The organism is Thermus sp. FJN-A (assembly GCF_054655095.1).
Genome location: NZ_BAAHSC010000212.1, coordinates 156,430 through 211,042 on the forward strand (window position 1 = coordinate 156,430; position 54,613 = coordinate 211,042).

The 54,613-nt window shown below is 68.0% G+C and carries 53 protein-coding genes, 2 tRNA genes and 1 pseudogene (2 of these 56 running past the window's edge); 17 read left to right on the forward strand and 39 right to left on the reverse strand.

Translation table 11 applies throughout. The annotated features are described in order from the left end of the window. From ACYQ0J_RS11255 to ACYQ0J_RS11310, 12 genes are all read right to left on the reverse strand, one after another. Window positions 1-410, reverse strand: the 5' portion of a protein-coding gene (locus tag ACYQ0J_RS11255; protein ID WP_460172200.1) for a shikimate kinase. The gene continues 145 nt to the left of window position 1, outside the view; the window shows 410 of its 555 coding nt (coding positions 1-410); its start codon is at window positions 408-410; its stop codon lies beyond the left edge, outside the window. 15 nt (window positions 411-425) lie between these two features. Next, window positions 426-1,577, reverse strand: a complete 1,152-nt coding sequence (gene aroC / locus ACYQ0J_RS11260) for a chorismate synthase (protein ID WP_460172201.1) — start codon at window positions 1,575-1,577, stop codon at window positions 426-428. Window positions 1,578-1,666: 89 nt separating this feature from the next. Next, window positions 1,667-3,940, reverse strand: a complete 2,274-nt coding sequence (locus ACYQ0J_RS11265; RefSeq protein ID WP_460172202.1) for a secretin N-terminal domain-containing protein — start codon at window positions 3,938-3,940, stop codon at window positions 1,667-1,669. Continuing rightward, a complete protein-coding gene (locus ACYQ0J_RS11270; RefSeq protein ID WP_460172203.1) occupies window positions 3,937-4,848 on the reverse strand; it encodes a competence protein in 912 nt (303 codons plus the stop codon). The genes ACYQ0J_RS11265 and ACYQ0J_RS11270 overlap by 4 nt, the downstream gene beginning before the upstream one ends. Beyond that, window positions 4,845-5,432, reverse strand: a complete 588-nt coding sequence (gene pilO, locus ACYQ0J_RS11275; RefSeq protein WP_460172204.1) for a type 4a pilus biogenesis protein PilO — start codon at window positions 5,430-5,432, stop codon at window positions 4,845-4,847. Before pilO ends, ACYQ0J_RS11270 begins: the two co-directional genes overlap by 4 nt. Then, on the reverse strand, window positions 5,422-6,045 hold the full coding sequence (locus tag ACYQ0J_RS11280; RefSeq protein ID WP_460172205.1) for a flagellar protein FliT: 624 nt from the start codon (window positions 6,043-6,045) through the stop codon (window positions 5,422-5,424). Before ACYQ0J_RS11280 ends, pilO begins: the two co-directional genes overlap by 11 nt. Beyond that, complete coding sequence (gene pilM, locus ACYQ0J_RS11285; protein WP_460172206.1) at window positions 6,038-7,171, reverse strand: type IV pilus assembly protein PilM; 1,134 nt, start codon at window positions 7,169-7,171, stop codon at window positions 6,038-6,040. The genes ACYQ0J_RS11280 and pilM overlap by 8 nt, the downstream gene beginning before the upstream one ends. Before the next feature lie 186 nt (window positions 7,172-7,357). Then, window positions 7,358-8,362: a homoisocitrate dehydrogenase gene (locus ACYQ0J_RS11290; protein WP_460172207.1), complete on the reverse strand. Its 1,005-nt coding sequence runs from the start codon at window positions 8,360-8,362 to the stop codon at window positions 7,358-7,360. Window positions 8,363-8,434: 72 nt separating this feature from the next. Continuing rightward, entirely contained in the window at window positions 8,435-8,944 is a 510-nt protein-coding gene (locus ACYQ0J_RS11295) for a DUF5317 domain-containing protein (RefSeq protein WP_460172286.1), read from the reverse strand. Window positions 8,945-8,979: 35 nt separating this feature from the next. Then, window positions 8,980-10,341, reverse strand: a complete 1,362-nt coding sequence (locus ACYQ0J_RS11300; RefSeq protein WP_460172287.1) for an HD-GYP domain-containing protein — start codon at window positions 10,339-10,341, stop codon at window positions 8,980-8,982. A 741-nt stretch (window positions 10,342-11,082) separates the two neighbouring features. Beyond that, window positions 11,083-11,158 (reverse strand) — tRNA-Phe (locus ACYQ0J_RS11305). Between the two features lies 1 nt (window position 11,159). Continuing rightward, a tRNA-Asp gene (locus ACYQ0J_RS11310) sits at window positions 11,160-11,236 on the reverse strand. A gap of 65 nt (window positions 11,237-11,301) precedes the next feature. Between ACYQ0J_RS11310 and ACYQ0J_RS11315 the strand changes: the two genes are divergently transcribed. Then, entirely contained in the window at window positions 11,302-11,667 is a 366-nt protein-coding gene (locus ACYQ0J_RS11315) for a hypothetical protein (RefSeq protein ID WP_126165298.1), read from the forward strand. Here ACYQ0J_RS11315 and ACYQ0J_RS11320 read toward each other — a convergent pair. Both ACYQ0J_RS11320 and ACYQ0J_RS11325 read right to left on the reverse strand, forming a co-directional pair. Continuing rightward, complete coding sequence (locus tag ACYQ0J_RS11320; RefSeq protein WP_460172208.1) at window positions 11,630-12,388, reverse strand: type III pantothenate kinase; 759 nt, start codon at window positions 12,386-12,388, stop codon at window positions 11,630-11,632. The genes ACYQ0J_RS11315 and ACYQ0J_RS11320 overlap by 38 nt on opposite strands. 3 nt (window positions 12,389-12,391) lie before the next feature. Further along, a complete protein-coding gene (locus tag ACYQ0J_RS11325; protein WP_460172209.1) occupies window positions 12,392-12,817 on the reverse strand; it encodes an OsmC family protein in 426 nt (141 codons plus the stop codon). A gap of 48 nt (window positions 12,818-12,865) precedes the next feature. On the opposite strand from ACYQ0J_RS11325, the gene ACYQ0J_RS11330 reads away from it, so the two are divergent. Beyond that, window positions 12,866-13,960, forward strand: a complete 1,095-nt coding sequence (locus ACYQ0J_RS11330; RefSeq protein WP_460172210.1) for an N-acetylmuramoyl-L-alanine amidase — start codon at window positions 12,866-12,868, stop codon at window positions 13,958-13,960. 50 nt (window positions 13,961-14,010) lie between these two features. Here the strand turns inward: ACYQ0J_RS11330 and ACYQ0J_RS11335 are convergent, their stop codons facing one another. Together ACYQ0J_RS11335 and ACYQ0J_RS11340 are read right to left on the reverse strand one after the other, a co-directional pair. Further along, a complete protein-coding gene (locus ACYQ0J_RS11335) occupies window positions 14,011-15,039 on the reverse strand; it encodes a hypothetical protein (RefSeq protein ID WP_460172211.1) in 1,029 nt (342 codons plus the stop codon). Window positions 15,040-15,049: 10 nt separating this feature from the next. Further along, the gene (locus ACYQ0J_RS11340; RefSeq protein WP_460172212.1) at window positions 15,050-15,823 is read right to left on the reverse strand and encodes a serine/threonine-protein kinase; all 774 of its coding nucleotides are present in this window, start codon (window positions 15,821-15,823) and stop codon (window positions 15,050-15,052) included. A gap of 48 nt (window positions 15,824-15,871) precedes the next feature. On the opposite strand from ACYQ0J_RS11340, the gene ACYQ0J_RS11345 reads away from it, so the two are divergent. Both ACYQ0J_RS11345 and lepB read left to right on the forward strand, forming a co-directional pair. After that, entirely contained in the window at window positions 15,872-16,627 is a 756-nt protein-coding gene (locus ACYQ0J_RS11345; RefSeq protein ID WP_353300702.1) for a patatin-like phospholipase family protein, read from the forward strand. Further along, window positions 16,624-17,430 (forward strand): signal peptidase I, encoded by an 807-nt coding sequence (lepB, locus tag ACYQ0J_RS11350; RefSeq protein ID WP_460172213.1) that lies wholly within the window; start codon window positions 16,624-16,626, stop codon window positions 17,428-17,430. The genes ACYQ0J_RS11345 and lepB overlap by 4 nt, the downstream gene beginning before the upstream one ends. Before the next feature lie 42 nt (window positions 17,431-17,472). Here lepB and ACYQ0J_RS11355 read toward each other — a convergent pair whose 3' ends face one another. The 3 genes from ACYQ0J_RS11355 to ACYQ0J_RS11365 are packed head-to-tail and all read right to left on the reverse strand — an operon-like array spanning window position 17,473 to window position 20,171. Further along, the gene (locus ACYQ0J_RS11355; protein ID WP_460172214.1) at window positions 17,473-18,084 is read right to left on the reverse strand and encodes a LutC/YkgG family protein; all 612 of its coding nucleotides are present in this window, start codon (window positions 18,082-18,084) and stop codon (window positions 17,473-17,475) included. Next, the gene (locus tag ACYQ0J_RS11360) at window positions 18,074-19,471 is read right to left on the reverse strand and encodes a LutB/LldF family L-lactate oxidation iron-sulfur protein (RefSeq protein ID WP_460172215.1); all 1,398 of its coding nucleotides are present in this window, start codon (window positions 19,469-19,471) and stop codon (window positions 18,074-18,076) included. Before ACYQ0J_RS11360 ends, ACYQ0J_RS11355 begins: the two co-directional genes overlap by 11 nt. Next, entirely contained in the window at window positions 19,455-20,171 is a 717-nt protein-coding gene (locus ACYQ0J_RS11365; protein WP_460172216.1) for a (Fe-S)-binding protein, read from the reverse strand. The genes ACYQ0J_RS11360 and ACYQ0J_RS11365 overlap by 17 nt, the downstream gene beginning before the upstream one ends. Before the next feature lie 95 nt (window positions 20,172-20,266). Between ACYQ0J_RS11365 and ACYQ0J_RS11370 the strand changes: the two genes are divergently transcribed. From ACYQ0J_RS11370 to ACYQ0J_RS11395, 6 genes are read left to right on the forward strand one after another with little or no spacing between them, the layout of a single operon-like run. After that, window positions 20,267-21,844 (forward strand): type I restriction-modification system subunit M, encoded by a 1,578-nt coding sequence (locus tag ACYQ0J_RS11370; RefSeq protein WP_460172217.1) that lies wholly within the window; start codon window positions 20,267-20,269, stop codon window positions 21,842-21,844. Window positions 21,845-21,846: 2 nt separating this feature from the next. After that, the gene (locus ACYQ0J_RS11375) at window positions 21,847-23,250 is read left to right on the forward strand and encodes an ATP-binding protein (RefSeq protein ID WP_460172218.1); all 1,404 of its coding nucleotides are present in this window, start codon (window positions 21,847-21,849) and stop codon (window positions 23,248-23,250) included. Further along, a complete protein-coding gene (locus tag ACYQ0J_RS11380) occupies window positions 23,247-24,611 on the forward strand; it encodes a restriction endonuclease subunit S (RefSeq protein WP_460172219.1) in 1,365 nt (454 codons plus the stop codon). The genes ACYQ0J_RS11375 and ACYQ0J_RS11380 overlap by 4 nt, the downstream gene beginning before the upstream one ends. Beyond that, the gene (locus tag ACYQ0J_RS11385; RefSeq protein ID WP_460172220.1) at window positions 24,608-25,288 is read left to right on the forward strand and encodes a transposase; all 681 of its coding nucleotides are present in this window, start codon (window positions 24,608-24,610) and stop codon (window positions 25,286-25,288) included. The genes ACYQ0J_RS11380 and ACYQ0J_RS11385 overlap by 4 nt, the downstream gene beginning before the upstream one ends. 3 nt (window positions 25,289-25,291) lie before the next feature. Continuing rightward, complete coding sequence (locus ACYQ0J_RS11390; RefSeq protein ID WP_460172221.1) at window positions 25,292-28,195, forward strand: type I restriction endonuclease subunit R; 2,904 nt, start codon at window positions 25,292-25,294, stop codon at window positions 28,193-28,195. Continuing rightward, window positions 28,192-28,512: a M48 metallopeptidase family protein gene (locus ACYQ0J_RS11395; protein WP_460172222.1), complete on the forward strand. Its 321-nt coding sequence runs from the start codon at window positions 28,192-28,194 to the stop codon at window positions 28,510-28,512. The genes ACYQ0J_RS11390 and ACYQ0J_RS11395 overlap by 4 nt, the downstream gene beginning before the upstream one ends. Here ACYQ0J_RS11395 and ACYQ0J_RS11400 read toward each other — a convergent pair. The 10 genes and pseudogenes from ACYQ0J_RS11400 to aroQ all read right to left on the reverse strand — a co-directional run bounded on the left by ACYQ0J_RS11400 (window position 28,509) and on the right by aroQ (window position 36,295). Further along, entirely contained in the window at window positions 28,509-29,768 is a 1,260-nt protein-coding gene (locus ACYQ0J_RS11400) for a HAMP domain-containing sensor histidine kinase (RefSeq protein WP_460172223.1), read from the reverse strand. The two genes, ACYQ0J_RS11395 and ACYQ0J_RS11400, sit on opposite strands and share 4 nt — an antisense overlap. A 7-nt stretch (window positions 29,769-29,775) precedes the next feature. Then, the gene (locus ACYQ0J_RS11405) at window positions 29,776-30,459 is read right to left on the reverse strand and encodes a response regulator transcription factor (protein WP_460172224.1); all 684 of its coding nucleotides are present in this window, start codon (window positions 30,457-30,459) and stop codon (window positions 29,776-29,778) included. Beyond that, window positions 30,456-30,815 carry a hypothetical protein gene (locus ACYQ0J_RS11410; protein ID WP_460172225.1) on the reverse strand — a complete coding sequence of 120 codons (360 nt, stop codon included), beginning with the start codon at window positions 30,813-30,815 and terminating at the stop codon, window positions 30,456-30,458. The genes ACYQ0J_RS11405 and ACYQ0J_RS11410 overlap by 4 nt, the downstream gene beginning before the upstream one ends. Before the next feature lie 12 nt (window positions 30,816-30,827). Further along, the gene (locus ACYQ0J_RS11415; RefSeq protein WP_460172226.1) at window positions 30,828-31,475 is read right to left on the reverse strand and encodes a DUF502 domain-containing protein; all 648 of its coding nucleotides are present in this window, start codon (window positions 31,473-31,475) and stop codon (window positions 30,828-30,830) included. 152 nt (window positions 31,476-31,627) lie between these two features. After that, window positions 31,628-32,236: a helix-turn-helix domain-containing protein gene (locus ACYQ0J_RS11420; RefSeq protein ID WP_460172227.1), complete on the reverse strand. Its 609-nt coding sequence runs from the start codon at window positions 32,234-32,236 to the stop codon at window positions 31,628-31,630. A gap of 77 nt (window positions 32,237-32,313) precedes the next feature. Continuing rightward, window positions 32,314-32,559, reverse strand: a complete 246-nt coding sequence (locus ACYQ0J_RS11425; protein ID WP_460172228.1) for a hypothetical protein — start codon at window positions 32,557-32,559, stop codon at window positions 32,314-32,316. Further along, a pseudogene (locus ACYQ0J_RS11430) lies at window positions 32,556-32,979 on the reverse strand (hypothetical protein). The gene ACYQ0J_RS11425 and the pseudogene ACYQ0J_RS11430 overlap by 4 nt, the downstream one beginning before the upstream one ends. Further along, window positions 32,976-33,287 (reverse strand): divalent-cation tolerance protein CutA, encoded by a 312-nt coding sequence (gene cutA, locus ACYQ0J_RS11435; RefSeq protein WP_460172229.1) that lies wholly within the window; start codon window positions 33,285-33,287, stop codon window positions 32,976-32,978. The pseudogene ACYQ0J_RS11430 and the gene cutA overlap by 4 nt, the downstream one beginning before the upstream one ends. A gap of 9 nt (window positions 33,288-33,296) precedes the next feature. Further along, window positions 33,297-35,714: a DNA gyrase subunit A gene (gene gyrA, locus ACYQ0J_RS11440; protein ID WP_460172230.1), complete on the reverse strand. Its 2,418-nt coding sequence runs from the start codon at window positions 35,712-35,714 to the stop codon at window positions 33,297-33,299. Between the two features lie 140 nt (window positions 35,715-35,854). After that, entirely contained in the window at window positions 35,855-36,295 is a 441-nt protein-coding gene (gene aroQ / locus ACYQ0J_RS11445; protein ID WP_460172231.1) for a type II 3-dehydroquinate dehydratase, read from the reverse strand. 29 nt (window positions 36,296-36,324) lie between these two features. Here aroQ and ACYQ0J_RS11450 point away from each other — a divergent pair, with 29 nt between their 5' ends. After that, window positions 36,325-37,296 carry a LysM peptidoglycan-binding domain-containing M23 family metallopeptidase gene (locus ACYQ0J_RS11450; protein ID WP_460172232.1) on the forward strand — a complete coding sequence of 324 codons (972 nt, stop codon included), beginning with the start codon at window positions 36,325-36,327 and terminating at the stop codon, window positions 37,294-37,296. On the opposite strand, the gene ACYQ0J_RS11455 is transcribed toward ACYQ0J_RS11450, so the two are convergent. Continuing rightward, window positions 37,288-38,511, reverse strand: coding sequence for a class I SAM-dependent RNA methyltransferase (locus tag ACYQ0J_RS11455; protein ID WP_460172233.1), 1,224 nt, complete (start codon window positions 38,509-38,511; stop codon window positions 37,288-37,290). The two genes, ACYQ0J_RS11450 and ACYQ0J_RS11455, sit on opposite strands and share 9 nt — an antisense overlap. 42 nt (window positions 38,512-38,553) lie before the next feature. Between ACYQ0J_RS11455 and ACYQ0J_RS11460 the strand changes: the two genes are divergently transcribed. The 6 genes from ACYQ0J_RS11460 to ACYQ0J_RS11485 are packed head-to-tail and all read left to right on the forward strand — an operon-like array spanning window position 38,554 to window position 45,815. Beyond that, on the forward strand, window positions 38,554-39,207 hold the full coding sequence (locus tag ACYQ0J_RS11460; protein WP_460172234.1) for a response regulator: 654 nt from the start codon (window positions 38,554-38,556) through the stop codon (window positions 39,205-39,207). 8 nt (window positions 39,208-39,215) lie between these two features. Beyond that, window positions 39,216-40,226 carry a M20/M25/M40 family metallo-hydrolase gene (locus ACYQ0J_RS11465; RefSeq protein ID WP_460172288.1) on the forward strand — a complete coding sequence of 337 codons (1,011 nt, stop codon included), beginning with the start codon at window positions 39,216-39,218 and terminating at the stop codon, window positions 40,224-40,226. Window positions 40,227-40,231: 5 nt separating this feature from the next. After that, window positions 40,232-41,065 (forward strand): hypothetical protein, encoded by an 834-nt coding sequence (locus ACYQ0J_RS11470; RefSeq protein ID WP_460172235.1) that lies wholly within the window; start codon window positions 40,232-40,234, stop codon window positions 41,063-41,065. Between the two features lie 48 nt (window positions 41,066-41,113). Then, window positions 41,114-42,847: an ABC transporter ATP-binding protein gene (locus ACYQ0J_RS11475; RefSeq protein WP_460172236.1), complete on the forward strand. Its 1,734-nt coding sequence runs from the start codon at window positions 41,114-41,116 to the stop codon at window positions 42,845-42,847. A gap of 2 nt (window positions 42,848-42,849) precedes the next feature. After that, window positions 42,850-44,655, forward strand: a complete 1,806-nt coding sequence (locus ACYQ0J_RS11480; RefSeq protein ID WP_460172237.1) for an ABC transporter ATP-binding protein — start codon at window positions 42,850-42,852, stop codon at window positions 44,653-44,655. Beyond that, a complete protein-coding gene (locus ACYQ0J_RS11485; protein ID WP_460172238.1) occupies window positions 44,655-45,815 on the forward strand; it encodes a bifunctional folylpolyglutamate synthase/dihydrofolate synthase in 1,161 nt (386 codons plus the stop codon). The genes ACYQ0J_RS11480 and ACYQ0J_RS11485 overlap by 1 nt, the downstream gene beginning before the upstream one ends. 67 nt (window positions 45,816-45,882) lie before the next feature. Here ACYQ0J_RS11485 and ACYQ0J_RS11490 read toward each other — a convergent pair whose 3' ends face one another. The 9 genes from ACYQ0J_RS11490 to ACYQ0J_RS11530 form a co-directional block, all read right to left on the reverse strand. Beyond that, window positions 45,883-46,935: a protease complex subunit PrcB family protein gene (locus ACYQ0J_RS11490; protein ID WP_460172239.1), complete on the reverse strand. Its 1,053-nt coding sequence runs from the start codon at window positions 46,933-46,935 to the stop codon at window positions 45,883-45,885. Between the two features lie 55 nt (window positions 46,936-46,990). Further along, entirely contained in the window at window positions 46,991-47,839 is an 849-nt protein-coding gene (locus tag ACYQ0J_RS11495) for an ABC transporter permease (protein WP_460172240.1), read from the reverse strand. Between the two features lie 4 nt (window positions 47,840-47,843). Further along, entirely contained in the window at window positions 47,844-48,854 is a 1,011-nt protein-coding gene (locus ACYQ0J_RS11500) for an ABC transporter permease (RefSeq protein WP_460172241.1), read from the reverse strand. Window positions 48,855-48,907: 53 nt separating this feature from the next. Next, window positions 48,908-50,491, reverse strand: coding sequence for an ABC transporter substrate-binding protein (locus ACYQ0J_RS11505; RefSeq protein WP_460172242.1), 1,584 nt, complete (start codon window positions 50,489-50,491; stop codon window positions 48,908-48,910). 87 nt (window positions 50,492-50,578) lie between these two features. Next, window positions 50,579-51,292 carry an ABC transporter ATP-binding protein gene (locus ACYQ0J_RS11510; protein WP_460172243.1) on the reverse strand — a complete coding sequence of 238 codons (714 nt, stop codon included), beginning with the start codon at window positions 51,290-51,292 and terminating at the stop codon, window positions 50,579-50,581. Then, on the reverse strand, window positions 51,289-52,068 hold the full coding sequence (locus ACYQ0J_RS11515) for an ABC transporter ATP-binding protein (RefSeq protein ID WP_460172244.1): 780 nt from the start codon (window positions 52,066-52,068) through the stop codon (window positions 51,289-51,291). Before ACYQ0J_RS11515 ends, ACYQ0J_RS11510 begins: the two co-directional genes overlap by 4 nt. Beyond that, the gene (locus ACYQ0J_RS11520; protein WP_460172245.1) at window positions 52,065-53,393 is read right to left on the reverse strand and encodes a branched-chain amino acid ABC transporter permease; all 1,329 of its coding nucleotides are present in this window, start codon (window positions 53,391-53,393) and stop codon (window positions 52,065-52,067) included. The genes ACYQ0J_RS11515 and ACYQ0J_RS11520 overlap by 4 nt, the downstream gene beginning before the upstream one ends. Then, on the reverse strand, window positions 53,390-54,358 hold the full coding sequence (locus ACYQ0J_RS11525) for a branched-chain amino acid ABC transporter permease (RefSeq protein ID WP_460172246.1): 969 nt from the start codon (window positions 54,356-54,358) through the stop codon (window positions 53,390-53,392). Before ACYQ0J_RS11525 ends, ACYQ0J_RS11520 begins: the two co-directional genes overlap by 4 nt. 63 nt (window positions 54,359-54,421) lie before the next feature. Then, on the reverse strand, window positions 54,422-54,613 hold the final stretch of the coding sequence (locus ACYQ0J_RS11530) for a branched-chain amino acid ABC transporter substrate-binding protein (RefSeq protein WP_460172247.1). It continues 981 nt past the right edge of the window; the window shows 192 of its 1,173 coding nt (coding positions 982-1,173); the start codon falls outside the window, past its right edge; it ends in the stop codon at window positions 54,422-54,424.

Below are 54,613 nucleotides of genomic sequence, written 5' to 3' on the forward strand. Positions count from 1 at the left end.
TCCAGGGGGTTTTCCACCTGGAGGAGGGGCCTTTCCCCGGGCTTGCGCAGGGTCCTTTCCAGGATGGTCTCGGGGCTCGCCCAGAGGGCCACCACCGGGCCCCGCCCGAGGAGCATGGCGCGGTTTTCCGGGTCCACGAAGGTACCCCCGCCCAAGGAGAGGACCAGGTAGTCCTTGGCCAATAGCTCCCGCACCGCCTCCTTCTCCATGCGCCGGAAGGCCTCCTCCCCCAGGTGGCGGAAGATGTCGGGGATGGAGATCCCGGTGCGCCTTTCAATGTAGCGGTCCAGGTCAATGAAGTGGAGCATGAGGGTGCGGGCCAGTTCGCGCCCGATGCGGCTTTTCCCCACCCCCATGAAGCCGGTGAGGCTCACGAAGGTGGCGGGGCGGGGCACCTCGAGGCGGGTCATGGGGCCATCCTACGCCTAGTAGGCCAGGGCCCGGGCCCGGTAGCGTTCCACCCGTTCCTGGATCTCCTCGAGGGTGTCCCCCCCGAACTTCTCCAGGTAGGCCTGGGCCAGGACGATGGCGGAGAGGGCGCAGAGGATGACGCTCGCCGCGGGCACCGCCGTGGTGTCGCTTCGCTCCCGGGCGGCGTCCTTGGGCTCGTGGCTCACCACGTCCACCGTGGGGAGGGGCTTCATGAGGGTGGCGATGGGTTTTAAGGCGGCCCGGACCACCAGCTCCTCCCCCGTGGTCATGCCCCCTTCCAGCCCCCCTGCGCGGTTGGTCTTGCGGTAAAAGCCCCGTTCCGGGCTCCAGTAGATGGCATCGTGCACCTCCGAGCCCCGCTTCATGGCGTTGGCGAAGGCGGGGCCGATCTCCACCCCCTTGACCGCGGGGATGGAGAGGGCCATCTGGGCCAGGCGGCCGTCCAGCTTGCGGTCCCAGTGGACGTGGCTCCCCAGGCCCGGCACAAGCCCCCGGAAGCGGGCCTCTATCACGCCCCCCAGGGTGTCCCCTTCCGCCTTGGCCTGGTCAATGCGGCGGATCACCTCGGCCTCGGCCTCGGGGTCGGTCATGCGCAAGGGGCTTTCCTCGAGGCGGGGCACGAGGTCCCAGGAAAAGGGCACCTTGGCCCACACCCCCGCCATCCCCGGCACGTACCCTACGCCCTCCACCCCCAGGAGGGAGAGGAGCTTCATGGCCACCGCCCCCACCGCCACCCGCATGGCCGTCTCCCGGGCGCTCGCCCTTTCTAGCACGTCCCTCAGGTCCTTGTGGCCGTACTTGATGCCCCCGGCCAGGTCCGCGTGGCCCGGCCTCGGGGCGGTGAGGGCCCTTTTGCGGGGTTCGTTCCCGGGGGCGGGGTCCATGACCTCGGTCCAGTTCTTGAAGTCGGCGTTCCGGATGGCCAGGGCCACGGGGGCGCCCGTGGTGCGCCCGGCCCTCACCCCGGCCCGGAACTCCACCCGGTCGGTCTCAATCACCATGCGCCGCCCCCGCCCGTAGCCTTTCTGTCTTCTCTCCAACCAGGGGTTGATGTCCTCTTCTCCGAGGGGAAGCCCGGCGGGAAGCCCCTCGATGATGGCTAAAAGCTCGGGGCCGTGGGACTCGCCTGCGGTCAGGAACCTCATGGGGTCATTGTAGGGAGGAAAGGGCCCAGGGTCCAGGGGAAAAGGGCGGGGCCTTGGGGGGTCCCGCCCTCCGGGCCATGCCGCGGCGCTTAACGGGAGGCCGTCTCCTTCAGGATGTCCGCGGTGATGACCACCAAGAGCTCCCGGTCCACGCTCTCGCTGGTGCGTTGCTTGAAGAGCTCCCCGATGAGGGGGATGTCCATGAGGAGGGGCACCCCCTGCTGCACCTGGTTGTTCTCCTGGGAGGTGAGCCCGCCCAGGACCACGGTCTGCCCGTCCCGCACCCGGAGGGTGGTGGTCACCACCTGCTTGGTGAAGCGGTCCACGTCCCCGTCCACGGGGTTGCGCTGCACGTTGCCTGAAACCTCGGCCTTGATGTTGAGGAGGATCTGGCCGTCGGCGGTGATCTGCGGGGTGACCTCCACGATAATGCCGATGTCAAAGGGCACCCGCTCCACCCGATCCCCCACCACCCGGCGGATGAGGAAGGTTTCCCCGGACTGGAGGCGGGCGGTCTGGTTGTTGAGGACGGTCTGGTTCACGTCCCGGAGGGCCCGGGAGAGGCCCTGCCGCTGGAGGGCCTCGAGGGTGGCCAGGATGTTGAGGGCGGCGAGGCTGCGGGTGGAGTCAAAGATGAGGGAGAGGCCCGCATCCAGAACGCTGGCCACCACGTTCCCCCCCGCCACGGTGTTCCACTTGAGGCCCAGGTTCCGGGTGAGGTTGGACTGCACCTCCTGGATGCGCACCCGGAGGTTTACCTGGGGCACCGCCTGGTCCAGCCTGGGGATGAGGCCCTCCACCAGGGCCAGGTCCTCCTGGGTGCCGGTGACGATCAGGGTGTTGGTGCGCTCGTCCGCCACCACGGTGGCCTGCCGGGTCTGGGGCTGGCCTTGCTGCCCCGGCTGGGCCCTTTGCGCCTGCAAGGCCTCCTGGAGCACCTTGGCTAGCTCGCTGGCCTTGGCGTTGGAGAGCTGGTAGGCCCGCTGGAAGACGGGCGGGCCCTGCTCGGGGGCCCGGTCAATCTGGGCCAGGAGGTTCTCCACCTCGGCGAGCTGCTTCTCCGTGCCCCGCACGGAGAGGACGGGCTGGCCCGGCACCGTCTGGACCACGATCCCCGGCACCTCCCGGGCCAGGAAGGGGGCCACCTTCTCGGCATCGGCGAAGCGCAAGGGGTAGAGGCGCCTTAAGGTGGCCTCCTGGGGGGCGGCGGGGGCCTGGGGGGGCACGTCCAGGGCCTTCAGGAGGTCGGCGAAGAGGGCGTGTTCCGCCTCGGGGGCTTCCAGGAGGAGGGCCTTGGGGTTGCCGGGAATGCCCTCCAGGCGGGCCCCCTTGAGGTCTTTCTCCAGGAGGGGCTGGAGGCGGGCCTTGGCCTCCTCAAAGGTGAGGTTCTGCAGGGCGTAGACCCGGCGCGCGGTCTTGGGTACGTCCGCCTCCTTGAGGAGTTCGGCCAGGCGGGCATGCTCCTCCTCCGTGGCCACCACCACCGCCCGCTTGGGGTTGGTGGGAAGGGGGGTGATCTGGGCCCCGGGGAGGCGGGCCTGAAGGAAGGCGAGGAGCTCGGGGAAGGTGGCGTGGGTGAGGGTGTAGGTCCGCTCCACCCGGGGTGCGGGGGCGGCGAGGGGAGGAAGGGGCCTGAAGTCAATCCCCGCCCGTTGCAGGATGTCGGAGAAGCGGGCGTGCTGCTCGGAGGTGGCCAGGACGGAGAGGATGGCCTTCAGCCTTCTCCCCTCCTCCACCACGATCCAGTTCACGTTGAGGCCTGCGGCTTCCCGGGAGAGGAAGGGGAGGAGGTCGTTTTGCACCCAGGCCTTGGCGGCCTCCACATTGGAGACCACCTGGACCTGGCCTCCCTGTCCTTGCACCGCTACCTGGTAAGCCCCTTCGGGGATGCCCACCAGATAGGGCTTCCGCTCCGCCGCCCCGGCGCGGCTTGGGGCGTCCACCAAGGCGGTGATCACCTGGGTGGGAGCCACCACCACCACGTCGGGGGGCAGGAAGAGGTAGTCCAGGTTAAACTGGGCCCCGTAGGTGGCGAAGAGGAGGTCCCAGACCTCCCGGAAGGGCTTGCCCTGGAAGTCCAGCTTCACGTTGGGCAGGGGGGGCTGGGCCTTGGCGGGGTCACCGCTCGCGTCGTAGGCCCGGTAGATGAGGGGCTGGAGGCCTATGCTTCGGGCCAGGGCCTCCAGGACCACGTCCAGGGGCAGGGTGAGCCCGGCCCGCACCTGGCTTTCCGAGACCTTCAGGTCCACCTTGGCTTCAAAGCGGGGTTCCTTGGGAAGGCTTCCCGCAAGGGCGGGAAGGCTCAAGGCCACCAAGGCCCACGTCAAGGGCTTGATAACGTTCCGGATGCCAATCCGCTTCATTGGCCACCTCCAGCCTGCGCGTTCGTCAGGGCAATCTCTAGGGTTTCGTCCTTCAAGGCGAGCACCACGCGGTCGCCCTCTATGCGGCGCACCACGGCCTCGCTGCCCGGGATGGGGCTACCCGCGGGCAACACCAGGTAGCCCTCCTTGCTTTCCAGGATGGCCACGCTCACCGGGCCCAAGAGGGTGCCGGAGAGCTTCAGCCCCCGCTCCTCCACCAGGGCCTGGAGCGGCGTCTTGGGGGCTGCCGAAGGGGGCGGGGTTTCGGCGGGGGCCTGGCCCTCCTCCGGCAAGGCGGCCTCCACCAACCCTGAGGGGGGTGTGAGGGCCACCGGGGGCTCCACCCGGGTTGGCGCCACCTCGGCCTTGGGCGCCGGGGCCAGCACCTTGGGGGCGGGCAGGGCCCCAGAGGCGCCGGGAAGGGGCCGGGGTGTGGGGCTTACCTGGGGGGTGGGCAAAGGGGTGCCCCCGCTCACCCGCACCGGGGCCCCCGTGGGCACGGGCTGGGGGCTTAGGGCGGGGGTCGGCGTGGGGGGCGGCGCGGGGGCCTCCACCACCAGGGGCACGAAGGGATTGGGGGGTGGGCTTTCCCGGGGCGGTTGCGGAACGGGCAGGGGAGGGGGCTTTTGTGCCGTGGAGGCCGCCTCTTTGGTGGGGGCCTCCGGGGCGGGTTGCGGCTTGGCCTCCGGGGCAGGCTCCGCCAGCGGGGGGATTGGGGGAGCCTCTATGGCCTTGGGGCCTGTCCCTGGGGGCGGGGTCTCCGTGACCGCGGGCGCTTGGGCGGGCAGGTAGAAGCCCACGTACCAAAGGGTCACGGCGCCCACCAGGAGGAGGCCTGCCAGAAGGATCTTGGTGGACTGGGGCAGGTTGCGCCAGGCGGTGGCCAGGCGGGCTAGGGCTTCCTTCACCGTTCACCTCCTTGGCCCTGCTCGCCCTGACCCAGGTCCTTGGCCAGCATGTAGAGGGTAAGGGTCAGGCTGGTGGAGAGCAGGGGGTTCAGGTCCTGGCCCTGGACGCTCAGGTTGATCCCCGAGAGGGAACTGAAGCGGGACAGGCTTTCCAGGCGCCTTAGGTAAGTGTAGGTCTCCGGGAAGGGGGCCTCGAGGGAGAAGGCCAGGTTCACCGCCCGCACCTCGGGCACCGGGGCGCCCGCGGCGGAGCGGGTGAAGGAGCGCACCACCACCCCGCTCCGCACCGCCTCGCCCAGGATCTCGTTCAGCACCTGGGCCAGGCGCTCCTCCCGGGGCAAGGCCCTGAGGAAGGCTTGCCGCTCCGCCTGGAGCTGGGCGATGGCCGCCCGGAGTTCCGGCAGGGCCCGCTGCGCCTGGCGGCCCTTGTCCCGTTCGGGGATGAGGGTGGCGATCTCCTGCCGCACCAGGTCCGTTTCCTGCCGCAAGGGCACGATGAGGAGGAAGTACCACAAGAGGGCCGCCGCCAAGGTGAGGGCGATGGCGATCAGGGCCCACTCCCTTTGCCCTAGCCTAGCGAGCACTGGCCTCACCTCCCACCACGCCCACCCGGGCGCTAAAGGTGTAAAGCCCCCGGTTCTGGTCCAGGGAAGCCCCTTGGAACTCAATGCCGAACCGGGGGGAGGACTCAAAGGCCTGGATGAAGCGGACCAAGGCGCCCTGGCTCAAGGCCTCCCCCTGCAGGGTGAACTCCACCCGCACCTTCTTGCCGTCAAAGGCCCCGCCTTGGGCTTGCTGGTTGGCCTCCTCCTCCGAGAGGGCCCGGGTGCCCACGGAGCGCAGGGCCACGGGGAAGCGCCCCCCTTCCCGGGGGATCTGGTTGATGAAGGCCGCCAGGTACTCCGACCAGGGGACGAAGTTCTTGCGCAGGCCCTCGCGGATGGCGAGGAGGGCCTCGAGGGCCTTCCTCTCCTGCTGCAACCGGTTCTGCTCCTGGATGAAGGGCCTTAGGGCCTCCACCTCCGCTTTAAGGGCGTCCCGCTCGCTTTGGGCCAGGGAGAGCTCGGTGTAGGCGGTGTAGTGGAGAAACCCCAAGGCCAGGAGGACCACCAAGGCAAAGGCCGCGGCGGCCAGCCGCCACCAGCCGGGCTCCACCCGGCGGCGCAGGTTCTTGGGCAGCAGGTTGAGCCTAATCAAGGGGACTCACCCCCCTCAGGGCCAGCCCCACGGGAACCATGAACTCTGCGCCCTGCTCGCGGAGCTTCTCCAGGTCAAAGCGCTTAGGGTCCACCTGGATGCCCTGCCAGGGGTCGGGGCTGGTGAAGTTCACGCCCAAGGTGTCGGTGAGCAAGGTGGCCAGGCCCCGGAGACGGCTTCCCCCACCGTAGAGGTAGCCCACCTCCGGCTGCACGTCCCCCAGCTGCACCCGGAAGAACTCCAGGCTCCGGCGGATCTCCTGGGTCAGCTCCACCAAGACGGGGCGGATGGCGTCGTAGATGCGGGCGGGGCTGTAGCGTTCCCGCTCGGCGTCAAAGTCCAGGAGAAGCTCCTCGTCCTCGGTGGGAATGGTGGCGAGGCCGTAGGTGCGCTTGACCTCCTCGGCGGTGAGGAAGTCCAGGCCAAAGCTTTTGCCGATGGCCTCCGTGAAGTCCTTCCCCGAGAGGGTCAAAACCCGCACGGCCAAGGGCCGGTCGCCCCGGGTGAGGACCAGGCTGGTGCTTTCCGCCCCGATCTCCACGGCCACCGCCACCTGCTCGGGGTCTTGGGCGAAGGCCTCCTCCAGGGGGTAGAGCCCGGCGAAGGGCTTCACGTCCAGGACCACCGGGGTAAGCCCCGCTCCCCGAAGGGCCTCTATGAGGGCGGCCACCGCCTCCTGCCGGGCGGCGCCCACCATGACCTCCACCTGTTCCCCCTCGGGGACCTCCGCCAAGGGGTCTAAGGGGGCGAAGTCCAGCACCACCTCGTCAATGGGGAAGGGGATGTACCGCTCCGCCTCCCAGCGCACCGCCTCCTCCATCTCCTTGGGCGGCATCTTGGGCACCTGGATGGTGCGCAGGATGACGCTGGGGTTGGGGACGGCGGCCACCACGTAGCGCTTGCGGGTGCGGGCCTCGGCCAGGAGCTCCCGGAGTTCCTGGGCCAAGGCGGCGGGCTCGGTGACGACCCCGTCCATCAGCATCCCGGGCGGGGTGGGGCGGATGGCCAGGGACCGGAGGACGGGAGGGTGTCCGGCAAGCTCTACCAGCTTCAGGTTGGCAGCCCCGATCTCCAGCCCCAAAGCCTCCACGCGGGGTTTGAATAGCTTGCTAAAACCCGAGAACACGGCACCTCCTCGCTAGCCTGAGTGGTGGAACGAACCTTGGGTCATAAACGAACCTACCTGTAGTGTATACCGCTTGGGCCCAAGAAGGGAAGTGGCCCTCTGGCTCTTGGCTTAGCTTACCAGGCCCCGCCTGAACAAAAGCCAAATCCTCCCCGGCGCGCCGGGGAGGATTTGGGCCAGGGAAAGCTAGAGCGTCCGAAGGGCCTCCACCACCGCCTCCGTGAAGGCCTGGGTGGTGGCGTTTCCTCCCAGGTCCGGGGTGTGGGGCCCTCTTTCCAGCACCAGGTCCACGGCTTTTTCCACCCGCTTGGCGGCCTCCCTCTCCCCCAGGTGGTCCAGCATCATGGCCGCGGAGAGGATGGTGGCGGTGGGATTGGCTATGCCCTTGCCGGCGATATCGGGGGCAGAACCGTGCACGGGCTCAAAGACCGCCGTGGTGTCCCCGATGTTGGCGGAAGGTGCAAGGCCCAGGCCCCCCACCAAGCCAGCGGTGAGGTCGGAGAGGATGTCCCCCAGGAGGTTGGTGGTGACGATTACGTCGAAGCGCTCGGGGCGCATGACAAGCTGCATGGCGCAGTTGTCCACGATGATATCCTGCACGTTCACCAGGGGATAATCCTTGGCCACCTCCCGCACCGTATCCAGGAAGAGCCCCTGGGTTACGGGAAGCACGTTGGCCTTGTGGGCGATGTGCAGGGTTTTGCGAGGGCGGCTTTCCGCGATCTTCAAGGCCACACGAGCGATACGTTCGCTGGCTTTTTTGGAGATCACCGCATCGGCGATGGCCACATCCAGGTAGCGCCGCTCCTGCTCCACGTAAAGTCCCTCGGTGTTCTCCCGCACGATGATGAGGTCCACTCCGCTCCGGCTTCCCGGCACGGAGCGGCTTTTGGCAGGGCGCACGTTGGCGTAGAGGTCCAGCCTGCGCCTGAGGTAGCGGATGGCCCCGAAGAAACCCGGTACCTTCCTTGTGGGGCTGGTGGCAGCTCCGAAGAGGGTGGCCTGGCAGGAAAGGATTTTCTCCACGGTTTCCTCGGGCACGGAAACCCCTCTTCGCTCAAAGGTTTCCCAGCCCGCTTCGGCCTCCACGAACTCCAGGGGAAGCCCGGTGGCCTCCAAGACCTTCCTGGCCGCAGGGATCACCTCGTGGCCGATACCGTCGCCCTCAATCAAGCAGATGCGATACGCCATATTGCCTCCGGACTTAGGGGTAAGCCCCCTCCTTGGGAATATACACTACACCGGGCCTAGATGGTGCCGGCCTCAAATGCGAAGGGCAAGTAGAAGAAAGACCAGCAGGAGAAAGGCCAGCACCCTAAGGGCTGCCTGGCGCCTGGGAAGCCGCCTTCCCCCTGCCCTCAAGGCTCCTTCCACCACCACCCCGGCGATTCCCGCCAGGATGAAGAGGTCCCCCGGGCTTGCCGCCTTGCGCAAGGGGGGAAGAGGAATAACGTCCCCCAGGAAGGGAAGGCGGGTGGATTCATCCAAAAGGCTATGCACGGCGTCGGCCCTGGTTTTTAGAAGCTCCTCCCAGCCTTCTATGCCTGCTTTCTTAAGGGTGTCCAGGCTTACCGGCATGTGACCCCCATTGGCAAAGATGACCAGGGTGTTCAAAAGAAGGCCGAAAAGCACCAGGTAGAGGCTTTTCAGGTGCCGGTTCCGGTAAAGCCCGTACCCCACCAGGAGGAGGACCAACACCTTGGCTAGAGGACCTGCCCACTCGGGTCGGAACAGGCCCCGGTAGGTGCCATAGGCCAGGCCCCCTTCCACCAGGGCGGCCAGGAGAAAGGCCCAGGAAGCCCTTAGCTCTATTGCTCCGAGGTCCTTTGCCCTGGCTCCGAGGGCGAGGGCGAGGCCGATTCCGAAAAGAGCAGCGGCAAGGTAGAGCGTGATACCGATCCCTCCTTTGCGTCCAGGTAAGCCTGGCGGTCGCGCCACAAGGGGTTTTGATGCCAGAGCTGGGTGAAGAGGCGGACCAGGTCGGGGTCAAACTGGCGGCCGGAGTTCTCTTGAACTTCCTTTAGGGCTTCTTCGGGTGTTAGCGCCTCCCGGTAGGGACGCCCGGCGGTCATGGCTTCGTAGGCGTCCGCCAGGCCCACGATGCGGGCTTCGTCCGGGATGTTGTGCCCGGCAAGGCCCTTAGGGTAGCCCCGCCCATCCCAGCGCTCGTGGTGGTAGAGGATGACCCGGTAGACCAGGTCGTCAAAGGCCACCTTCCGGGCGGGGGAGAGGAGCTCCACCCCCCTTTGGGGGTGGGTTTGGATGAGGGCGTACTCCGCTTCCGTTAGCTTGCCGGGCTTTAGAAGAACCGCTTCCGGGATGCCAATTTTGCCGATGTCGTGAAGCCTCGCCGCTCGGTAGATGTCTTGGGCCTTGGCCTGGTCCTTGTAGAAGGCCAGGGCCAGGTCCCGGGAGATGTCCGCCACGCGCTCAGAGTGGAAGCGGGTTTCCTGCTCTTTTGCCTCCAAGGCGTTCATCAGGACTTCCAAGGTGGTGTCAAAGGCCTGCTCCAGGCGCACCTTCTCGTCCCAGTAGAAGCGGCTGTAGTAAAGGGGTATGAGGAAGAAAAGGACGGTCCACCCACCCCAGTTGCTGATGAGCGGCGTTTCGTAGGCGCGGGCGAGGAGGAGGGCTAACGGGGAAAGGAGCATGTAGCTGAAGGCAGACCAACTCATGTTCCGGCGCCAGATTTCTTGGAGGGGTGTTTTTGTGTCCAGGTGGATGGCAAAGGCAACCAGCGTAGAGTTGATTATGAAAAAAGTCAGGGAAGATAGCGCAATTCCGAATCCCGCGCTAAGGTTCCAGTGTCCTAGCCATAAGGCGTTTTCCTGGAAAAAAGTCCACACTAAAGCCGCAAAGGCTGTAGCAAGCCCATCTTGGGAGCGGTTAAATAGCTCCTTATACCAGACACTACCACCCCATTGCGCCAGAAAAGCCACTAAGGGTGCTACCCATGGAGGGGTAAGCACCATAAGCGCCAAAGCAAACAAAAAAAGTTGGCTCATCCCAGCGCTAAGGGGGAGGCGGACTTCCACCTTAACGCTCCAAAAGACCAATAAGCCCCAGAAAAGGATGTCCCACAGGTTTAGGCGAAGAGGAATGTCCCTATATTGCCAGATAAGGTAGCCTTCAAGTAAGGCGAAGGCAAGGAAACTTGCGACAATAAACAGGAAAATAGGTAAGGGGGGTATCTCTAAACTTCTTGGGAGAGAAGGCCCTTTTTCAGTTGTCTGCGCCACGCCTTAAGCATAGCACAGGTTGGCTTGAAGGCGGGGAAAAAGAAAACTGGCCAGGAACCTGGCCAGTTTTCTTACCTCCAGTGATAGGAAGCCCCAGCCGCGAGCCCGAGAGCGATCAAAGAGCCGAGAAGAACCAACACACGCGCGATCAGCTTCTTCATCTTCATCCCTCCTTTTCCTAGAGCTTCCGGGGGGTTGGCCCCGTTTGCTTGTCTTTCACTTTAGGGGGGTCGGTCAATACTGTCAAGAGGGGAAGAATAGGTATCACCACGATTAAAACTGCCCATAGGCTCACAAATACTTGGATTGGGTCAGATTATTACTACCCAGCTTAGCACGCCTCCGGCCAGCTGGGTAGTCCTCTGGTCAGCGAGGGGGGAATCCTCCGGGTTGGGGGGGGAATATCCGCTAGCAAACAAGAGAAACCGCGCAGCGAAGACGCCCGGCGCGGCTTCCCAAATGCACCCGCTTGAACTTCGCCCCTAAATACACCGGCAATACCTGAGAGAGAATGTCTAGCGCCAAAATGCCTTACCCCGAATGCCTACCCGGAATCCAAGGGCTTTCTTCAGGTTCCCACCCCCTTGAGGGCCAGTTTAGCAAAGAGGGCGGTTTCGCAACAGGGGCAAAAGCAAACCGCTCCCCAACTCGGGGAGCGGCGGAGTCCTCTCCTGGTGCCGAGGGGCGGAATCGAACCGCCGACACTGCGATTTTCAGTCGCATGCTCTACCAACTGAGCTACCTCGGCGTGGCGGCCCCGACGGGACTCGAACCCGCGATCTCCCACGTGACAGGCGGGTGTGTTAACCAACTACACCACGGGGCCTTAGGTTATTGCCGGGTCGGGGGCGTCCGACCGGGCACTTAGGATGATAGCCGGGGGAAAGGGCGGTGTCAAGCTTAAGCTGGAGCGAGGTCTTCGCCTACCACCGGACCCGGAAGGGCATAGGGAAGCGTAGCCTCTTGGTGGACCGGGGGGAGTCGGGGTACCGGAATGTTTTCTTGCCCGATGGCCGCATCCTCTACCAGGGGGAGGGCAAGCGGGGAAACCAGGAGCCCGTTGGGGGAAATCTTTGCCTGCTTTTGGCCCAGAAAAGAGGCACCCCGCTTAGGGTCTTCCTCCGGGAGCGGCCCGGTCTCTGGCGGGACCTGGGGTGCTACCGGGTGGAAGGTCACCGGTACAGCCTTCTCCCTGAGGAGGGTCGGTGGGTGTACTGGTTTACCCTTGCCCCTTGTGGATGCGAAGAAGGCCTTTAAGGGTTAGGTCCTCGTCCACCACGTCAAAGGAAGGGCAGAGATCCCTTAGGGTTTCCGCAAAGCCCCCGGTGGCGATCACCAGGGCTTCTCCGGCTTCCTCCTTGAAGCGGCGCACCATGCCCTCCACCAAGGCGGCATAGCCCAGGACCAGGCCGGAGCGCAGGGCCTCCAGGGTGTTCTTGCCCACCACGCCCTGGGGCGGCACCAGGTCTATGCGGGGGAGCTTGGCGGTGCGGGCGGCCAGGGCGTCGGCCGCGGTCTGGGGGCCGATGGTGATGGCCCCGCCCAGGTAGCGGTTAGGCGCCTCCACCAGGTCAAAGGTGGTGGCGGTGCCGAAGTCCACCACGATGTAGCGGCCCGTGGGGCTTTCGTAGCTCAGGGCGCCCACGGCGTTTACCAGGCGGTCGGCCCCCGCCTCCTTGGGGTTATCTATGAGGACCTCGAGGCCCGTGTCCCCCGCTTCCACCACCCGGGCCTGGATGCCGAAGAGCTTCCCTATGGCCTCCCGCATCTCCCGCTCCACCGGGGGCACCACGCTGGAGAGGAGGGCGGCCTTGGGGGGCGGAAGGCCGTCCAGGGAAAAGAGGTTTTTCAAGAGGACCCGGTACTCGCTTTCCATCCGCATCCGGTCGGTGTGGATGCGGAAGTGGGCCACCAGGTCCTCCCCGGAGAAGAGCCCTAGGACGGTGGAGGTGTTGCCGATGTCCACGGCCAGGAGCATGGCTCAGGCTCCTCCGGCCTCCTCCTCCCAGGGCTCCAGGACCACCTTGGTGGTGATCTCGGCGTTGAGGTTGGCGGAGGCGGAGCAGTACTTGGTGTGGGAGAGGTGGACGGCCCGCTCCAGGGCCTCCAGGGTCACGCCCGGCCCCGAGGCGATGTGGGTTACGGTGATGTGGGTGTACCGCTTGGGGTGGGTCTCCGCCCGCACCCCCTCCACCTCCACCCGGTAGCGGGCCAGGGGTTGCTTCTTCTTGCGCATGATGTCCACCACGTCGTAGGCGGTGCAGGCCCCTAGGGCCATGAGGAGGAGCTCCATGGGACGGGGGCCGGTGGCGGGCTGGTCCCCGTCTATCATGACCTTGTCCCCCTGCTCGTTCACGCCCAGGAAGCGGTGTCCCACCAGGTTGTAGACCACGACCTTCTTCGTCATGAGCCGGATTTTACCAAGCCCTCCGCCTTCCCGCTAGAATGGCCGTAGATGCGGGGGCTTCTCCTTTTCGTCTGGCTGGTATGGAGCCTGGCCTATGCCTTTCCCCGGGTGGGCGTGCACGAGGGCTTCACCCGCCTGGTCTTTGACCTCCCCGCCAAGGGGGTGGAGCACACCCTTTCCCAGGAGGAAGGCCGCCTCATCCTGGTCCTGCGGGGGGTGCGGGCCCAGGCCCAGGACCAGGTGGTGAACTCCCCCGAGGTGGCCTCGGTCCAGACGGTCCCCGAGGAGGGCCGGGTGCGGGTTCTGGTGCACCTGAAAGGACCCGTGGAGGTGACGGTGCGCCGCCTCCCCGACCCGGAGCGCCTGGTGGTGGACCTGGCCCTGAAGAAGGAGGCCTCCCCGCCCAAGCCCAGCCCCGACCCCCCCCGCAACCGGGCCCCGAAGCCGCCCAAGCCCGTGGTCCTCCTGGACCCGGGCCACGGGGGGGTGGACCCAGGGATGGTGGGGCACGTGGTGGAGAAGGAGGTGGTCCTGGACGTGGCCCTCCGCCTCAAGCGCCTCCTGGAGCGGGAGGGGATAGAGGTGCGCCTGACCCGGGACAGGGACGCCCACCTCTCCCCGGACAAGCGGGAGGACCTCTCCCGCCGGGCCGCCTTGGCCGACAGCTCCCAGGTGAACCTCTTCATCTCCATCCACGTGAACGCCACCCCCACCCGGACGGGGCGGGGGGTGGAGGCCTTCTACTTCGGCCGGGCCCAGGACCCCCGGGTCCTCGCCCAGGTGATCCGGGAAAACGGCGGGGGGGAGCTGGGCCAGCGGCTCACCCAGGAGGCCAAGAGCGTGGCGGAGCGCATCCTCTCGGACATCGTGGCCCAGGCCAACCAGCGCTACAGCCAGCGCCTGGCCGAGACCCTGGGGCGGCACCTCTCCCAGGCCACGGGAAGCCCCTACCGGGGAAGCTTCCCCGGCGACTTCTTCGTCCTGCGCTACGCCAAGGTGCCCGCGGTCCTGGTGGAGATCGGCTTCGGGGACCACCCGGTGGAGGGGCGGAACCTGGCGGACCCCGCCTACCGGGAGAAGGTGGCCCAGGGGCTCCTCGCGGGGGTGCTCACCTTCTTGGCCAACGGGGCCTACGCCCGCTGATGCCACCCCGTGCTGGCAAGGGCCAGCCCGGGGGCCCCGGTGATGCCCCTTTAGGGGCTGGGGCAGGGCCTGCGTTCGGGTAGGGGGATTTCCCGGAAGGCCACGGGGCGCCAGGAGAGGGGGAGGGGCAGGGCCCTGAGGGTCCAGGGCCTCTTGGGGAGGGGGAGGGCCTCGAGGCGGTAGGCCAGTGGCTTTCCCGCCTTGGCCTCGAGGTTCAGGAAGAGCCCTTCTCCCTGGAAAAGGGTCCGGTAGGAGTACCCGTAGGCCCAAGGGGGGTCCAGGGCCCGGAGGGAGGCCCATGGGCCGCCCCCGTAGCGGGCCCCCTGGGGCCCGAGCCAAAGCCCCTGCAAGACCCCGGCCACCTCCGCCTCCCCCGCCAGGAAGGGCCCCTTCCAGGACCGCAGGTAGTCAAAGCCCGGGCGGCGGAGGAGGAGGGCCCGCCCCTGGAGGAGGCCTGTCCAGTCCAAAAGGAGGCCCTCCGAGTCCCCCTCCACCTCGAGGCGCCCCACCGCCCCCGCTTCCCCCAGGAAGCGCAGGTAGTCGTTGCCCGGCCACCCGCTCTGGTAGCCCCGGGCGAAGCGGCCCCGGAGGCCCAGGAAGAAGGCGTCAAACCCCCCGGGGCCCGCCACCCGGCCCACCAGGAAGAGGACCCCGGCGCGGTAAAACCCCCCGTAGGCGTAGCCTTCCCCGGGCAGGGGAAGGCGGAGGGCCTGCCCCTCCTCCCAGGCAAGGGCCTCCCAGCCCTCCGGCCCCAGGTGGCCCCCCCAGGCGAAGCGGCCGTCGGTGCCCCAGAGAATGCCCTGCCCCCCCGCCCACGCGGCCAGGGGGCGGCCCTGGGCGTCTAGCTCCACCCGGAGGAGGCCCTTCCCCAGGTGGCCCACCGCCAGGTACCCCCCGGGCCTCCGGGCCAGGCCGTAGAGGGCGGAGTCCGCGGCCCCCTCCAGGACGTGGGCCCCCGCGGGGCCCAGCACTAGGGCCCGGTGGCCTCCTTCCACCAAAAGCCGCCCCACGGCCACCCCGCCCAGGCCCGCGAAGAGGGCGGAGCCCAGGAGGGTGGAGAGGAGGAGGCAGGGGAGCACGGGCACACCCTCAGAAGGGGAAGGCCTTTAGGGCTTCCTCCGCGCTGGGGAAGCGGTCGCTCGGGGACTTGGCCAGGAGGCGCTCCAGGTAAGCCTGCTCCGCGGGAACGAGGCCGGGCACGGGAGGAACGGGCCCCTGGAGGTGGCCCAGGAGCACCTCCTCCGGCTCGCCCACAAAGGGATGCTCCCCGGAGAGGACCCAGTAGAGGATGATGCCCGCCGCGTAAACGTCTGCCTCGGGGCCGGGGCTTCTGCCCAGCACCTGCTCGGGGGCCAGGTAGGGGAGGGTGCCCACCCGGAGGGGTTTTTTGAAGACCTCCAGGGCCGGTCCCGAGAGGTCGAAGTCCACCAGCCTGGCCTCGTTCGTGCCCGCCACGATGATGTTCTCCGGCTTCACGTCCCGGTGCACCAGGCCCTTTTGGTGCATGTGGGCCAGGGCGGAGAGGAGCTGGCGGAAGACGAAGAGAGCCTGGGCCCGCCCTGGACGGCGGAGCATCCAGCGGCCCATCTCCTCCCCGGGGGCGTAGGCCAGGAGGAGGGCCGGGCCTTCCTCCAGGTCCAGGCGCTCCAGCACCGGGTTCAGGTTGGGGTGGGCGAGGCGCTGGCCCACCCAGAACTCCCGGTCCCGCCGGGCCTCCGCTCCTGGGGGGAAGACCTTGAGGGCGTAGGGGGTGCCGAAGCGGTCAAAGGCCAGGTAGACGGTGGCCAAAGCCCCTTGGCCCAGGGGACGGACCACCCGGTACCTCTCCAGAAGGGTCTTTCCCGCCAGGCTCACCGCCTCCACTATACCCGCCCCTCACCTCTTTCACCCGGGAGCCGTTAGGATTTTCCCGTGCGGGGTTTGGCGCTTTCCGGCGGGGGGGCCAGGGGGCTTGCCCACATCGGGGCCCTCGAGGTCTTCCTGGAGGCGGGCCTGGACTTCGGCGTGGTGGCGGGGACCAGCATGGGGGCCATCGTGGGGGCCCTCTTCGCCGCGGGCAAGACCCCGGAGGAGATGCTGGCCATCGCCCGGCATACCCCCTGGCTCGGCCTCCTGGGGCTCTCCCCCCGGGAGGGCATCTTCTCCCGCAGGAAGCTGAAGGACTTTCTGGCGGAGCACCTGCCCCCGAGCTTCGCCCACCTGAAGCGGCCCCTGGCGGTGACCGCCGTGGACGTGGTCTCGGGCCGCCTTCTCTTCCTCACGCAAGGGGACCTGCCCAGCGCCGTCCTGGCCTCCGCCGCCTACCCCGGCCTCCTCGCCCCCGTGGAGCGGGAGGGGCGGCTCCTTTTTGACGGGGGCGTGCTGGACAACCTGCCCGTGGACGCGGCCCGCTTCCTGGGGGCGGTGGAGGTCTATGCGGTGGACGTGACCCCGGAGCGGAGGGTGGGGGAGAACCCCCGGGGGCTTCTCGCCCTGGCCCGGCGGGCGGTGGACCTCATGCAGCTCCACCTCACCTCGGTGCGCCTCACCCTTTACGCCCCCGAGGTGTACGTGCGGCCCGAGCTCTCCGGGGTGGGCATAGAGGACTTCCGCCGCCTCGAGGAAATCGTGGAGGCGGGCCGCCAGGCGGCGCGGGCGGCCCTAGCGGGTAAAGTGGGAGGGGTATGAAGGCCTTCTGGGATTACCTGTTCAAGGAATGGTTCCGCCAGGTGGGCGAGGCCCTCCTGGTGGCCTTTTTGGTCACCACCTTCGTCTTCACCACCGTGGGGGTGGTGGGGCAGAGCATGTACCCCACCCTGAGGAACGGGGAGCGGGTCCTTTTGCCCAAGTGGGAGACCTGGCTGGTGCGCTTCGGCCTGATGGAGTGGCGGCGGGGGGAGATCGCCATCCTGAAGCCCCCGGAGGGTACCCCTTACGCCACGGCCCGCTTCCCCGTCCTGGGCTTTTCCTTTCGCGCCTTCTTCATCAAGCGCATCGTGGCTGTCCCCGGGGATGAGGTCTACGTGGAGCGGGGCGTGGTCCACGTGAACGGCGCGCCCCTTGACGAGCGCTTCATCACCGATCACATCTCCCCCTGGCCCGACTCCTTCCCCGGGGTCTGCTACAAGGACGGGCGCCTGACCCGGATCATCACCCAGCAGGGGGACTTCCCCGTGGACCTGCTTCCCGCCTACCTCAGGCCCCTGAGGGAGATGCTCCTGCCCCCCACGGTGGAGGTCCTGGAGCGGAGCCGCCTCACCGAGGCCTGCGAGGTGGGCCGCATCCGGCTCAAGCCGGGGTACTACTTCGTCATGGGAGATAACCGCACCCTAGGGGGGTCGGAGGACTCCCGCACCTTCGGCCCCGTGCCCCAGGAGGCCATCGCCGGGCGGGCCAGCTTCGTCTGGTGGCCCATCCTGGTGCGGGAGGAGGAAGGCCTGCGCCTCAACCTCCGCCGCCTCTCCCCTCCCGAGGTGTACGACCTCAGGTGATGCCCTTTTCCCCGTTCGGTTCCCCCCGGGGGCTTCGGAAGCCTACCGGGCCCCCTCGCCGGGGCCCCCAGGCTGGCCCCTGCCAGCCTGGGGTGGCATGAGCACCGCCACCACCAGCCTCCCGGGGCCGTGGACCCCCTTCACCATCACCTGGCCGATGTCCGCGCTCTTGGAGGGGCCGGAGTGGAGGCCTAAGGCCCTGGGGAGGCGGGGGAGGTCCAGGAGGGCCTCCAGCAGGGTGGGGTAGACCCGCTTTCCCTCTACCAGGACCAGGTGGGTGGGGGGGAGGAGCTGGGCCTTGCGCCCGTCCTCGCTGGAGAGGGCCACGCTTCCCGTCTCCGCCACGGCGAAGAGGGCCCAGGAAACCCCCAGGGGGGCCTCCTCGGGGGGGAGGTCCGGGAGGAGGCGGAAGGCCTCGGGCACCCCCCGGCCGAAGGCCGCCCCGGGAAGCCCCTGGGCGAGCCCTTGGAGGAGGGCCTTGGCCCCCTCCTGGTCCAGGAGGTGCCCCTCGGCCCCGTTCTCCCGGAGGCGCTCCAGGAAGAGGTCCAGGGGGTTTTCCCCGGGGGCGAGGTGGGGATGTTCGGGAAGGAGGGCCTTGGGGCGCTCCCGGAGGGCCCGCCGCACCCGGGCGAGGATCCGGTTCCTAGCGTCCATCCTTCACCCCCTCGAGGTCCTGCCAGAGCGCGTGGAAGGGCTTGGGGCTGGGCTTTAGGGGGCCCCTCCCCTCCGTCCAGGCCTTGAGGAGGGGGAGGAGGTCCTGGGGGAGGGGAAGGCCCCTTAGGCCCTGGGAGAAGAGGCGGTAGAGGGCGGGGCTTTCCATGACCTTGCGGAAGGCCTTCATGGCCGCTTTCTCCCAGGCGGGGGTCAGGCCCTCCGCCACCGCCCTCTCTCGCCAGGTGAGGAGGAGCCGGGGGATGGGGATCTTGACGGGGCAGGCCTCGTAGCAGGCCCCGCAGAGGGTGGAGGCGTAGGGGAGGGGGTAGGCCTCCTCCAGGCCGAGGAGGCCCGGGTCCAGGACGGCCCCGATGGGCCCGGAGTACACGTAGCCGTAGGGGTGCCCCCCGGTCTGGCGGTAGACGGGGCAGGCGTTGAGGCAGGCCCCGCAGCGGAGGCACCGCAGGGTCTCCCAGGCCTCGGGGTCGGCGAGAAGGGCGGTGCGCCCGTGGTCCACCAGGACCACGTGCACCTCCTCGGGGCCCTCCTCCCCCTCCCCGGCGGGCCCCTGGATGAGGGAGACGAAGGTGGCAAGGCGCTGCCCCGTGGCCGCCCGGGCGGTTAAGGGGAGGAAGAGGGCGAGGTCTTGCAGGCGGGGGAGGAGCTTCTCAATCCCCACGAAGGCCACGTGGACCTTGGGCAAGGAGGTGGAAAGCCTTATGTTCCCCTCGTTTTCCATGAGGGCCAGGGTGCCGGTCTCCGCCACCAGGAAGTTGGCCCCGCTGATGCCGAGCTCTGCGGTGAGGAAGGCCTCCCTTAGCACCTTTCGGGCCACCTGGGCCAGGGCCTCGGGGGGGGCATCCAAGGGGGTGCCGAAGCGCCCGTGGAAGAGCTTCTGGATCTCCCCCAGGGAGAGGTGGATGGCGGGGCCCACGATGTGGCTTGGGGGCTCCCCCAGAAGCTGGATCAGGTACTCCCCGAGGTCGGTCTCGTAGACCTCCACCCCCAGGGACTCCAGGAGGGGGTTCACCCCGAGCTCCTCGCTGAGCATGCTCTTGGCCTTCACCGCCCGCCTCACCCCGTGCCTACGCACCACCTCCCGGAGGACCCTATGGGCGTCCTCCGGGGTCTCGGCCCAGTGCACCTGGACCCCGTTTTCCCGGAGGCGCTTTTCCGCAAGCTCCAGGTAGTGGTCCAGGTGGCTCAGCACGTGGTCCTTCACCGCCTTGGCCCGCTCCCGCCAGGCCTCGGCGTCCACCTCCCCGTAGGCCCTGAGGCGGTTCTTCTCAAAGTGCAGGGTGGCCCCGGTGACCGCCTCCCGCACCCCGGGCTTTTCCCGGATGAGCCTCGCCGCCTCCTTGGGGTAAAGCCTAGCCTTGGCCCGCATACGCCTCCCAGAGCAGGGTGGCGAGGGGGGCCACCCTGAGCCCTAAGCCCTTCCTGCTCATGCGCCCCCCCAGGTGGAGGAGGCAGCCCGCGTCCGTGGAGGTGAGGACCTCGGCCTTGGGCAGGGTGGCGAGCTTCCGGTCCGCCATGGCCAAGGAGACCTCGGGGAGCTTCACGGAGAAGAGCCCCCCGAAGCCGCAGCACTCCTCTGCCGCTTCCCAGGGGAGGACCTGGGCCCCGGCGTTTTGCAGGAGGAGCAAAGGCTCCTCCCGCACCCCAAGCTCCCTCAGGGCGTGGCAGCCGTGGTGGTAGGCCACCTTCCTCCCCTTAAGGCCCTTCCCCAGCTTCTCCACCCCCAGGACCCGCACCAGAAACTGGGAGAGCTCGTAGGTCTTTTCCGCCAAGGCCAGGGCCTCGAGGTTTCCGGGAAGGAGCTCGGGGTAGTGGTTTCTCACCATGCTGGCGCAGCTTCCCGAGGGCAGGACCACGTACTCCGCCTCCCGGAAGACCTCGAGGGTCCGCTTGGCCAAAGGCCTCGCCTCGCCCCAGTACCCGGCGTTGAAGGCGGGCTGGCCGCAGCAGGTCTGGCCCGGGGGGAAGTCCACCTCCACCCCCAAGGCCCTGAGAAGCCGCACCGCCGCCACCCCGGCCTCGGCGTAGAACTGGTCCGCCAGACAGGTGATGAAGAGGGCCACCCGCATTTGCGCCCAGCATACCCCAGGCCCCCTGCTACCATGGAGGCTAGCGAAGAGAAGGGGGGCTAGCCCCCGGAGAAGGCGGCGGGGTGAAGGGAAACATGGGACAGCGCCTGGACATTCAGACCCTCGAGGCCTGGCTTTGGGATGCCGCCTGCGCCATTCGTGGCCCGGTGGACGCGCCCAAGTACAAGGACTACATCCTGCCCCTCGTCTTCCTCAAACGGCTTTCCGACGTGTTTGAGGACGAGCTCGCCCGGCTGGCGGAGGAATACGGGGACCGGGCCACCGCGGAGGCCATCGTGGAGGCGGAGCGGGAGGGGGACGTCATCCGGCAGGGAAGGGGGGTGGTCCGCTTTTACATCCCCCAAAGCGCCCGCTGGCCGGCCATTCGCCAGCGGGCCACGGGCCTGGGCCAGTACCTGACGGAGGCGGTGCGCGCGGTGGCCCGGGAAAACCCCCGCCTGCAAGGCGTGATTGACATGGTGGACTTCAACGCCACCGCCGCCGGGCAGCGCATCGTGCCCGACGAGTACCTGGCCAGGCTGGTGGATGTCCTCTCGCGCCATCGGCTGGGGCTAGAAGACGTGGAGCCCGATATCCTTGGCCGCGCCTACGAGTACCTGCTGCGCAAGTTCGCGGAAGGCCAGGGGCAGAGCGCGGGCGAGTTCTACACCCCCCGCGAGGTGGCGGTGCTGATGGCGCGCCTTCTGGAGCCCGAGCCCGGCATGACCGTCTACGACCCCGCCTGCGGCTCCGGGGGGCTCCTCATCAAGTGCCACCTGCGCCTTCTGGAAACCCACGGGGTGCGGGAGAACGGCCACCTCCGCCTGCCTCCCCAGCACGCCCCCTTGCGCCTCTTCGGCCAGGAGATCAACCCGGCCACCTTCGCCATGGCGCGGATGAACGCGGTCATTCACGACATGGAGGCCGACATCCGCCTGGGCGACACCCTGCGCCACCCCGCCTTCCGCGACGCCGCCGGGCGGCTTCTGCGCTTTGACCTGGTGACCGCCAACCCCATGTGGAACCAGAACTTCCCGGCCCAGGTGTATGAGAACGACCCCTACGAGCGCTTCCGCCTGGGCATCCCGCCCTCCTCCTCGGCCGATTGGGGCTGGCTCCAGCACATGCTGGCCTCCCTGAACGACACCGGCCGCATGGCGGTGGTGCTGGATACGGGGGCCGTGAGCCGTGGCAGCGGCACCCAGGGCGCAAGCCGCGAGCGGGACATCCGCAAGGCCTTTGTGGAAGCGGACCTCATTGAGGCGGTCATCCTCCTGCCGGAAAACCTCTTCTACAACACCACCGCCCCGGGCATCATCCTGGTGGTGAACCGCAGGAAGCGCCACCCGGGGCAAATCCTGCTCATCAACGCCTCCAAGCTCTTCGCCAAGGGACGCCCCAAGAACTACCTCACCGACGAGCACATTGAAACCATCGCCCGCCTTTACCACGAATGGAAGAAGGAGGAAGGCCTTTCGGCCGTCATCACCAACGAGGAGGCGGCGCGCAATGACTACAACCTCTCCCCGAGCCGCTACGTGAGCACGAACGACAAGGAGGAGGTCCTGCCCCTGGAGGAGGCGGTGGTCTTGCTTAGGGAAGCCGAGGAGGAGCGGGCCAAAGCCGATCGGGCCCTGCGCGAGGTGTTGCGGCAGCTTGATTTGGAGCTTTGAGGATGGCCATCCCGCCGGAAAGCCAAAGCGTTGAGTGGAAGCGCCAGTGGACCGAGCGGGCCCTGGAAGATCTGGCGGCCTTTGCCAATACCGATGGGGGCGTGCTCCTGGTCGGTGTGCGGGACGACGGCAAGGTGGTGGGCGCCCAGGCCGATGACGTAGAGCTGCAGCGCATCGCCAATCTGATCGCTACGCATCTAGGCATTACGCCAACCATTGAAGTTATCTTCATGGAAGGTCTTCCGGTGATTCGCATTCAAGTGGAACCCACATCCCACCTGGTCGCCTATCAGGGACGCTACCTCAGACGGGTCGGCACCACCAACCGCGATTTTGCCCCTGAAGAACTGGCGCGCCATATCCTGAGGCGTTCCGGACGTAGCTGGGATGGGCTTCCCAGCGAATGGGGCCTGCGCGAGGTGGACGAAGAAGCGCTAACCACCTTTGCTCGCCTTGCCCAACCCCGATTGCCCCACATTGACCCAGGAAAGCCAGAGGCGATTTTGGAAAATCTCGGCATGGTCAGCGATGATAGACTGACTCATGCGGCAGTCCTGCTCTTTGCCCGACGGCCCCAGCGGCTTTTCCCTCTGGCGCAGGTGCGGATTGGGCTTTTCCGCGGCAACCAGATTCTGGACAGCCGTGACTTTCAGGGCACCCTCTGGCAGCAGCTCGAGGGCGTGATGGAGCGCTTCCGTCAGGTGCTCAAGGTGCGCTTTGAGATCCGCGTGGAGGAGCCTTCGCTAGCGGGCTTGCAGCGCCGTGAGATCTGGGAATATCCCCTGGATGCCCTGCGCGAGGCGGTGGTCAATGCCCTGGTCCATCGCGATTACACCTATCCGGCGGACGTGCAAATTCGGATGGAAGAAGACTCCCTGGAGGTTTGGAGCCCGGGCGAACTGCCTCCGCCGCTGACGCCGAAGGCGCTCTACGGCCCGCACCGCTCGGTGCTGCGCAATCCGCTGCTGGCGCAGGTGTTCTATTTCGCCGGCATCATCGAGCGCTGGGGCACGGGCACCACGCGCATCATCCAGCTCTGCCGTGAGCAGGGCCTGCCCGATCCTGAGTTTCAGAACTGGCAAGGTGGGGTGCGCGTGTTCTTCAGCAAGGATCCCTACACCCCCGAGCGGCTGCGGAAAATGGGCCTGAACGAGCGGCAGGTTCAGGCTGTGCTGTACGTGAAGCAGCACGGCAGCCTTACGAACCAGATGTATCAGCGGCTTACGGCCGTGAGCAAGCGGACCGCTAGCCGCGATTTGGAGGATCTGGTGCAAAAGGAAGTTTTTGAGCGCCTTGGCCAGACCGGTAGAGGGACGAACTACAGGCTAAAGGGGCCACAAAGGGGCCAAACGGGCCACGAAGGGGCCATAAACGGGCCAAAAACGCCAAACGGGGACCCCTTATGAGAGCTGAGCAGTCTCCACGGGTTGAAGTAACCGAAACCCTCCCGCCAGGCTACCGCCTGACCGAACTCGGCCCCCTGCCCGAGGAGTGGCGGGTGGTGCGGTTGGGGGGGGTGGTGAGCATCTCAAAAAAGCCGCGTAACCTAGTGCGTCCAAATAAGACGCCGTTTATTCCGATGGAAGCTATCCCAGATAATGGAACGCTTTATCCCTCAAGAATTGAATGGCGGCCGGGCAAAGATGTACGTAGTGGTGTTTACTGTGAACCAGGCGACATCCTGTTTGCAAAAATAACCCCTTCACTTGAAAACGGCAAACAAGCAATAGTTCCTCCACAAGTAGAATTTGCATATGCTACGACGGAAGTTTATCCCCTTAAGCCAAGCGCTGCGGTTGACACACTTTTTCTGTTTTCCTTTCTTCAAGCATCCTGGGTACGGGAGTTACTTGCTGGAAAAATGGAGGGATCAACAGGACGGCAACGCTTGGCTAAACATGCGCTCTTGAATCACCGCCTCCCCCTCCCCCCTCTCCCCGAGCAGCGGGCGATTGCGCAGGTGTTGCGCGCGGTGCAGGAGGCGAAGGAGGCCACCGAGCGGGTCCTTGCGGCTTTGCGGGAGCTGAAGAAGAGCCTGATGCGCCACCTCTTCACCTACGGCCCGGTGGCTGTGGACGCCACCGACCGCGTGCCCATGCAAGAAACCGAACTCGGCCCCTTGCCTGCGCACTGGGGGGTGGTGAGGTTAGAGCAGGTAACAGTTCGGTCGTTTAGTGGCGGTACACCATCAACTGCTAACCCCTCTTATTGGGGGGGTCATATACCTTGGATTACTTCCGCTATTATTGGAGAGGATGACGTTAGTCTCAGAAAATTTCAAAGAACTATTACTGAAGAAGGCCTAAATAACTCATCCGCTTCTGTTGCTCCAGCCGACAGCCTTCTGGTGGGAACCCGAGTAGGTGTGGGTAAGGCAGCTGTTGCCCTATTTGACGTTGCCATAAATCAAGATTTGACAGCTTTGATTCTAAATGAAGAAGCGCACCCGTATTTCCTTGCATATCTGTTGAAAATGTGGGGATACAAATCCTGGTTTGAAAATAATAAGCGCGGAGCAACTATCAAAGGAATCCCGCGAGACGAACTGCTAAAGCTTCTTATCCCCCTCCCTCCTCTCCCCGAGCAGCGCGAGATAGCCCGGATCCTGCGCGCGGTGGACGAGAAAATCCAGGCCGAGGAGGCGCGCAAGGAGGCCCTGGGGGCGCTCTTTAAGACCCTGCTCCACGAGCTGATGACCGCCAAAAGGCGGCTTCCGGCGGAGTTCGTGGCCCAGTTTGCTGAACCCCTCTCCGGAGGGAGGCCATGACCCCCTACGACCCCACGCGCCACCATCGGCGTTCCATCCGCCTGAAGGGGTACGATTACACCCAACCGGGGGCGTATTTCGTCACCATCGTCACCCACGAACGGGCGCACCTCTTCGGCGTGGTGGAGGACGGGGAAATGCGGCTGAACGCGTTTGGGCGGGTTGTGTGGGAAGAATGGTTTCGCACCGCGCAGGTGAGGCCGTATGTGGAATTGTACGCGGACGAATTCGTGGCCATGCCCAACCACGTGCACGGTATCCTTCGGATTGCGGAAACGGGTGTGGCCGACGTCGGGGTAATCGGGGTGGTAGGGGCGCAGGTGGTAGGGGCGCAGCGGCGCTGCGCCCCTACCATGCCCACCATGCCCACCATGCCCACCATGCCCGGTGGGGTCACGCCCAACAATGTGGCGCCGGGGTCTTTGGGGGCCATCGTTCGTTCGTTCAAATCCATGGTCGCGCGGCGCATCAACGCCCTGCGCGGCACCCCTGGCGCACCCGTCTGGCAACGGAATTATTACGAGCACATCATCCGCAATGAGCGCGCCTTGGACGCCATTCGCCGCTATATTCGGGAAAACCCCCTGCGCTGGCATCTGGACAGGTACAACCCAGACCGCACCGGCCAGGATCCGCTGGCGCGGGGCATCTGGTCGCTACTCGCGGAAGGAGGATGAGCCATGTCCCTGGGCGGCGAGCGCGGGAGCGTGCAAAACCCTTTCATCCGCTACGCGGTGGAGGCGGGCTGGACCTACCTGCCGCCCGAGGAGGCCCTGCGCCTGCGCGGCGGGGAGCATAGCCCGGTGCTCCGCGCGGTGCTCCTGCAGCAGCTGCAGCGCCTCAACCCGGGGGTGGTGGACTCGGCGGCCAAGGCGGAGGAGGTCATCGCCCGGCTTTTGGGCGTGCGCCCCAACATTGAGGGGAACCTCGAGGCCTGGGAGTACCTCAAGGGCCTCAAGACGGTGTTCGTGGAGGCGGAAAGGCGCGAGCGCAACCTGCGCCTCTTGGACGCGGAGCGCCTGGAGGCCAACGCTTTCCACGTCACCAAGGAGTACCGCTTTAAGGCATCCGGCAGCGCGCCCGCCGTCCGCGCCGACGTGGTGCTTTTGGTGAACGGCATCCCCGTCATCGTGGTGGAGACCAAGGCGGCCACCGAGGAGGAGGGTATCGCAGAGGCCCTGGACCAGATCCGCCGCTACCACGAAGAGGCCCCTGAGCTCATGGCCCAGGCCCAGCTCCATATCCCCACCAACCTGGTGCGGTTCTTCTACGGGCCTACCTGGAACCTCTCCCGCAAGATGCTCTTTAACTGGCGGGACGAGCAGGCCGGGGACTACGAGACCCTGGTCAAGGCCTTCGTGGCCCCGCGCCGCGTGCTGCGGGTGCTCACCGATTACATCCTGTTTGTGCGCAGGGACGGCGAGCTTTCCAAGGCGGTGCTAAGGCCCCACCAGATGCGGGCCGTGGATAAGGTCATCGCCCGCGCCCAGGACCCGCAAAAACGCCGGGGGCTCGTCTGGCACACCCAGGGCTCGGGCAAGACCTACACCATGATCACCGTGGCCAAAAAGCTCCTGGAGGACGGGCGGTTTCAGAACCCCACCGTGCTCCTGATCGTGGACCGCAACGAACTCCAGCAGCAGCTTTTTCAGAACCTGGAGGCGGTGGGCTTAAGCCGCGTGCACGTAGCCCAGAGCAAGGAGCACCTGCGGAGCCTCTTGCGGCAGGATGCCCGGGGCCTGATCGTCTCCATGATCCACAAGTTTGACGATGCGGACGCAGGCCTCAACACCCGGGAAAACATCTTCGTCCTCATAGACGAGGCCCACCGCTCCACGGGGGGCGACCTGGGCAACTACCTGATGGGGGCCTTGCCCAACGCCACCTTCATCGGCTTTACCGGAACGCCCATCGATAAAAGCGCCCACGGCAAGGGAACCTTTAAGGTCTTCGGCGGGGGCGACCCCGGCGGCTACCTGGACAAGTACCCCATCCGGGAGTCCATTGAGGACGGCACCACCGTGCCCCTCCACTACCAGATGGCCCCCAACGAGCTTTTGGTGGACCGGGAGGCCATGGAGCGGGAGTTCTGGGCCGTGGCCGAGCTGGAGGGGGTGGCCGACGTGGAGGAGATCAACCGGGTCCTGGACCGGGCCGTCACCCTCAAGAACATGCTGAAAAACCGCGAACGGGTCCAGCGCATCGCCGCTTTCGTGGCCCGGCACTTCCGGGAGTACGTGCAGCCCATGGGCTACAAGGCCTTCCTGGTGGCCGTGGACCGGGAAGCGTGCGGCCTCTACAAGGAGGCCCTGGACGAGCACCTGCCCGGGGAGATGAGCCGGGTGGTCATCAGCCGGGGCTACAACGACCCGCCCCACGTGCGCCGCTACCACCTGAGCGATGAGGAGGAGGCCCAGGTGCGCAAGGCCTTCCGGAAGCCCGACGAGAACCCCCAGATCCTCATCGTCACGGAAAAGCTCCTCACGGGCTACGACGCCCCCATCCTCTACGCCATGTACCTGGACAAGCCCATGCGTGACCACGTGCTCCTGCAGGCCATCGCCCGGGTGAACCGCCCCTATGAAGACCAGGAGGGCCGCCGCAAGACGAGCGGCCTGATCGTGGACTTCGTGGGCATCTTTGACAACCTGGAGCGCGCCCTGGCCTTTGACTCCCAGGACGTGGAAGGGGTCGTGGAGGGGCTGGACGTCCTCAAGGGGCGCTTCACGGACCTGATGGCCAAGGGGCGGGGGGAGTTTCTGCCGGTGTCGGCCGGCGAGAGCGGGGACAAGGCCGCCGAGGCGGTTTTGGAATATTTTCGGGACAAGGGGCGGCGCGAGGGCTTTTACGCCTACTTCCGCGAGCTGGAAGAGGTGTACGAGATCCTTTCCCCTGACCCTTTCCTGAGGCCGTTCCTCGAGGATTACCAGCGCCTCGTGGAGATGTACCGCCTGCTGCGGAGCGCCTACGAGCCCCATGTGCCCGTGGACAAGTCCTTTTTGCGCAAGACCGCCGAGATCGTGCAGAAACACACGGCCAGCGAGGCGGTGCAAGAGCCCACGGCCACCCACGAAATCGGGGCCCAGGCCCTTTGGGCCCTGGTGCGGGTGGACAAGCCGGACACGGTCAAGGTCTTTAACCTCCTGACGGCGCTTTACCGCCTGGTGGAGGCCAAGGGTAAGGAGGAGCCGCACCTGATTCCCATCGGTGAGCGGGCTGAGGCCATCCGCCGGCGGTTTGAGGAGCGGCAGCTTTCCAGCCAGCAGGCCCTGGCCGAGCTGGAAGGGCTGGTGCGCCAGCTTAAGGAGGCGGAGGAGGAGCGCCAGGAAAGCCCCCTTTCCAAGGAAGCCTTCGCCGTGGCCTGGTGGCTCCGGATGCAGAAAGGGCTGCCGCCTGAGGAGGCCCAGGGCTTGGCGGCCAAGGTGGAGGCTCCTTTCCGGGCCTTCCCCCACTGGATGGATAGCAGCGCCCAGGAGCGTGAGCTGCGCCGGGAGCTTTACAAGGTCCTGGGGAAGGCCTCGGCGGGGGAGGTGGTGGGTTGGGTCAACGAGCTTTTGGCCCTGCTTCGGAGGGTGGCGGAGTGAGGGATGCCGCCGGCACCCTTGCCCCCCTAGGGGAAGCCGTGGCCCGGGACGTCCTGGTGGCCGAGGTGCGGGCGTGGGCGCGCCGGATGGGGGTGGAGGACCGCATCCGGGAAATCCACGTCCGCCCCATGAGGCGCAAGTGGGCCAGCTGCTCCTCCCGGGGGCGCCTCACCTTTAGCGCGGCCCTCTTGCACCAGCCAGCGGCCTTCCGCCGGGAAGTGATCGTGCACGAGCTCCTCCACCTCAAGGTCCCAAACCACGGCCGCCTCTTCCGGGCGCTCCTCAGGGCATACCTAGCCGCCGCGGAGGAGGGTTAGGCCTCCTCCTCCAGAAGGGGCAGGCGCACCCGGAAGACCGTGCGCCCGGGGCGGCTTTCCACCCGGATCTCTCCCCCGTGGGCCCTGGCGATGGCCTGGGCGATGGCAAGCCCCAGGCCCGTTCCCCCCCCGGGCCCCCGGGCGAAGCGCTGGAAGAGGTGGGGGAGGAGGGCCTCCGGGATGCCCGGGCCCCGGTCCTCCACCTCGAGGAGGGCCTCCTCCCCTTCCCGGCGGAGGCGCACCTCTACCCCTTCCCGGCCCGCCGCCCGGACGGCGTTGGCGATCAGGTTCCTGAGCATCTGGAGGAGGCGGTCGGGGTCGCCCAGGACCTCCAGGGCCTCCCCCCGGAAGGCGACCCCGTACTCCCGGGCGGCCTCCTCCCCCACGGCCCTCAGGTCCACGATGTGGGGGGCGAGGCGAAAGCCCGCCTCCCCCCGGGCCAAAGCGAGGAGGTCCTCCACCAGGCGGCGCATCCTCTCCGCGGTGGCCCGGGCGGTGTCCAGGGCCTCGAGGTCCCGGGGGTTCCGCTTCAGGCGGTCCAGGTGGCCCAAAAGGACGGTGAGGGGGGTCCTTAGCTCGTGGCTGGCCTCGGCCAGGAAGGCCTGCTCCTTAGCCTTGGCCTCCTTGAGGGCCTGGAGGAGGCCGTTCACCGCCTCCACCATGCGCCCGAACTCGTCCTTGGGCAGGTGGAGAGAGACGGGGTCCAGGCGCTCCGGGCTCCTTCTCGCGATCTCCTGGGCCGCCCGCTCCAGGGGCCTGGCCGCCAGGCGGGCGGTGAGGTAGACGAGCACCATCCCCAAGGGGAAGAGGAGGAAGAAGGCCTCGAGAAGGGCCTGGCGCAGGGCGGCCAGGGCCAGGTCAATGGGGGCGGTGTCCTGGGTGAGGGCGAGGAGGCCCAAGGGGGTGCGCACCAGGGCGGCGGCGAAGCCCTTCTGCCAGAGGGCCCTGGGGCTCTCCCCCACTTCCCGCAGGGCCGCCTCCGGCAGGCGGTGGTCGGCCCGGGTGAGGACCAAAGGCTCCCCGTCCTCCGCGTAGAGGTGGAGGTAGACCCCCCCGGTGGTGAGGAGGGTGCCCGCCTGGCCCCGGCGGTACGCGTCCGCCGCCTTCCTGGCGTCCTCGAGGAGGGTGGCCTCCAGGTGGCCCCGGAGGGCGCCCGCCACCCCCCGGCCCGCCAGGTACAAGGCCCCCACCAGGAAGAGGAACCAGAGAAGGCCGAAGGAGAGGAAAAGCCTCAGGCGGAAGGAGAGGGGAGGCATGGGCCCTTTAGGCTTCTTCCTCCCGCCTGCCGGGGCGCACCGCGTAGCCCAGGCCCCGCACCGTGCGCAGGTAGCCGTAGGCCCCCGCCTCCCGCAGCTTGGCCCGGAGGTTGGCCACGTGCACGTCCAGCACGTTGGACTCCCGGCCCAAGGGCTTGCCCCAGACCCTTTCCTCGATCTCCTGCCGGGGGAAGACCCGCCCGGGGCGGCTCATGAGGAGCTGGAGGAGCTCAAACTCCTTGGGGGAAAGCCGCACCTCTTGCTCGGCGAAGAAGACCTGGCGCCGCTTGGGGTAGAGCTCCAACTTCCCCACGCTAAGGACCTCGCTCCCCTCCCTGTGCCGGAGCTGGACCTGGATGCGGGCCAGAAGCTCCGCCGGGTGGAAGGGCTTGACCAGGTAGTCGTCGGCCCCCTCGGAGAGGAGGCCCACCTTGCGCTCCACCGCGTCCTGGGCGGTGAGGACCAGGATGGGGGTCTCGTCGGTGGCCCGGATGCGCCGGGCCACCTCCGCCCCGTCCAGGTCGGGGAGGCCCAGGTCCAGGACCACCAGGTCGGGCTTCTTCTCCCGGTGCTTCACCAGGCCCTCCATCCCGCTCTTGGCCCAGTCCACCTGGAAGCCCGCTTCCTTCAGCTCCAGCTCCACCAGCCGGGCCACCTCGGGGTCGTCCTCAATCACCAGGATGCGCCTCATGGCCAAAGCCTTTCCGGAGGGCTGAGCCCGTAGACCTCCTTAAGGAGCCTGAGGAGGCTTAGCCGTTCCTGGTCCTTGAGCAGAAGCACGTCCCCCCGGTCCGCCACCCCGGGGAAGGGGCGGGGCTTCTCCCCCGGGAGGACCAGGAGGAGCTGCACCTCCTGGCCCGGCCGGGGGGGTACGGGGGGGGAGAGGGGGAGGAGGCGCTTTCCCTCCACCCGCCAGGCCCCGTGCAGGGTGCGGAGGTCCTGGGAGAGGAGCCTGAGCTCCGTGCCCGAGGGGAGGCTTGGCCCCAGGAGGGGGGGCAGGGCTGCCAGGGCCGCGCCCAGAAGGAGGAGGAGGGCTAAGGGGCGCATCACCCCCTCATTTTAGGGGGACCGTTCCGCCCTTTGTGGGAGGGAGGTTAAGGCTCCTTGGGGTTTCTCGGGGAGCAGGAAGCCCGCGGAGACCACGTACTTCAAGGCCTCCTCCACGCTGATGTCCAGGGGGATGACCTCCTCCGAGGGCACCAGGATGACCATGCCGCTTGCGGGCACGGGGCTCGTGGGCACCAGGACGGCGGTGTACCCCTCCGGCAGGGGGGGGAGGCGGTGCCCCACGGGCTGGACCACGAAGCAGAGGGTGTAGAGCCCCCTTCGGGGGTACTCGATCACCGCCGCTCGGCTGAACTTCACCTCCTGGTGGCCGAAGAGGGTGTGGGCGATCTGCTGCACGGCCTTGTAGATGTCCCGCACGATGGGGAAGAGGAGCAAGGAGCGCTCCAGGGAGTGGATGAGCCGCCGCCCCAGGTAGTTCTCCGCGAGGGTTCCCACCAGGTAGATGAAGGCCGCCGCCAGAAGGAGGCCCACGAAGGGCAAGGCGGGCTGGTAGGCCCGGGGCACTTCCAGGTCCAGGAGGCGCAGGAAGCTTTGGATGTACCCGCCGGAGTAGGTGTACACCCAGCCCAGAAAGTAGAGGGTCACCAGGAGGGGCAGGAGGGTGACGAGCCCGGTGAGGAGCCGCTGGCGCAGCCGCATGGCCTTCAGTTTAGCACCCCCTTCCTTGGAGCCCTTCCGCTAAGGGCCAACGCCGCGGTTTCGCCGCACCCGGTCTTCGGTCTACCCCTGTGGGCATGCCCCTTGGGGGCCCCCCACGAGGCGGAAGCCTCCTCGGGGTGCTTAGGGGGCCCCTACCGCCCGTCCCCGCGGCTTTGCGCCAGCTCCCTTAAGCCCTTCAGGTCCTTGAGGACGATCTTGCCGTAGCCCGAGCGGATGTACCCCTCCCGGGAAAGCTCCCCGATGACCTTGGTGACCGTCTCCCGGACGCTGCCCACCGCCGCCGCCAGCTCGTCGTGGGTGGCCCTTAGGACCAGCTGCCCTTCCTCCTCCTTGGCCAAGGGGGTTTCCAGGAGTTCCAGGAGGGCCGCCGCCATGCGGTTCTTGAGGCGCTGGGTGGCCAGGCGTTCAATGCGGCGGTAGGCGGCGGAGAGGGCCTGGGAGAGGTGGGCCAGGACCTCCCGGAACTCCTCCGGCCTGGGCTCCGGGGGGAGGGTTTCCAGCACCACCTCGGTCACGGCTTCGGCGAAGTAGTTCCGCTCCAGGCCGAAGAGGGTCTCCTCGCCGAAGTACCCCCCGGGGCGCACCAGGCGCAGGGTGAGGGCGTTGCCCTCCTCGTCCACGGCCTCGAGGCGCACCAGGCCCTCGAGGACCCGGTAGACCCGGTCCCTGGGGCCCGGGACGCCTGGGTAAAGGATGACCTCGCCGGGCTTGAAGCTCACCGTTTCACGGGCCTGGGTCATGGCATGCCTCCTTGCCCCTAGGCTAGCACGCCCCGGGGGATTTTGTAAACCTGTAGGTTGCAAAAATCCGGCCCCGGCTACCCTTCGCCCTTCCCAGGAGAGGCCAGGGGGCGCTTTTTCGCCACGGGGAGGAGGCGGTGGGTGGCGATCTCCACCCTCTCCCCCCGCTTTTCCGCCTCGGCGAGCCTAAGCCGCGTCCAGAAAAGGGCAATCTCCCACACGGCGCGAAGCCTTCCCTCCAGGGGCACCTCCCGCCACTCGGTGCGGTCGTCGGGGGGCGCGTCCAGGGGGAACCTGCGGGCCACGGGCCGGATCTCCCTCATTCCAGCTCCTCCAGGTCCCTCAGGTCCACGGGCCGCCCGAAGGCCCGCTTGAGGGCCTTGAAGTCCTCGGGATGGACCACGTGGACCTGAACCCCTTCCACCTCGTGCTTCAGGGCCCGGGCAAAGGCCTCGTCAAAGGGAGGCGTTTCCAGGATCACCAGGTCTATACGGTTGGGGCGTAGCCCAGCTGGACCACCCCGGGGCTTGCCAGGTCCTCCACGGCGAGGCCCAGGTCATCCCCCCGAAGAAGCGGCGGATGGCGGCGAGGACCCTGGGGGCTGCCTCCGCGTCCACCCAGAGGTCCAGGCCCTTGGTGAAGCGGGGCCTGCCCAAGAAGGCCAGGGCGTACGCCCCGATGACCAGGAACCGGGCTCCCTCTTGGTGGAGGGCCCGGAGGAAGTCCAGCATGTCCGGGGTCATCCCGTGTTCTCCCGGAGCCAGTCCAGGTAGGGGCCGTGCCCCTCGGCGATGGGGAGGGCCACGATCTCGGGCACGGTGTAGGGGTGGAGGGCGAGCACGCGCTCCTTGAGCCTGGGGAAGACGTGGGTGGTGGTCTTGACCAGGAGGAGCAGCTCCTTGTCCTCCACCACCTCCCCCTGCCAGCGGTAGACCGAGGTGAGGCCCGGGACGATGTTGACGCAGGCGGCCAGGCGTTCCTCCACCAGGGTTTTGGCGAGGGTCCTAGCCACCTCCTCGCTGGGCACGGTGATGAGGACCACTTCCTCCATCTTCCCCCCTTACTTCTCCTCGTCCACGGCGAAGGCGCTGGCCACCTCGTCCTCCTCGGGGAGGTTCATCACCTTGACCCCGGCGGTGGCCCGGGAGTACTGGCGGATCTCCGCCACCGGGGTGCGGATGGCGAGGCCCCTCCTGGAGAGGACCAGGAGGTCCTCCGTCCCCCGCACCTTGAGGAGGGCGGCGAGGCGGCCCACCTTGGCGGAGGCGGCGTAGGTGATGACCCCCATCCCGCCCCGGCCCTGCAGGGGGTACTCCGCGAGGGGGGTGCGCTTGCCGTAGCCCCGGGTGCTCACGGAGAGGAGGTCCACCATCTCCCCGGGCTTGACCGTCACCAGGGAGACCACCCGGTCCCCGGGCTTCTTGAAGCGCACCCCCGTCACCCCCTGGCTGTCCCGGCCCGTGGCCCGCACCTCCTCCAGGGGGAAGCGGATGGCCTGGCCCTCGTGGGTGGCCAGGATGGCCTCGTCCTCCGGGTCGGAGAGGGCCACCCCGATGAGCCGGTCCCCCTCCTGGAGCTTGATGGCGATGAGGCCCGCCTGGCCCAGGTTCTGGTACTCCCTGAGGGCGGTGCGCTTCACCAGGCCCCGCTCCGTGGCGAAGACCAGGTAGCCTTCCCCCTCGAGGCCCCGCACGGAGAGGAGGGCCGCCACCTCCTCCTCCTCGGTGAGGGGAAGCAGGGTCTTCACGTGGACCCCCCGGGCCTGGCGGCCCATCTCGGGGAGGTCGTAGACCTTGAGCCGGTAGACCCGGCCCCGGCTGGTGAAGAGGAGGAGGTCGTCGTGGGCCCCGGCCACGAAGACCTGGGTGGCCTCGTCCTCCTCCTTGGTCTTGCCCGCCAAAAGACCCTTGCCCCCCCGGCCCTGGGCCCGGTAGCTCTCCAGGGGGAGGCGCTTCAGGAACCCCTGGGCGGTGAGGGTGATGACCATGGGCTCGTCCTCAATGAGGTCCTCGGGGTTGAAGCTCTCCTCAAACTCGGTGATGAGGGTGCGCCGCTCGTCCCCGTACTTCTCCTTGACCCGGAGGAGGTCCGCCTTCACCTCGGCGAGAAGCCGCCCCTCGTCCTCGAGGATGGCCTTAAGCCGGGCGATCTCCTCCATGAGCTCCCGGTACTCCTCCAGAAGCTTCTCCCGCTCCAGGGCCACCAGGCGCTGCAGGCGCATGTCCAGGATGGCCTGGGCCTGGACCTCGCTTAGGCCAAAGCGCTCCTGGAGGCCAGCCCGGGCCTGGGCCGCGTCCTCGGAGGCCCGGATCAGGGCGATGACCTCGTCAATGTGGTCCAGGGCGATGAGGAGGCCCTCCAGGACGTGGGCCCGCTCCTCCGCCTTCTTGAGCTCAAAGAGGCTGCGGCGCCGCACCACCTCCCTGCGGTGGTCCAGGTAGTGGCGCATGAGGGCGAGGAGGGAGAGCACCTTGGGCTCCCCGTCCACGATGGCCAGGAGGTTCACGGTGAAGGAGGTCTGGAGGGCGGTGTGCTTGTAGAGCTGGTTGAGGACCACCTGGGGGTTGGCCCCCCGCTTGAGCTCAATGGCGATCCTCAGGCCCTGGCGGTCGGACTCGTCCCGGAGGGCCACGATGTCCTCAATCTTCTTGGCCTTCACCAGGGCGGCGATCTGGGCGATGAGGCTCGCCTTGTTCACCTGGTAGGGGATTTCCGTGACCACCAGCATGGGGCGCTGGCCCTTCTCCTCCACGCGCACCTTGGCCCGCACCTTCAGGCTTCCCCGCCCCGTGGCGTAGGCCTCCTGGATGCCCTTCCGGGAAAGCTTCCCCCCGGTGGGGAAGTCGGGGCCGGGGAGGAGGCGCATGACCTCCTCCAGGGTGATCCCCGGGTTCTCGATCATGGCCACCAGGGCGTCCACCACCTCCTTGAGGTTGTGGGGGGGGAGGCTGGTGGCCATGCCCACGGCGATGCCGCTCGCCCCGTTCACCAGGAGGTTGGGGATGGCGGAGGGCAGGACCTCGGGCTCCTTTAGGGAGCCGTCGTAGTTGGGGCGGAAGTCCACCGTCTCCTTGTCTATGTCCAGGAGCATCTCCGCCCCCAAGGGGGAGAGCCTGGCCTCGGTGTAGCGCTGGGCCGCCGGGGGGTCCCCGTCTATGGAGCCGAAGTTCCCCTGGCCGTCTATGAGGGGGTAGCGCAGGTTCCAGGGCTGGCTCAGGCGCACCAGGGCCTCGTAGATGGCGGCGTCCCCGTGGGGGTGGTACTTGCCCATGACCTCGCCCGTTATCTTGGCGCTCTTCACGTGCTTCCGGTTCGGGAGCACCCCCTCCTGGTAGGCGCCGAAGAGGATCCGCCGCTGGACCGGCTTGAGCCCGTCCCGCACGTCGGGGAGGGCCCGGTCCACGATGACGGACATGGCGTAGTTGATGAAACTCTGCTTGAGTTCCTCGGTGATCTCTACGGGCAGAACCTGGGACATGGCACTCCTCAAGGCGCTTAGACGCCGTCTTTCATTATAGCACGGGCCTTCCTCTCAAGACCCGGGGCGGCTTTTGGGATCGGTTGCAAGGAGATGGGGAAGGGTCCCCAGGCCGGCTTGCGCCGGCCTGGGGTGGCCTCTCAGCCCCCCACCTCCAGGACCTCGGCCAGGTAGACCAGGGCCAGCTTGTAGGAGAGGGGGCCGAAGCCGGAGATCAGGCCCCGGCAGGCCCCCGCCGTGACCGAGTGGCGGCGGAACTCCTCCCGGGCGTGGAGGTTGGTGAGGTGGACCTCCACCACGGGGAGGGGCTGGGCGCGGATGGCGTCCAGGAGGGCGTAGGAGTAGTGGGTGAGGGCCCCGGGGTTCAGCACCATGGCCAGGAAGCCCTCCCGGTGGGCCTGCTGCACCCACTCTATGAGCTGGCCCTCGTAGTTCGTCTGGCGGAAGGCCACGCTCAGGCCCAGCTCGGCCCCCCAGGCCTCGCAGAGGGCCTCCAGCTCCTCGAGGGTGGTGCGGCCGTAGACCTCGGGCTCCCGCCCGCCCAGGAGGTTCAGGTTGGGACCGTTCAGGATCAGCACCATAGGGGCTCCTTTCCCCATAGGATAAGCCCATGCCCAAGCACCTCGGCCTTGCGGTCTTGGCCCTTTTTGCCTTGGCCCAGACCCACACCGTGGAGCGGGGGGAAACCCTCTCCGCCATCGCCCGCCGCTACGGCACCACCCTGGAGGAGCTTGTCCGGTTAAACGGGCTTGCGGACCCGAACCGCCTCCGGGTGGGGCAGGTGCTCCGGGTGCGCCCGGCGATGGAGGCGGCCCTTCCCCGGGGCTGGCTACGCTACCTGGCCCCCGTCCAAGGCCGGGCCTTCGGCCTCCAGGTGACGGGGTACCGGGAGGGGTTTGCCGAGTTCCTGGGGGCGCGCTACCCCCTGTGGCCTGGAAGGGGGGGGCTTTGGGGGCTCTTGCCGGTGGGGGCCCTGCAGGAGCCGGGGGAGTATCCCCTGCGCCTCCACCTGGACGGGACCTCCCTCCTTTGGCCCCTCCGGGTGGCCCCGGGGGGGTACCCCAAGGAGGTCCTCCGCCTTTCCCCCTCCCTGGAGGGCCTCCTCCAGGACCCCGGCCTGAAGGCGGAGCGGGAGAGGGTGGTGGCCGCCTGCCCCAAGGGAGGGGGCTTGGGGCCCTGGAAGGCCTTTGTCAAGCCCCTCGCGGAGGGGCGCATCACCAGCCCCTTCGGCACGCGCAGGCAGTACGGCACCCTCTTCACCTCCTACCACGAGGGGCTGGACTTCGCCGCCCCCCCGGGGACCCCGGTGCGGGCGGTGGCCGAGGGGGTGGTGGTGCTCTCCCAGAGGCTCAAGGTGCGGGGGGAGGCGGTGCTGGTGAGCCACGGGATGGGGCTTTGCACCGGGTACTGGCACCTGGCGGAGCGGAGGGTGCGGGTGGGGGAACGGGTGCGAGGGGGGCAGGTGATCGGCCTCTTGGGCAGCACCGGGCTTTCCACCGGGCCCCACCTGCACCTGGAGGTGCGCCTCATGGGGGTGCCCGTGGACCCCTACCCCTTCTTTTCCGGCCTTCCCCTACCCTAGGCGGAGCAGGGAGAGCACCTCCACGTGGTGGGTGAAGGGGAAGAAATCGTACGGGCGGGCGAAGGCCAGTCCGTACCCCTCGCGGGCGAGCTCCCCCACGTCCCGGGCCCAGGTGGCGGGGTCGCAGGCCACGTAGAGGATCTCCCGGGGCCGGGTGGCCTTGAGGTAGGCCCGCACCTCGGGGGAAAGCCCCGCGCGGGGCGGGTCCAGGACCACCAGGTCAAAGGCCCCAAGCCGCGCCGCCTCCCGGGCATCCCCCCGGTGGAAGCGCACGTTTTCCACCCCGAGCCGCTTCCGGTCCGCCTCCCCCCGGCGCACCGCCTCCTTGCTGATCTCCACCGCCACCACCTCCTCGTAGCGGGGGGCGAGGAGGAGGGAGAGGAGGCCCGAGCCCGCGTAGAGCTCCAGGGCCCGCCCGCCCCCCGCCACCAGGCCCTGGGCCTCCGCCAAGAGTTCCCCCGCCGCCAGGGGGTTCACCTGGCTGAAGCTTTCCACGCTCACCTGGGCGGTGAGGGGGCCGAAGCGCTCCAGGAGGGTTCGCTCCCCGGCGAGGAGCGCCACGCGGCCCCGGAAACGGCCCTTGGGGGAGGGCTCGGCCCAGACCACCCCGGCGAAGCCCTCCTTCACCAGGGCCTTGGCCGGGCGCCTCAGGGCCTCGGGGCTTCCCCCGATGAGGCCGAGGAGCACCCGGCCTTGCCAAAGGCTTCCCCGCAAGGCCACCTCCTCCACGGGTAGCGGCCAGGTGGAGAGCACCCCTAGCGCCCAGGCCAGGGGCTCGGCCACCAGGGGGTCCTCCTCCACCCGCACCAGGGCGTGGCTTTCCGGAAGGCGGTAGGCCAGGCCCCCCAGGGGGTGGCGGGCGTACTGGGCGGCGGTGCGGTAGGCGAGGGCCCGGGGCGAGGGGCGGATGGGGGCGAGGGGGGCGCTTATGCGGGCGATGCGCTCCAGGGCATCCCGCACCAGCCCCTCCTTCAGGGGGAGCTGGGCCTCGTAGACCAGGGGGAGGTCGGCGGAGGGGGGGAGGGGCTTGGGGTAGCGGTCGGGCCGCCTTTGCACCACCTCCACCGCCTCCAGGAAGAGCGTTCCCTTGCGGCGCACGAGCTCGCCCCGCACCACCTCTCCCGGCAGGGCCCCCCGGACCAGGACCACCCCCTCCTCCGTGCGGGCCAGGCCCAACCCCCCGGGCACCAGCTTCTCCACCGCAAGAACCTTCACCCCTCCACCATACCCCAGGCCCCTTGGCGCTAAGATGGAAGGGTGATACGCGTACTCTTAGCGGACGACCACGCCCTCTTTCGCCAGGGCTTGAAGAGCCTCTTGGAGGCGGAGGGGGACTTCCGGGTGGTGGGCGAGGCCAAGGACGGTTGGGAGGCGCTCCGGCATGCCCTCGAGGCCAGGCCGGACATCATCCTCATGGACATCCAGATGCCGGGCCTGGACGGGGTGCAGGCCACCCAGGCCATCCTCAAGGAGTGGCCGGAGGCCCGGGTGATCATCCTCACCATGTACCGCCAGGACGCCTACGTCTTTGAGGCGGTGAAGGCGGGGGCCCGGGGCTATCTCCTGAAGGACACCGACGCCAGCGAGCTCATCGGGGCCATCCGCCGGGTGCACGCGGGGGAGGTGCTCCTGGACGCGGAGCTGGCCGGGCGCATCATCCAGGACTTCCGCGCCAAAAAGGAGGCCAGCACCCCCTTGCACGCGGAGCTCTCCGAGCGGGAGATCCAGATCCTCAAGCTGGTGGCCCAGGGGTACACCAACCTGGAGATCGCCGCGGAACTCCAGCTTTCCGAGAAGACGGTCCGCAACCGCCTCTCGGAGATCTTCCAGAAGCTTCACCTCAACAACCGCACCCAGGCCGCCCTCTACGCCATCCGCGAGGGGCTGGCCCAGCCCGAGCCGGAAGAGTAGTGGCCTTCCTGGACCCAGTCCGGTTTCTCCACGAGCTAGCCCCCCTGGCGGGGGAAGAGGCCAGGGGGGCGTACGTGGCCTCCCGCCTGCCGGGGGCCAGGCAGGACGGCCTGGGGAACGTCTGGGCCGGGGAGGGGCGGGTCCTCCTCCTGGCCCACCTGGACACCGTCCTCCCCCCGGCCCCGCCCCGGCGGGCGGGGGGGCGGCTTTACGGCCCAGGGGTGGGGGACAACACGAGCGGGGTGGCCGTCCTGCTCTCCCTGCCGGAGATGCCGGGGGTGGTCCGGGGTTTCACCGTGGGGGAGGAGGGCCTCGGCAACCTCAGGGGGGCCCGGGCCCTGGTGGCCGCCTTGAGGCCCGAGGTGGTGGTGGCGGTGGACGGCTACCTGCCCGGGGTGGTGGACCGGGCCTTGGGCGCGGTGCGCTTCCGGGCCACCTTCCTGGGCCGGGGCGGGCACGCCTGGGGGGACCGGGGAAGCCCTAACCCCGTCTTCGCCCTGGCCGAGGCCCTGGCGGGGCTTCACGCCCGCTTCCGGGAGGCCTTCCCCCCCGGGCAGGGCCTCCCGGAGGCCAGCCTGAACGCGAGCCTCCTGGAAGGGGGAAAGGCGGTGAACGCCATCCCACCCCGGGCCTCGGCCCTCCTGGAGATCCGGGCCCTCTCCCCGGAGCTTCTTGAGGGGCTTTTCCGCCAGGCCCAGGAGGCCCTGGGGGAGGCCGCCCGCCGCCACGGGGTGGAGTTCTCTTTGGAGGTGCTGGGGGAAAGGCCCGCGGGGAGCACGGCCACCCCCGGGCTCCTCCGGGCGGCGGAGGAGGCCTTAGCCCAGATCGGGGAAAAGCCCCTCTTCCAGCCGGGCTCCACCGACGCCGGGGCCGCCGTGGAGCGGGGGATTCCCGCCCTGGCCCTGGGGGTCTACCGGGGGAGCGGGGCCCACACCGAGGGGGAGTGGGTTCTACCGGGAAGCCTCCGGGAGGGGCAGCGGGTCCTCCTGGCTTTCTTGCGCGCCCTTGGCGTAGGATAGGGCGTATGCGCGTGGGCGTCCTCGAGGGCTTCCTTTCCCGCCGTTACCTGGACTTCTGGGTGGCCTACCTGGAGGCCTTGGGGGTGGAGGTGGTGCGCTCCGCCTCTTCCCCGGACCCCCGCCAGCCCTACTGCCTTCCCGTGCAGGCCCTCCTGGCCCAGGTGGCGGACCTGAAGGCCCGGGGGGTGGACTACCTCCTCCTGCCCGACCTCCAAGGGGGGGTGGAGTCCGAGCGGGGCGGGGGGGCTTGCCCCTGGCTTTTGGACCTCGAGGCCTCCCTCCTCCGCTACTTCCCCGGGGCCCCGCCCGCGCTGAAGGTGCCCGCGGAGCTCTCGGAGCGGGCCCTGGGCCGGGCGGGGGAGGTGGGGCACCTCCTCACGGGGAACCCCATGGTGGTGGGCCGGGCCCTGGACCGGGTGCGGGGCCGCCTCAAGCCACCCCCGCCCCTCAAGACCCCCCAGGGGAGCGTGGGGGTGGTGGCCCAGCCCTACCTCCTGGAGGACGAGGGCTTTCGGGAGCGGGTGCGGGAGGCCCTGGCCCGGGAGGACCTCGCCCCTTACTTCCCCGACCTGCCCCCGGAGCGGCTGAGGGAGGAGGGGGACCGGCTCCTTCCCATGGACCTCCCCACGGACCGGGAGCTTCTGGGCATGGTCCACTACCTGCACCGGCTGGGAAGGGTGAAGGGCCTCCTCCTGGTGGTCTCCTACGCCTGCCCGCCCATCCCGGGCCTCTTGCGCAAGGCGGCCAGGAGGCTGGCCAAGCCCCACCGCCTGGTGACCCTGGGGGAGGACTGGAGCGGGGCCCTCAAAGACCTCAAGCGGGAGCTCCAAGGGGGATAAGTGGGCGGGGTCCCGTTTGCTGGCTGGGATTGGGGTAGACTCTAGCTTATGACCGACCGGTCAGCCCTCCTCCGCCGCCTCCTGCCCTACCTGGCCCCCTACCGGGCCCGGTACACCTGGGGAGTCCTGGCGGGGCTACTCTCCATCTTCTTCTTCGTCCTCACCCCCTACTTCCTGCGCCTGGCGGTGGACGCGGTGGGGCACGGGGGGGCTTACGGGCGCTACGCCTCCTTCCTCCTCCTATCCGGGGGGGTGAGCGCCCTCCTCTCCTTCTTCATGCGCCGCCTGGCGGTGGTGGCCAGCCGCCAGGTGGAGTACGACCTGAGAAAGGACCTCTTCCACCACCTCCTCACCCTAGACCGGGGCTTTTACCACCAGACCCGGGTGGGCGACCTCATGAACCGCCTGAACAGCGACCTTTCCGCGGTGCGGGAGATGGTGGGGCCGGGCATCATGATGGGAAGCCGCCTCTCCTTCCTGGTGCTCTTGGCCTTCCTCTCCATGTACTGGGTGAACGCCCGCCTGGCCTTCTACCTCACCCTGGTCCTTCCCCTGATCGGCGGGGCGATGTTCTACCTCCTGAGGCTCATCGACCGGCGCTACCGCGAGGCCCAGGAGGCCTTTGACGCCATCAGCACCCTGGCCCAGGAGGCCTTCAGCGGCATCCGGGTGGTGAAGGGGTATGCCCTCGAGGGGCGGATGCTGGCCCGTTTCCAGGACCTCAACCGGGTTTACATGGCCAAGAGCCTGGCCCTGGTGCGGGTGGAGGGACCCATGCACGCCCTCCTGGGCTTCCTCATGGGCTTCGCCTTTCTCCTGGTCCTGTGGGTGGGGGGAAGGATGGTGGTGGAGGGCGAGCTCTCCGTGGGCCAGCTGGTGCAGTTCAACGCCTACCTGGCCCAGCTCACCTGGCCCATCCTGGGCCTGGGCTGGGTCATGGCCATGTACCAGCGGGGCTTCACCAGCCTGAAGCGGCTCCTGGAACTCCTGGACCAAAAGCCCGCCGTCCGGGACGAAGACCCTTTGCCCCTGCGGGCGGAGGACCTCTCCGGGGAGGTGCGCTTTGCAGGGGTGGGGCTCCAGATGGAGGGGCGCTGGCTCCTCAAGGACATCACCCTCACGGTGCCTGAGGGCATGACCCTGGGGATCACCGGGCGCACGGGGGCGGGGAAGAGCCTCCTCACGGCCCTCATCCCCCGCCTCCTGGACCCGAGCGAGGGGAGGGTGTTCGTGGGGGGGTACGAGGTGAGGCGCATCCCCTTGGCCGCGCTCCGCAAGGTGGTGGGGGTGGCCCCCCAGGAGCCCTTCCTCTTCAGCGAGACCCTCCTGGAGAACATCGCCTTCGGCCTCGAGGCCCCTGACCGGGAGCGGGTGGCGTGGGCGGCGAGGCTGGCCGGGGTCCACGAGGAGATCCTGGCCTTCCCTAAGGGGTACGAGACGGTCTTGGGGGAAAGGGGGGTGACCCTTTCCGGGGGGCAGCGGCAGCGGGTGGCCCTGGCCCGGGCCCTGGCCAAGGGGCCGAAGATCCTCATCCTGGACGACGCCCTGAGCGCGGTGGACACGGAGACGGAGGCCCGGATCCTGGAGGGCTTGAAGACCGTCTTGGGCCGCCAGACCACCTTCCTCATCTCCCACCGCACCGCCACCTTGCGCCATGCGGACTGGATCGTGGTCCTGGACGGGGGGCGGATCGTGGAGGAGGGCACCCACGAAAGCCTCCTGGAGGCGGGGGGGCTCTATGCGGAGCTGGACCGCATCCAGCGCATGGAGGCGGAGGTTTAGGGATGACCCAGGAGGACGCCTTCAGCAAGGCCTTTGACCGGGTGCTCTTCGCCCGCATCCTCCGGTACGTGGGGCCTTACCGCCTGCAGGTGGGCCTCGCCCTCCTCTTCCTCCTCGCCACCACCCTCACCGCCGCCGCCACCCCCCTCTTCTTCAAGTGGGCCATTGACGGGGCCCTGGTGCCCCAGGAGCCCAGGCCCCTGGAGGAGCGCTTCGCCCTCCTCCTCTGGGTGAGCCTGGGCTTTCTAATGGTGCGGGGCCTGAACTTCGCCGCCACCTACGGCCAGACCTACCTCATCCAGTGGGTGGGCCAGCGGGTCCTCTTTGACCTTAGAAGCGCCCTCTTCGCCAAGCTCATGCGCCTGCACCCGGGGTTTTACGACAAGAACCCCGTGGGCCGCCTCATGACCCGGGTCACCTCCGACGTGGACGCCATCAACCAGTTCATCACCGGGGGGCTGGTGGGGGTCGTGGCCGACTTCTTTACCCTCTTCGGCCTCCTGGCCTTCATGCTGGTCCTGAGCCCCAAGCTCACCCTGGTGGTCCTCCTGGTGGTGCCCGTCCTCCTCTGGGTCACCGCCTGGGTGCGCCAGGGCATGCGCACCGCCTACCGGGAGATGCGCCTGAGGCTTGCCCGCCTTAACGCCGCGCTTCAGGAGAACCTCTCCGGGGTGGAGACCATCCAGCTCTTCGTCAAGGAGAGGGAGCGGGAGGAGAAGTTTGACCGCCTGGGCCAGGACCTCCTCCGGGCCTGGGTGGAGATCGTGCGCTGGTTCGCCCTCTTCTTTCCCGTGGTGGGGTTTTTGGGGGACTTGGCCGTGGCGGGCCTCCTCTTCTACGGGGGAGGCGAGGTGGTGCGGGGGGCGGCCTCCTTGGGGCTTCTGGTGGCCTTCGTGGACTACACCCGCCAGCTCTTCCAGCCCCTGCAGGACCTCTCCGACAAGTTCAACCTCTTCCAGGGGGCCATGGCGAGCGCGGAGCGCATCTTCGGGGTCCTGGACGCGGAGGAGGAGCTGAAGGACCCCGAGAACCCCAGGCCCATGGCCCGCTTCCGGGGGGAGGTGGAGTTTAAGGACGTCTGGCTCGCCTACACCCCCAAGGGCGTGGAGCCCACGGAGAAGGACTGGGTCCTCAAGGGGGTTTCCTTCCGCATCACCCCCGGGGAGAAGGTGGCCCTGGTGGGGGCCACGGGGGCGGGGAAGACCAGCGTGGTGAGCCTCATCGCCCGCTTTTACGACCCGCAGCGGGGCGAGGTGCGCCTGGACGGGGTGGACGTGCGAAAGTACCGCCAGGAGGCCTTGCGGCGGCACGTGGGGATCGTCTTGCAAGACCCCTTCCTCTTCTCCGGCACCGTCTTGGACAACCTGCGCCTCTTCGACGAGGGCGTCCCGGAGGAGAGGGTGGAGGAGGTGGCCCGCTTCTTGGGGGTGCACGAGGCCATCCTGCGCCTGCCCCAGGGCTACCTCACCCGGGTGGGGGAGCGGGGGGCGGGGCTTTCCACCGGGGAGAAGCAGCTCTTGGCCCTGGTGCGGGCCCTTTTGGCCAGCCCCGACATCCTCCTCATCCTGGACGAGGCCACGGCCAACGTGGACTCGGAGACGGAAAGGAGGCTCCAGGAGGCCCTTTACCGGGCCATGGAGGGCCGGACCTCGGTGATCATCGCCCACCGCCTCTCCACCATCCGGAAGGTGGACCGCATCCTGGTCTTCCGCAAGGGGCGCCTGGTGGAGGAGGGCTCCCATGCGGACCTCCTGGCCAAGGGAGGGTACTACGCCACCCTCTACCGCCTGCAGTACGCGGAGGGATGATGGGCTACCGGGAGGCCCTGGACTGGCTCTTCGCCCAGCGGCGAGGGGGCGAAAGGGGCACGGGGCGGGTGCGGGAGATCCTCAGGCGCCTCGGCCACCCCGAGGAGGCCTTCCCCGCGGTGCACGTCCTCGGCACCAACGGCAAGGGGAGCGTGGTGGCCTACCTCGAGGCCGCCCTGGCCGCTCGGGGCCTCGCCCACGGGGCCTACACCAGTCCCCACCTCCTGGACTTCCGCGAGCGCATCCGCACCCACCTGGGCCTCATCCCGGAGGAGGAGGTGGTGCGCTTCGCCGCCTGGGCGAGGAGGGAGGCCTGGCCCGAGCCTCCCGGCTTCTTTGACCTGGCCACCGCCCTCGCCTTCCACCACTTCCGGGAGGCGGGGGTGCGGCTGGCGGTGGTGGAGGCGGGGGTCGGGGGGGAGAAGGACGCCACCCACGCCCTTTCCCGGGTGGTCCTCACGGTGCTCACCAACGTGGAAGAGGACCACCTGGAGGCCCTGGGGGGCACCCTGGAGGCGGTGGCCCGGGAAAAGGCGGGGGCCTTCCGCCAGGGGGTTCCCGTGGTCACGGGGGCGGGGGGGGTGGGCCTCGAGGTGGCCCGGAAGGTGGCGGAGGCGAGGGGGTGCCCCTTCTACCTCCTGGACCCCCAGGACCCCCTCTTCGCCCTCCCCGCCCCCCCTGCCCTAAGGGGGGCCTTCCAGGAGGAAAACGCCCGGCTTGCCGCAGCGGCCCTAAGGCTTCTGGGCTTCCCCGAGGAGGCCATCGCCCAAGGGCTGCGGCGGGCGCGCCACCCGGGCCGCCTGGAGCGCTTCCTGGTGGAGGGGGTGGAGGTCTACCTGGACGGGGCCCACAACCCCAAGGCGGCGGAGGCCCTGGCCCGGGAGTTCACCGCCTACCACCTGGTCTTTGGGGCCTTTCCCCGGAAGGACGTGAAGGGGGTGCTCGCCCACCTCCTCCCCAAGGCGAGGAGCGTGCGCTATACCCGGGCGGGGGAGGGGGCCTTGGGGGAAGAGCTCGGGGATCCCTTCTTTCCGGTGCCCTGGGAGGCCCTCCTCCACGCCTTGGGGGCCGCTAAGGGGGACGGGCTTCCCGTTTTGGCCACGGGCTCCTTGTACCTGGTGGGGGCCCTGAGGGCCGGGCTCCTCGCGGCAAAGCCCTAGGGCTCCTCTCGTTCGCTTCGTTGCCTCCGGATACCCCCATGCTGGCGCAGGCCAGCATGGGGTGGCATTATTCCCTGGCCTCCGCCAGCACCCGCCCCGAGGGGTCGGCGAAGACCACCCGGCTCACCCTTTCCAGCTCCAGGATCACGTAGGGGCTGGTGAGGGCCTGGGTGACCACGGACCCGGGCCGGGGGGCGGTGAGGTTCAGGACCACCCGGGCGGCGCCGCCCCCGTAGGTGACCCCGGCCACCTCGAGCCCGTACCCCCCGGTGGGCTTCAGCCCCCAGAAGAAGGCGGCCACGCTCCGGGTGCGGAAGTCCACGCTGGGGGCCGGGGGGCGGGGCAGGCGGTTGCCCACCGCCAGGTTCCACACCTCGGCGAAGCGGGTGGGGTTGTTGGCCAGGTAGGCCCGGGCCTCCGTTTCCTGGTAGGCGGCGTTCAGGCCGCGGTCCAGGACCCGGTAGGGAGGGGTGGGAGGGGTCACCAACTCCACTCTAAGCCCGTACTGCACCAGAAGGGCCCCCGCCCGGTAGCCGTCGGGGGCGGGGCTAAAAGCCAGGGGCCGGAGCACGGGTTCGGCCAACTCGAAGAGGACCACCTGCTTTCCCCCCCGCCGCGCCAGGATCTCCCGCAGGAGCACCTGGGTCTCCGTGCCGGTGAAGGCGTAGAGGTCCGGGGTCTGGTAGGTGGCGGGTTGGACCAGGGAACGCCGTTCCCCCTCCCGGAGGCTCCCCGTGAGCCTGACCCACCCCACCCCGTCGTAGAGCCAGCTGGCGCGGAGGTTGGTCTGGGTGCGCACCTCCAGCAGGCTGCCGGAGAGCCCCCGCACCGCCTCGGCCGGGGGCCGCAAGGCGGGGCCCACCTCCCGCAGGACGGGGGTTCCGTCCACCCAAAGCGCCCCCGGCACCGCCCAGAGGCTCTGCCCGGCGGGCTTTTCCAGGCGGAGGGTCCTTTCGCCTAGCCTCACCTCCTGGGGCTCCCCGTAGAAGTAGGTCCAGCGCTCCGTGGCCTCGGGGAAGAGGATCTGGGCCTCGGCCACGCGGTAGCGGGAGCCCTCCAGCACCTCGCAGGCGGCGAGGAGGGGGAGGAGAAGGAGGGGGAAAACCAGGCCCTTTCTCATGACCCCATGATACCCGCCCCTTCACCCCCGGTCCTTAAGGCTTCGTTGAGCCTGGCTAGCGGCTACGGGGGTCCAAGGCGTCCCGGAGGCCGTCCCCCAGGAGGTTGAAGGCGAGCACCGTGAGCATGATGAAGAGCCCGGGGAAGATCATGGTCCAAGGGGCGTTCATGGCGTACCCCCCTTTGAAGCTGTCGGCGATCATGGCCCCCCACTCCGGGGCAGGGGGCTGGGCCCCCAGGCCCAGGAAGCCCAAGGCGGCGGCCTCGAGGGTGGCCGTGCCGATGGAGAGGGTGGCCTGGACCACCAAAGGGGCCAGGGTGCCCGGGAGGATGTGGCGGAAGAGGATGCGCCCGTTGCCTGCTCCCAGGGCGAAGGCCGCCTGCACGAAGTCCTGCTCCCTTAGGGAGAGGACCATGGACCGGGCCAGGCGGATGTAGACGGGAACCTGCACGATGCCGATGGCCAGCATGGCGTTTTGCAGGCTGGGGCCGGACACGGCCACGATGGCGATGGCCAGGAGGGTTCCGGGAAAGGCCAGGAGGAGGTCGGCCAGCCAGCCGATGAAAAGCTCCACCCTTCCCCGGTAGAACCCGGCCAAGAGGCCGAGGAGGGTACCCAGGAAGAGGCCGATGCTCACCGAGATCACCCCCACCTGCAAGGAGATGCGGCTTCCGTGCAGGACCCGGGTGAAGACATCCCGGCCCAGGTGGTCGGTGCCGAAGGGGCGCTCGAGGGAGGGGGGTTTGAGCCGGTTCAGATAGTCCCGGTCGGTGGCCGGGTCGTAAGGCTTCAGGAAGGGGATGAGAAGGGCCAGGAGCACCAGGAAGAGGGTGAGGACCAGGCCCACCTTGCCGGAGGGGGATTTCAGGAAGCGCCTAAGGGCTTGACGCGTAGGGGTTTCCATGGCTTCACCGGTACTGGATACGGGGGTCCAGGAGGGCGTACGAGAGGTCCACCAAAAGGTTGACGAGAACGAAGGCCGTGGCCACCACCAGCACCCCGGCCTGCACCACGGGGTAGTCGCGGTTGAGGATGCCCTCGTAGATGTAGGAGCCGATGCCGGGCCAGGAGAAGATGGTCTCCGTGAGGATGGCCCCGCCCAGAAGGGTGCCGAACTGCAGGCCCACGATGGTGACCACGGGGAGAAGGGCGTTCTTCAGGGCGTGCTTCAGGATGACGTGCCGCTCGGCCAGGCCCTTGGCCCGGGCGGTGCGCACGTAGTCCTGGGAGAGCACCTCCAGCATGGCGCTCCGGGTGATGCGGGTGAGGATGGCCAAGGGGATGGTGCCCAGGGTGAGGGCGGGGAGGAGGAGGTGCCTGAGGGCATCCCCCAACACCTGGGGCCTGAGGGACAAGAGCCCGTCCAGGACGAGAAACCCGGTGATGGGCCGGAAGTCGATGGCCAGGTCCGTGGAGAGCCGGCCCCCGGTGGGGAGCCAGTGGAGGTTCACGGCGAAGAGGTAAACCAGGAGGAGCCCCAGCCAGAAGACGGGCATGGAGACCCCCACCAGGGAGAGGCTCATGGAGAGGGTGTCCAGGAGGCTGTTCTTGCGCACCGCCGCCAGGATGCCCACGGGGATGCCTAGGACCACGGCCACCAGGGTGGCGGCCAGGGCCAGCTCAAAGGTGGCGGGCCAGCGCCGCTTGAGCTCCTCGGCCACGGGGATGGTGGAGACGGCGCTTTGGCCCAGGTCCCCCGTGAGCACGCTCTTCACGAAGGTCAGGTACTGCACGTAAAGGGGTTTGTTGAGCCCCATCTTCTCCCGGAGGGCCGCCAGCTGCTCCGGCGTGCCCCGCTCCCCCAGGATGGCCTGGGCGGGGTCGCCGGGGATGAGCTGCAAGAAGAGGAAGACCAGGAGGGTGATCCCGAAGAGAACGGGAATCAGGCCCAGAAGGCGCCGCAAAACGTAGCTCCACATTTTTTGGCCTCAAAAAGCCCGGACCCCCCGAAGGGGGCCCGGGGCGGAAGCGCTCAGCGCTTCTCTATGGTCTCAAAGGACTCGGAACCCAAGGGGCTGGGCACCCAGCCTGCGATGTTCTTCCTCTTGGCCAGGAGGGGCTGGGAGTGGACGATGGGGACGCGCAGGGCCAGGTTGAAGGTGAGCTCGTCCGCCTGCTGGTAGAGGCGCTTGCGCTCCTCCAGGTTGGGGGTGGTGGCCGCCTTGGTGAGGATGTCCCCCAGCTCCTTGACGCAGAGGGGCTTGCCCGTGCCGTCAAAGAGGTCGGCGATGGGGCAGGCGAAGTGGGGGTCGTAGAAGTTCTGCGGGTCGCCGTAGTCCCCGGTCCAGCCCAGCATGTAGGCCTGGAAGCCGGGGGCTGCCTTGCGGTCGCTCAGGTAGCTGGCCCAGTCCTTGGTCTGGAGCTTGACCCGGATGCCGATGGCCGACAGGTCGGCGGCCATGGCCTCGGCGATCTCCTTGGGGGTGGGGAAGTAGGGCCTCGAGACGGGCATGTACCAAAGCTCCAGGTCAAACCCACCCGGATAGCCCGCCTCGGCCAGGAGGGCCTTGGCCTTTTGGGGGTTGAACTCGTAGTCCGTGACCTTAGGGGACTGGAAGGCCTTCATGGAGGGCGGGGTGAAGTGGCCGTCGGTCACGCCCAGCTTGCCCCAGAAGGCCTGGACGATGGCCTTCTTGTTGATGGCCATGGCGATGGCCTGCCGCACCCGGGGGTCGGAGAGGGGCTTGTGGGCGGGGTTCAAGGCCAGGTAGCCCACGTTGAAGGAGGGGCGGAAGACCGCATCCAGGTTGCGGTCCGCTTCGATGTCCCGGAGGTTGGCGGGGGGGATGTCGGTGGTGAAGTCAATGGTTCCCGCCTTCAGGGCGGCCAGGCGGGCGGCGGGGTCACGGATCACCCGGAAGACCACCCGGTCCACCTTGGGAAAGCCCTTCTTCCAGTAGGTGGGGTTCCTCTCCAGGACCACCTGCTCCCCGGGGCGCCACTCCACCAGGCGGAAGGGGCCGGTGCCCACGGCGCTGCCGGTGGGGGAGCCGTACTTGGCCCCGTCCTTCTTGATGGCCGCGGGGCTGGCGATGCCGAAGTAACCGGAGCCGATGGCGGCGGGGAAGGCGGGGAAGGGCCGGTTGAGGACGAAGCGGACGGTGTACTTGTCCACCACCTGGACTTCTTTCAGGATGGAGCCAGCGTCCCCCTTGAAGCCGCCGAAGAGCTCGGGCCAGATCTCGTAGCGGGCGGCGGCGTCAATGCGGGTGGGGTTCTTGGGGTCCCACCAGCGCTCCACGTTGAACTTCACCGCCTCCGCGTCCAGCTCGGTGCCGTCTTGGAACCGCACCCCTTGGCGCAGGCGGAAGGTCCATACCTTGCCGTCCGGGGAGCTGAACCAGCTGGTGGCCAGGCCCGCGGTGACCTCGGTGGAACCCGGTTTGAAGTCCACCAGGGTGTCGTAGATCTGCCGCTGCACGTAGATGGAGATGCCGTCGGTGATGTTGCCCGGCTCGAGGCTCACCGGTTCCCCGTTGGACCCGAAGACCAGGGTCTTCTGGGCGAACCCGAGGCCCAGGGCTACCAGAAGGCCAAGCAAGACTTTTCTCTTCATACGGCTCCTTTCTGGGGTCTTTCCCCTTGTCGTGCCGGACCAAGTATAAAGCGCCCCCCCATGGGGGCGCAAGCTGGGGTATCCCGCTCAGCCCTCGCCCAGGTAGGCCCTTTGCACCTCGGGATTTTCCGCAAGCTCTTTGGCGGGGCCAGAGAGGGTGATCTCCCCCGTGGCCAGCACGTACCCCCGATGGGCGATCTGCAGGGCCAGGCGGGCGTTTTGCTCCACCAGAAGGATGGTCCGCCCCTCCTGGTTGAGCTTCTGGATGATCTCAAAGATGAAGTCCACCAAGACCGGGGCGAGGCCCATGCTGGGCTCGTCCATGAGGAGGATCCGGGGGTTTTGCATGAGAGCCCGGCCGATGGCCAGCATCTGCTGCTCGCCCCCGGAGAGGGTGCCCCCCTTCTGGGCGCGGCGCTCGTAGAGCCTGGGGAAGAGGCTGAAGACCTGCTCCTTGCGCTCCTGCACCACCTTCCGGTCCTTCTCCAGGTAGGCCCCGATCTCCAGGTTCTCCTCCACGGTGAGCCGGGGAAAGATCCGCCGCCCCTCGGGCACGTGCCCCACCCCCAGGGCCACGATCTGGTGCGCGGGAAGGCGGTGAATGGGCTTTCCTTGGAAGCGCACCTCCCCCTGCCTCGGCTTCACCAGGCCGCTGATGGTGCGCAAGGTGGTGGACTTCCCCGCCCCGTTGGAGCCGATGAGGGTTACGATCTCCCCCTCGCTCACGGAGAGGGAGATGCCCTTAAGGGCGTGGATGTGGCCGTAGTAGGTGTGGATGTCCTTTAGCTCCAGAAGGCTCATGCCCCACCTCCCGCGGCGCCCCGGCCCAGGTAGGCCTCGATGACCCGGGGGTTCTGGCGGATCTCCTCGGGGGTGCCCTCCGCGATCTTGGAGCCGTACTCCAGCACGGCGATGCGGTCGGAGATGCGCATGACCAGGCGCATATCGTGCTCGATGAGCACGATGGTGATGCCGAGCTCCGCCCGGAGCTTTTGGATGAAGGCCTGGAGCTCCTCCGTTTCCCTGGGGTTCATGCCCGCGGCGGGCTCGTCCAGGAGGAGAAGCCTGGGCTTTAAGGCCAAGGCCCGGGCGATCTCCAGCTTGCGCTGCTCCCCGTAGGGGAGGTTTTTGGCCAGCTCGTCCTTGCGGTGGAGGAGGCCCACGTAGGCGAGTAGCCGCTTGGCCTCCTCCTCGGCCCGCCGCTCCTCCCGCCGGGCCAAGGGGGTGCGGAAGACCGCGTGGAAGTAGGGGACGCGGATGTGGATGTGCATGCCCACCAGGAGGTTCTCCAAAACGGTCATGGCCCCGAAGAGGCGGATGTTTTGGAAGGTGCGCCCCACCCCCTCCTTGGCCACCTGGTCGGGGGAGAAGCCGGTGATGTCCTTGCCGAAGAGGCGGATTCTGCCCTCATCGGGGGCGTAGATGCCGGTGAGGAGGTTGAAGAAGGTGGTCTTCCCCGCCCCGTTGGGACCGATGACGGAGAAGATCTCCCCTTGGTCCACCGAGAGGCTCACCTCGTTCACGGCCACGAGGCCGCCGAAGCGCTTGGTGGCTTGCGTGACCTCCAGGGCCTTCATGCTTCCTCCATCTCCGCCTTGTGGCGCTTCTCGGGGATAAGGCCTTCGGGGCGGAAGATCATCATCAGCACCAGGATGAGGCCGAAGACCAGGCGCTCGTACTTGGCGGGGTCCACCTGGTTGGGGATCTGGGGCAGGCTGGTGCGCACGAACTCGCTGAAGGTCTTGAGGATGTCCAGGTTCAGGATGGTCAAGGCCGCGGCCCCCAGGATGGCCCCGGGGATGGAGCCCATGCCTCCCAGGATCACCATGCCCAGGATGGTGATGGAGGCGAGCAGGGTGAAGGACTCGGGGGAGACGAAGGTGCGCTGGGCGGCGAAGATGACCCCCATGACCCCGGAGAAGGCGGCCCCGGTCATGAAGGCGAGGAGCTTGGTGGGCAGGAGGGGGATGCCCATGGAGCGGGCGGCCACCTCGTCCTCCCGGATGGCCACCCAGGCCCGGCCAAAGCGGGAGTTGGCCAGGTTCACGTTCACCAGGACCACCAGCCCGATCATGAGGAGAACCAGGAGGTAAAAGAAGAGCTGGTAGTCCGTGGTCTGGTCCAGATGCACCCCTAGGGCGGCCATGAGGTCGCGGAACCAGTCTATGGGGGGGCGGGCCACGGGGGTGATGCCCTGGGGTCCGTTGGTGAAGTTGATGGGGTGGTCCAGGTTGTTGGCCAGAATGCGCACCACCTCCCCCAGGCCCAGGGTGACGATGGCCAGGTAGTCCCCCCGGAGGCGCAGGGCGGGCAGGCCGATGAGCAGGCCGGTGATGGCGGTGGTGACCACGGCGATGCCCATGAAGAGGTACATGAACTCCCCGGGCAGGGGGAAGTGCCCCTGCATGAAGTTCCGGGCCTGCTCGGAACCGAAGATGGCCCAGGTGTAGGCGCCCACCGCGAAGAAGGCGGCGTAGCCCAGGTCCAAAAGCCCCGCCATGCCCACCACCACGTTGAGGCCCAGGGCCATGGCCGCGTAGATGCCGATCTGGATCCCCAGCTCAAAGATGAAGGTGTTGGCGAAGCCCGCCAGGGGCACGGAAAGGAGGAGGATGACCAGCCCCAGGAGCACCTTGACCCCGGTGGGGATCCTGGGGAGGGTGGTGAGGGCCACCAGGATGCCCACCAGGCCGATGAGGCCCAGGGTGTTGCCGGAGCGCTGCAGGCCCACGGTGAAGGCCAGGGTGAGGAGGGCCAGGCTCAGGGTGCGCCCCTGGGGGGAGAGGCGGGCGAAGGCGGCCACCGCCAGGGCCCCCAGGCCGAAGAGGTTGGCGAAGACCCCGGGGGCGAGAAAGGCCAGGCCCAGGGAGGCCAGGCTGAGGAGGAGGGAAAGGGCGCTCATACCTTCTCCTTGACCACCTGCCCCAGGAGGCCCTGGGGCCTTAGCAAGAGGATGAGGATGAGGATCAGGAAGGCCACCACGTCCTTGTACTCGGTGCCGAAGTTGCCGTTAGTCAGGATGGGCAGGTAGGTGCCGAAGAAGTTCTCCAGCTGGCCCAGGACCAGCCCCCCCACCATGGCTCCGGGGATGTTGCCGATGCCCCCCAGGACCGCGGCGGTGAAGGCCTTGATGCCGGGCAGAAAGCCCACGTAGGGGGTGATGGTGGTGTACTGCAGGGCGAAGAGCACCCCGGCCACCCCGCCCAAGGACCCCCCGATGAGGAAGGTGCGGGAGATGATGCGGTCGGGATCTATGCCCATGAGGCTGGCGGTGGAGAGGTCCTGGGCCACCGCGCGGATGGCCACCCCCAGCTTGGTGCGGTTCACCAGGTAGGTAAGGCCCAGGAGCATGAGCAAGGAGACCCCCATGAGAATGAAGGACTTGTTCTGGGCGAAGATGGCCCCGCCGAAAAGCTCCAAGGAGCCCTCGAGGTCCTCCACCGTGCGCATGCGCAGGAAGAACTCGTTGTGCCAGAGGCCCTCGATGAGGCGCACCAGGTCCTGGAGGATGAAGGAGACCCCGATGGCGGTGATGAGGGGGACCAGGCGGTTGGTGGTGCCCCGCTTGCGCAGGGGGCGGTAGGCGAAGCGCTCCACCAGGATGGCGGTAATCCCCGCCACCACCCCGCCCAGGACCAGGGCAAGAAGGAGGAGGAGCAGGCCGCTTCCCACGTGGGGGGCCAGGTAACGGAAGACCTCCACCCCCACCACCGCCCCGATCATGAAGATCTCGGAGTGGGCGAAGTTGATGAGTTCCAAAACGCCGTAGACCATGGTGTACCCTAGGGCCACCATGGCGTAGACGAAGCCCAGGATGAAGCCGTCGAAGATCACCTGGGGCAGAAGGGCGAGGATCTGCTCGAGCAAGACGCCTCCTTTTCCCTAGTTTAGGGGGTGGCCGTTGGGCCACCCCCTCCTGGTTGCCTCAGGTTACCGGGCGCCCGGGGCCGCCATCTCGATGACGCGGATCAGCTTGTTGTCGGCCCAGTTGCCGGTGGAGGCCACCTGCATGACGAAGTACTTGGCCTTCTTGTTGTCGCCCTTGTCGTCGAACTCAATGGTGCCGGTGAGCCCCTCCATCTTGACCTTGCGCACCTCCTGGCTCACCTGCTCCCGGGTGGG

Excerpts from the sequence above, each read along its gene's own strand:
- ACYQ0J_RS11450 (WP_460172232.1), top strand. The coding sequence starts at position 36,325 with ATGCCCAAGCACCTCGGCCTTGCGGTCTTGGCCCTTTTTGCCTTGGCC.
- ACYQ0J_RS11410 (WP_460172225.1), bottom strand. The coding sequence starts at position 30,815 with ATGCGCCCCTTAGCCCTCCTCCTCCTTCTGGGCGCGGCCCTGGCAGCC.
- ACYQ0J_RS11320 (WP_460172208.1), bottom strand. The coding sequence starts at position 12,388 with ATGCTCCTGGCCGTGGACATCGGCAACACCTCCACCGTCCTAGGGCTC.
- ACYQ0J_RS11485 (WP_460172238.1), top strand. The coding sequence starts at position 44,655 with ATGGGCTACCGGGAGGCCCTGGACTGGCTCTTCGCCCAGCGGCGAGGG.
- ACYQ0J_RS11510 (WP_460172243.1), bottom strand. The coding sequence starts at position 51,292 with ATGAGCCTTCTGGAGCTAAAGGACATCCACACCTACTACGGCCACATC.
- ACYQ0J_RS11495 (WP_460172240.1), bottom strand. The coding sequence starts at position 47,839 with ATGGAAACCCCTACGCGTCAAGCCCTTAGGCGCTTCCTGAAATCCCCC.
- lepB (WP_460172213.1), top strand. The coding sequence starts at position 16,624 with ATGAAGGCCTTCTGGGATTACCTGTTCAAGGAATGGTTCCGCCAGGTG.
- gyrA (WP_460172230.1), bottom strand. The coding sequence starts at position 35,714 with ATGTCCCAGGTTCTGCCCGTAGAGATCACCGAGGAACTCAAGCAGAGT.
- ACYQ0J_RS11290 (WP_460172207.1), bottom strand. The coding sequence starts at position 8,362 with ATGGCGTATCGCATCTGCTTGATTGAGGGCGACGGTATCGGCCACGAG.
- ACYQ0J_RS11380 (WP_460172219.1), top strand. The coding sequence starts at position 23,247 with ATGAGAGCTGAGCAGTCTCCACGGGTTGAAGTAACCGAAACCCTCCCG.
- ACYQ0J_RS11425 (WP_460172228.1), bottom strand. The coding sequence starts at position 32,559 with ATGAGGGAGATCCGGCCCGTGGCCCGCAGGTTCCCCCTGGACGCGCCC.
- ACYQ0J_RS11365 (WP_460172216.1), bottom strand. The coding sequence starts at position 20,171 with ATGCGGGTGGCCCTCTTCATCACCTGTCTGGCGGACCAGTTCTACGCC.
- ACYQ0J_RS11480 (WP_460172237.1), top strand. The coding sequence starts at position 42,850 with ATGACCCAGGAGGACGCCTTCAGCAAGGCCTTTGACCGGGTGCTCTTC.
- cutA (WP_460172229.1), bottom strand. The coding sequence starts at position 33,287 with ATGGAGGAAGTGGTCCTCATCACCGTGCCCAGCGAGGAGGTGGCTAGG.
- ACYQ0J_RS11330 (WP_460172210.1), top strand. The coding sequence starts at position 12,866 with ATGCGGGGGCTTCTCCTTTTCGTCTGGCTGGTATGGAGCCTGGCCTAT.
- aroC (WP_460172201.1), bottom strand. The coding sequence starts at position 1,577 with ATGAGGTTCCTGACCGCAGGCGAGTCCCACGGCCCCGAGCTTTTAGCC.
- ACYQ0J_RS11325 (WP_460172209.1), bottom strand. The coding sequence starts at position 12,817 with ATGACGAAGAAGGTCGTGGTCTACAACCTGGTGGGACACCGCTTCCTG.
- ACYQ0J_RS11390 (WP_460172221.1), top strand. The coding sequence starts at position 25,292 with ATGTCCCTGGGCGGCGAGCGCGGGAGCGTGCAAAACCCTTTCATCCGC.
- ACYQ0J_RS11420 (WP_460172227.1), bottom strand. The coding sequence starts at position 32,236 with ATGACCCAGGCCCGTGAAACGGTGAGCTTCAAGCCCGGCGAGGTCATC.
- ACYQ0J_RS11490 (WP_460172239.1), bottom strand. The coding sequence starts at position 46,935 with ATGAGAAAGGGCCTGGTTTTCCCCCTCCTTCTCCTCCCCCTCCTCGCC.
- ACYQ0J_RS11470 (WP_460172235.1), top strand. The coding sequence starts at position 40,232 with ATGCGCGTGGGCGTCCTCGAGGGCTTCCTTTCCCGCCGTTACCTGGAC.
- ACYQ0J_RS11355 (WP_460172214.1), bottom strand. The coding sequence starts at position 18,084 with ATGGACGCTAGGAACCGGATCCTCGCCCGGGTGCGGCGGGCCCTCCGG.
- aroQ (WP_460172231.1), bottom strand. The coding sequence starts at position 36,295 with ATGGTGCTGATCCTGAACGGTCCCAACCTGAACCTCCTGGGCGGGCGG.
- ACYQ0J_RS11400 (WP_460172223.1), bottom strand. The coding sequence starts at position 29,768 with ATGCCTCCCCTCTCCTTCCGCCTGAGGCTTTTCCTCTCCTTCGGCCTT.
- ACYQ0J_RS11515 (WP_460172244.1), bottom strand. The coding sequence starts at position 52,068 with ATGAAGGCCCTGGAGGTCACGCAAGCCACCAAGCGCTTCGGCGGCCTC.
- ACYQ0J_RS11265 (WP_460172202.1), bottom strand. The coding sequence starts at position 3,940 with ATGAAGCGGATTGGCATCCGGAACGTTATCAAGCCCTTGACGTGGGCC.
- ACYQ0J_RS11360 (WP_460172215.1), bottom strand. The coding sequence starts at position 19,471 with ATGCGGGCCAAGGCTAGGCTTTACCCCAAGGAGGCGGCGAGGCTCATC.
- ACYQ0J_RS11385 (WP_460172220.1), top strand. The coding sequence starts at position 24,608 with ATGACCCCCTACGACCCCACGCGCCACCATCGGCGTTCCATCCGCCTG.
- ACYQ0J_RS11475 (WP_460172236.1), top strand. The coding sequence starts at position 41,114 with ATGACCGACCGGTCAGCCCTCCTCCGCCGCCTCCTGCCCTACCTGGCC.
- ACYQ0J_RS11375 (WP_460172218.1), top strand. The coding sequence starts at position 21,847 with ATGGCCATCCCGCCGGAAAGCCAAAGCGTTGAGTGGAAGCGCCAGTGG.
- ACYQ0J_RS11370 (WP_460172217.1), top strand. The coding sequence starts at position 20,267 with ATGGGACAGCGCCTGGACATTCAGACCCTCGAGGCCTGGCTTTGGGAT.
- ACYQ0J_RS11415 (WP_460172226.1), bottom strand. The coding sequence starts at position 31,475 with ATGCGGCTGCGCCAGCGGCTCCTCACCGGGCTCGTCACCCTCCTGCCC.
- ACYQ0J_RS11520 (WP_460172245.1), bottom strand. The coding sequence starts at position 53,393 with ATGAGCGCCCTTTCCCTCCTCCTCAGCCTGGCCTCCCTGGGCCTGGCC.
- ACYQ0J_RS11505 (WP_460172242.1), bottom strand. The coding sequence starts at position 50,491 with ATGAAGAGAAAAGTCTTGCTTGGCCTTCTGGTAGCCCTGGGCCTCGGG.
- ACYQ0J_RS11405 (WP_460172224.1), bottom strand. The coding sequence starts at position 30,459 with ATGAGGCGCATCCTGGTGATTGAGGACGACCCCGAGGTGGCCCGGCTG.
- ACYQ0J_RS11500 (WP_460172241.1), bottom strand. The coding sequence starts at position 48,854 with ATGTGGAGCTACGTTTTGCGGCGCCTTCTGGGCCTGATTCCCGTTCTC.